This is a genomic window from Rhizobium leguminosarum bv. viciae USDA 2370, from assembly GCF_002008365.1.
Lineage (GTDB): Bacteria > Pseudomonadota > Alphaproteobacteria > Rhizobiales > Rhizobiaceae > Rhizobium > Rhizobium leguminosarum.
The window spans coordinates 57,498-113,987 of sequence record NZ_MRDL01000009.1 but is presented as its reverse complement, the minus strand read 5'-3'; the positions used below and the strand labels follow the sequence as shown (position 1 = coordinate 113,987).

Genomic DNA, 56,490 nt, shown 5'->3' with positions numbered 1-56,490 from the left:
CGAGCTTTGCCCTGCCGTCGGCGGGATCTTGGCGTTTTTCAATGAGGCCGGTTCGTTCCACCTGATCGACCAGTTCACTCATCGATTGCTTTGTGAGAGAGGCGCGTCGCGCGAGTTCAGTGAGCCTGGTCCCGTCCTCGTCGAGGTTTCGGGTTAGATTAATATGTGCCGCGGTAAGTTCGGAATGCCCTTTGGCTTTCAGATTTTCGATGATCCTGTTCTCGAATATCCTGACGGCCTCATTCATCCGGCGGCCAATGTTGCTCCTGCGCCATGCGTTTCGTAAAATCATTTTATACCACCTCGGAAGCTATCAATTTATACGAGTAAGCCTGCGGCAAGTATTTTTCCAGCCCCTCGATTTAAATTGGTTGACATGTACCGCTCTCACAAAATATAGTCAGGATACCGTACTAAATAAGGCGTCTTGGAGGAGGCTTTATGAAGGCGAGGCTCTTGCGGCCGAAATGGGGACCCACTGTGCGGCACATGGTTCTCGCCACCAAAAGAACAGTCGACTCAATAGGCCACCCGTCGACGTACAGTCAAATCGCTCAGCAGAGCGGAACATAAGAGGAGGATGTCTGAGCAATGGTAAAGGCAAACGGCGCGCGATCACTACAGGATTTGGTCGACGAGAAAGCCAACCTCGTCGAGTATTTTTACAACGACACGCTTGCGCCCCATTACCGGGCGCGTACCGGGCTCACCGCTGCGTTCATTCCGCCGGAATTCACAAACTGGCGCGACGAGCAGCGTGCCTGGCGCGAGACCGCGATCCTGTTCGACCAGTCACACCACATGCCGGAACTGATGCTCAAAGGTCCCGATGCATTTCGTCTGCTTGAAAAGCTCGGCATCAACAGCCTGGCGAATTTTACGATCGACCGCGCCAAGCAATTCGTCGCTTGCACGCCACGCGGCCATGTCATCGGCGACTGCGTCGTCTACAGACTTGCCGAGGAAAAGTTCGAGCTGATCAGCGGCATGCCTGTCCTGAACTGGGTACAGTTTAACGCGGAACAAGGCGGCTACGACGTGACGATCGAGCGCGACGACCCGACGCCTTACAACCCGACCGGCAGGCGCTGGTTCTACCGTTTCCAGTTGGAAGGTCCCAATGCTGGCCTGATCTTCAACGCTGCGGTCGAGGGGCGCGCCCCAGAGATTGCATTCTTCAGAACCGCGAAGGTTAAAATCGGCGGATGCGAAGTGCTCGTTCTGCGGCATGGAATGGCGGGCCATCTGGGAGCAGAGCTTTCCGGACCGTACGAGGACATGGAAAAGGTGCGCGCCGCGCTGCTTAGAGCCGGTGAGGCGCATGGGCTGAAGCAGGGCGGGACGAAGACCTATTTTAGTACGATCTTCGAATTTGGCTGGATGCCTTACCCACTGCCGGGTATCTACACCGGGGAAGAGCTGCGCGATTTTCGCCAATGGCTATCTGGAAACGGTTGGGAAGCGAACGCCCAACTTGGCGGCAGCTTCGTCTCGGATAATATCGAAGATTACTACGTCACCCCGTGGGATCTCGGCTACGGCCATATTCTCAAGTTCGATCATGACTTCATCGGGCGCGAAGCCCTGGAAGCCCTGCCCGTGGAGAAGCGGCGCCAAAAGGTCACGCTGGTATGGAACCGCGACGACGTTGCGGCAATCTTTGCGTCTTGCCTCGGAGACGGGCCACGATACAAGGCTATAGACTTGCCGGTCGCCTATTATGGCTGGCCCCAGTTCGATGAGGTGCGGGGTCGGGATGGCATGCTCGTCGGTCACTCCTGCCATTGCGGTTACAGCAACAACGAAGGCGAAATGCTGTCTCTCGCCATGCTCGACGTCCAAAACGCGACTCCCGGGACGGAAGTGACGCTCACCTGGGGAGAGCCTCGTGGCGGGTCCCGGAAGCCGCATGTCGAACGGCACGAGCAGTTCAAGGTCAGAGCGGTCGTGGCGCCCGTTCCCTATGCAAGTTCCGTTCAAAAGATGAAGCGCGCTGCGATCAGCTGATTATTGCCGGTATTCGCTCAGCGCATCTTCGTCAGAGCGAACACCGGTGTTGTCCTGGCTACGGATACCCTGCGGTCTGCTACTCGGCAACGTTCACATTCTTCTTGCTCAATGAGAATTCGCCTGTCTCGCAGGCGGGATGGGTTTTTATGGCTATGTCGCAAGCAATACATCTCCGAGACCAGAGCGATGTACTGGATGACTTTTCGGTGGAAGTGACGACAAAAGATACCGCACAGCTGGCGGCCATGTCTGGCGCGATCCCCAAAGGCACGATCATCTCGATTCCGTTTCTGTCAACGGAAAGCGATGCCGACCGGATTAGGGCGGCCAAAATGGTCCGACAGGCGGGATACGTACCCTTGCCTCACATTGCCGCCAGACGTCTGGGGTCGGAATCCATGCTATCGGCAATGCTGTCGGCGCTTGTCAATGACGCCCAGGTGAGCCGATTGCTCCTAGTCGCGGGCGATGCCGACCCTCCCAAGGGCCCGTTCTTGGATACCGCTACGATCTTACGTAGCGGTATCCTCGAACAGCATGGGATCAGCAATGTCTCGATAGCCGGGCATCCGGAAGGACACCCGGTCCAGAACGCTGCCATGCTCACCAGTGCGCTGCTGGAAAAGCGACTAATCATGGAAGCAGCAAATATCGAGTGGTCGATTTTCACTCAGTTTGCGTTCGCATCGGAACCCGTACTTGCCTGGATAGGTGAACTGCGTCGATTGGGTATCGAAGTCCCGATCCACATCGGTATTCCTGGCCCGGCAAGCGTCAGAACGCTATTGAAATTTGCAGCGGTTTGCGGCGTTTCCGCATCCACATCCGTCCTCAAGAAGTACGGTCTATCGATCACTCAGTTGTTGTCGAGCGCGGGGCCAGACGCTCTGGTCAATGAGTATGCTACCGGCTTGAGCAACGCCGAATATGGCGATGTTCGTCTGCATTTCTATCCGTTTGGAGGACTACACAAAACAGTGGACTGGTTGCAAGAGTACCGGACGCGACCTTCCTAAGGCGCCGATGTGATTGTCAGGACGCCTGACTAGACTGGAGCATTTCCGACTCGGACAACACGGATAGGCGGTCCATGTATGCGGAGAAAACTTGACGTATTAGTACGGTTTCCGTACCAATACTAGCGGAGGAAGTGGCGCTTCAGCGTCAAGGCGCCCGGACGCTTTTCCGGTTGGGAGGGAAAAAAATGACATTTTCGAAATCGACGTTGTATCTCGTCGCATCGGCTGCGTTTTTCGTAACCGGCACGCTCGCTCAAGCCGAGACGATCAAGGTCGGCGTTATCGCTACATTCTCCGGGCCAAACGCAATCTGGGGCAAGCAATTCCGCGAAGCGATCGATGTCTATGTCGCGCAGCACGGAGACGAGGTTGGCGGTCACAAAATTCAGTTCATCTACAAGGACGTTGGCGGACCCAACGCCGACGCCAGCAAGGCAGCGGCCCTGGAACTTCTTGTCCGCGACGGCGTGAAGTATCTTGCTGGATTTGACTTCACCCCCAATGCCGTTGCGGTCGCTCCCCTGACAAAGCAGGCAAAGGTGCCGGCGGTGATTTTCAATGCCGCGACATCATCGATCAACAAGCAGTCGGACTTCTTTCTCCGCACAAGTTTTACGTTGACGCAGCTCGCTCAACCGGCAGCCGAGTGGGCGGCCAAAAATGGCTCCAAGAAAGTCGTGACTGCCGTTTCGGATTACAATCCCGGCATTGATGCAGAAACGGCCTTCTCCGCCTCTTTTGAGAAAGACGGCGGGGCGGTTCTCGAAAAGATCCGAATGCCGCTTCAGACCAATGATTTCGCGCCATTCATGCAGCGTATCAAGAGTTCCGGTGCCGATACCGTCTTCACTTTCCTGCCGGTGGGCCCTGCGACGTTCGCTTTCACCAAGGCCTATAATGAAAATGGCCTGAAAGCTGCTGGCGTTTCTTTCCTTGGCGGTGGCGAGACCGACGAGACCACACTTGATGCGCTTGGAGACCAAGCTATCGGCCTGGTGACCGCATACCACTACTCCGATGTCCACGATTCTGCGCTGAACAAAAGCTTTGTCGCAAAACTGCAGGAACTTCATCCGGGCTCGCGCGCCAACATGGCATCAATCGGCGCCTATGACGGCGCGGAGTTGATCTACCGGATGATCAAGGCTGCAGGGTCTGACGGCACAAAAGCCATCGAGGCGGCCAAGGGCATGGAATGGGAAAGCCCACGCGGGCCGGTGAAGATGGATCCGGTCTCACGGACGGTGGTGCAGAATGTCTATCTTCGGCGTGTTGAAAAAGGCGCGGACGGCAAACTGGTCAATCGGGAGTTCGCGACTGTCCCGAACGTACCGGACCTCGGCTTCAATCCCTGATCCACGGTGAGCGCGGCGGGAGTTTTCCGCCACGCAACGCCCGACCTCGCAAATCTCAGGTTAGAGAATGTCCCTCATTCTAAGTATCGTCGTCGATGGCGTCGCCTACGGGATGATATTGTTCATGATTTCCGTCGGGCTTTCGATCACGATGGGGCTCATGCGCATTATCAACCTCGCGCACGGCGGGTTTGCCCTGCTTGGCGGCGCAGCCGTTCATCTGCTCACCACACGTCTGGACGTAGCGTTCATTCCGGCGTTCCTCGTCGCCGTTCTTGCGGTTGTCCTCGTTTCCGTGCTTCTCGAGCGGCTGCTCTATCGCCACATCTATGGCTTCAACGAGCTGGGCCAGGTGTTGGCGACCATTGGAATCGTCTTCATCATGATCGCAACCGTCAATCTGTTCCTGGGCTCCACGATCCTGCCGCTTGGCGCCCCGGCGATTTTCACGACACCGATCGATCTCGGGTTTAGGACGCTACCGTTCCACCGGTTGGTCGTTATCATTTCCGGTTTGCTTGTGCTGGCCGGTCTCTGGTTGCTGATGGAAAAAACAAGGTTCGGCATCTACTTGCGCGCAGCTGTCGACAACAGGATTGCGGCCGCCTCGCTCGGCATCAACACGCCGCTCGTCTATCTCGTTGCATTCGCCACCGGCGCCGGTCTCGCGGCGGTAGGAGGTATACTCGGTGCGGAACTGCTTCCGATCGAGGCCTACTATCCGCTTCGTTATATGGTGCTGTTCCTGATTGTTGTGTCTGTGGGTGGACTTGGCAGCATTTCCGGCTCCTTCCTTGCTTCGATTAGCCTTGGTATTCTCGATACTGCTGGTCGCTATCTATTGCCGGGCATTGGTACCATCTTCTTTTTCGTGGCGATTGTGGTGTTGCTCGCGCTTCGGCCCAACGGTCTGATGGGGAAAGCGCAATGATGGACCCCGTCCTTTCGACGTCGCCGAGGCGCGCGCCGACCGCCCTGAGCTTCCTCATCCCGTCCATTTCCGTCGTGGTCGGTGCGAGCCTTGCCTTTCTGATATTCCCGTACGACCTGTCGTTTCTAACCCGGATCGTCATCATGATGATCTTCGTCGTGTCATTCGACCTCATTCTCGGGCAGGCGGGAATAGCAACACTTGGTCACGCGGCCATGTATGGATGCGGCGCCTATGCCGCGGGACTAATTTCGCTTCACCTGTCGCCCGACCCGCTGCTCGGGCTCCTGGTCGGTGCCGTGGCGGGCGCAGTGATGGCGTGGATTTCCGGGCTTGTCCTGCTTCGCACCCACGGCATAACTCTGTTGATGATTTCGATAGCCGTGACCATGGTTCTTCAGGAGACCGCATCCCAGGCACGTTGGCTAACGGGCGGCGCCGACGGCCTGGCCGGCATCACGGTTGGACCGCTGCTGGGGCTGTACGAATTCGATTTTGTTGGACAGGTCGCCTTCATCTACAGCGTGTCCATTCTTGCGGCCGTTTTACTGCTCTGTCAGGTTCTGATCGGCTCCCCGTTTGGGCTCGCTCTTAGAGGAATTGAAGGCAGCGCCAGCCGGATGCGCGCAATCGGTACGCCGGTCTATCGCCGAAAGGTGACGGTCTACGTTATCGCCGGCGCTATTGCCGGAATTGCCGGCGCCCTTGCGGCCCAGGTGACAGGCTTGGTTGGCATCGAAGTGTTCAATTTCTCCTTGTCTGCCGACGTTATGGTGATGCTGATCCTGGGAGGAGCCGGGCGGCTGTATGGCGCGCTGGTCGGGACATTGCTCTTCATGGTGGTCCATCATGTCGCGGCAAGCATCGATCCCTTGAACTGGCTCTTCGTGATCGGCTTCATGCTTCTCATCGTGGTCTTCGTGCTCCCAAAGGGTCTAGTTGCTCTTCCAGGTCGCTTGGCGCGATTGCTCAGGAGGACGTCATGAACGACGGGCTTTCCATTGTTGGGCTTTCGAAAAATTTCGGAGGCCTGCAGGTCGCCCGGGACCTGACTCTCACGTTGCCGCGGGGCTCGCGCACCGCACTGATCGGGCCAAATGGTGCCGGCAAGACGACTTTCGCAAATCTCCTGACCGGTGTCCTGAAGCCGACATCGGGCAAGATCGTGCTGAACGGTCAGGATATAGGATCCCTGAGCGAATCGGCTCGGGTGAGGGCAGGCGTCGCGAAAACCTTCCAGATAACCAACCTGTTTCGCGACCTGACCGTTCGCGAAAACCTGCGGCTGCCGATACTGGAGCGGGAAGGCCGCACGCATCAGTTCTTTCGTCGGGCGGACGGGTGGAGCGATATCGAGGCTGAGATCGCCCGGTTGATGCAGGATCTCAATATCCAGCCGCTGGCAGACAAGCCGGTGCGTGGACTGGCTTACGGGCAGCAGCGGCTGGTGGAATTGGCACTGACACTGGCGGTGAAGCCGAAGGTTCTTATCCTGGACGAGCCGGCGGCAGGCGTACCCTCCACCGAAAGCCATTTCATCGTGGAGGCCATCAAGCGGCTTCCGCAGGATCTGTCGGTCCTCATCATCGAGCATGACATGCAGTTAGTGTTCGAGGTCGCAGACCGTATCATCGTGCTGGTGAATGGCGCGATCCTGATGGAGGGAACGCCCGACGAGGTTGTCGCCAACAAGCAGGTTCGCGAACTCTACCTGGGAGCGGGCCATGTCTGACATTCTCCTCGAACTGGACGGTGTCGTGGCCGGCTATGGCGATACCCATATCATCCGCAATGTTTCGATCCGCATTCCAAAAGGCGAGCGGCTGGCGATCGTTGGGAGAAACGGCGTCGGTAAAACCACCTTGCTCTCCACGATCATGGGCCAGACACGGCAACACGCCGGAAGCATTAAACTCAGGGGGGCGGCGATCGATACGCTCGCCTCGCATCAGAGGGCGAGACTGGGGATTGGCATCGTGCCGCAGACCCGCGACATTTTCGGATCGTTGACGGTCGAGGAGAACCTGGTTGCGGGACTTCGGAATGGATCGACTCTGGAAGAGGCTTACGATCTGTTTCCTCGGCTGAAGGAGCGTCGTTCCAACGGCGGGCGCCAGCTTTCCGGAGGCGAACAGCAAATGCTGTCGATTGCCCGTGCTCTTCTGGGAAAGCCGGAAATCATTTTGCTGGATGAGCCGCTGGAGGGGCTGGCACCGGTTATCTGCGAAATGCTGATGGACGTTTTCCACAAGCTGGCCGATCAGGGCCACACGATCGTTCTGGTGGAACAGCATGTCGGCCTGGCACTCAAGTTTGCAGAGCGCGTCATTGCGCTCGACCAAGGCAAGATCGTCTTTGAGGAAGAGGCGGCAAAACTGGCCGCCAATCGCACCGAACTCGACCGCTTTATCGGTCTTTCCGCCCAATAAACCGGCGCGGACGGCAGACCAGGCACGATGGCCTTCCATGAGCTCAGCGGGCTGAAGCATTTGTCGGGAAAGCCCGATGAGCATCTATTGAAGAGCCCTAACAGATACGGGGATAGAATGAAGAACTATGTCTTGACGGTTGCCTGCCAAACCACACGTGGCGTTGTCGCGGCGATTTCCGGCTTCCTCGCGGCCAAGGGTTGCAACATCGTCGACAGCTCGCAGTTCGATGACCGGGACACCGGCAAGTTCTTCATGCGCGTCAGCTTCATCTCCGAAGAAGGCGTGTTGCGGCCCGAGCTGTCGGAAGGCTTCATGACGGTAGCGGACAAATTCGGCATGGAATGGGATATTTTCGGTGCGCAAGAGCGCATGAAAGTGCTTCTCATGGTGTCGCGTTTCGGCCATTGCCTCAACGACCTGCTGTATCGCTGGAAGATCGGTGCGCTGCCGATCGACATCGTTGGCGTGGTGTCAAACCATTTCGATTACCAGAAGCTGGTGGTCAATCACGACATCCCCTTCCACCACATTCCGGTGACCAAGGCCAACAAGCCGGAGGCGGAGGGACGCATCATGGCGCTGGCCGAGAGCACCGGCACTGAGCTGATCGTACTCGCCCGTTACATGCAGATCCTCTCCGACGAGTTGTGCCAGAAAATGTCCGGGCGGATCATTAATATCCATCATTCCTTTCTGCCGAGCTTCAAGGGCGCCAATCCCTACAAGCAGGCCTATACGCGCGGCGTCAAGCTCATCGGCGCGACGGCCCATTACGTCACTGCCGATCTAGACGAAGGGCCGATCATCGAGCAGGACATCGTGCGCATCACGCATGCGCAGTCGGCCGAAGACTATGTCTCCCTAGGTCGTGACGTGGAGGCACAGGTGCTCGCCCGCGCCATCCACGCACACATCCACCATCGGACCTTTATCAATGGAAATCGCACCGTCGTCTTCCCGCCGAGCCCGGGAAGCTATGCCTCCGAGCGCATGGGCTGACCCGGCAGCGAAGACAGTTGCACCGTTTGCATCTAAGAGGAGAAGACCATGCGCGAGCCGTTTATCTACAAAGGCACTATTCCTCGCATCGTGTTCGGTGTGGGGACGATCTCCATGGTGGCCGAAGAACTGCATTACCTCGATCGGCGTAAGGCCCTTGTCCTGTCGACTCCATTCCAGGAAAAGGATGCGCAGCGCCTTGCCGAACAGTTGGGATCCGCCTGTGCGGGGCTCTTCAACGGTGCCATGATGCACACGCCCGTCGACGTGACGATCGAAGCGCTTCGCGTCTTCTCTGACAAGGGCGCGGACTGTGTCATTTCCTTGGGCGGTGGTTCGACGATCGGGTTGGGAAAGGCGATCGCCTACCGAACCGATGCGCCCCAGTTGGTCATCGCCACAACCTATGCCGGATCGGAAGTGACCCCGATCCTCGGGCAGACAGAAAACGGCATCAAGACCACCGTGCGTGATGCATCAATTCTACCGGAAACGGTGATTTACGACCCTGAGCTAACGTACGACCTTCCTGTCAACATGACGGTGACGAGCGGCCTCAACGCCATGGCCCATGCCGTGGAAGGACTTTATGCGCAGGATCGCAACCCGGTTTCCTCAATGATGGCGATGGAGGGCATAGCCGCCTTGCACGAGGCACTGCCTGCCATCGTGGGTGATCCCCGAAATCCCGCGGCCCGCACCGATGCCCTCTACGGCTCCTGGCTCTGTGGCGTTGTTTTGGGTGCGGTCGGAATGGCACTGCATCACAAGATCTGCCACACGCTGGGCGGCAGCTTCGACCTGCCGCATTCGGAAACGCACGCTATCCTTCTTCCTCATACAGTGGCGTATACGGAGGCGGCGGTACCGCACCTGCTGGAACCTGTTGCCGCTTTATTGGGGACGGATCGCGCGGCGCCTGGGCTTTACGATTTCGCGCTCGGCATAGGCGCCCCGACCAGGCTCCAAGATTTCGGACTGGCCGCCGAGGATCTGGACAAAGCCACAGATATTGCCATGCGAAACCCTTACTGGAACCCCCGGCCTCTGGAAGCTACGGCAATCCGAGAGATGCTTCAGATGGCATGGGAAGGGGCGAGGCCGGCTTCGTCGTGAACCCGGAGGCCAGAGTGATCCACATCAGGAACCAGGTCCGCGCCTTTTTAGCAGGTAGGCTTCGGGATGAAGGCAAGCCAATTCTCACTCGAAAGGAACAGGTATGACAAATTATTTCACCGAAGAAGCTTCCGTCGAGGCGGTAAACGGGCGCATGGCCTCCGACATCGATCCTCGCGTGAGGGAGGTCATGACCTTGCTTGTGAAGCATCTACATGCCTTCATCAAGGAAGCGAAGGTTTCGCAACAGGAATGGGAAACCGCAATTCGGTTTCTCACGGAGACCGGCAAGATTTGTTCGCAAGAACGGCAGGAATTTATCCTGCTATCCGACACGCTAGGCGTATCCATGTTGGTGGATGCGATCAACAACAGGAGGCAACCGGGCGCAACGGAAAACACCGTGCTTGGACCGTTCCATGTCGCCGGGGCTCCCCGTGTTGCGATGGGCGATCGCATCACGCTTGACGGGAAGGGCGAGAGCTGTGTCTTCGAAGGCACTGTGGTCGATCTGGACGAACATCCGATCGAGGGTGCAATCATCGATGTTTGGTCAGACAATGCCGAAGGCTTTTACGATGTGCAGCAACCTGACATCCAGCCTAAATGGAACAACCGCGGAACCTTCGTGACCGGCTCCGATGGACGCTACAGCTTCGTCGGAATCAAGCCCGTCTCATACCCCATTCCCGCAGATGGGCCTGTGGGCCAGATGCTGAAGCATCTTGGCCGGCATCCCTATCGGCCTGCACATATGCACTACATCGTCACGGCCGCCGGCTTCCAGAAACTGGTAACCCATACGTTCGTCGGCGACGATAACTATCTTTCATCCGACGCCGTCTTCGGTGTCAAAGCCACGTTGATCGCGCCGTATGAGCGTGTGCTCGGCGGTGGAACCGTCTGGCGTTCGCCATTCGATTTTGTTCTTAACCCACTGTAAGGCGGCCGAGATGCCAAATATGAAGATTTACGTGGATCGATCACTGCCAGAGCAGTCTCAACTGAACATTGAGGCCGCTCTGGTGCCGCTTAGCAAATTGTTATGCGAAAGGCTGGACGTCAACATCAACGCCTGCCAGTTTGCTGTCATTCCAGTCTACGCGATGGCCAACCTCCCGGCGGTGAACCTCGAGCTTTTCCTCCTGCCGAAAGCAGAACGGACGCGTCAGAAACTCATGGATCTTGCCAGGGAAATCCAGCAATTGGTCGGGGACGCTGCGATCACACAAGTTGCCGTTCGGATTTCCCAGCTCGACCCTGCGACGTTCATAGCCTTGAAGTGACTCGCCGGTCGGGGACCGTGCTTCGCAGTTCGATTCCTGTCAAGGCGTGGGGTTCGAAGACGGTCGAGCAAGTGGGATGAGCGCTACTAGCCATGTGATAACCGGCCTTGGCGCCCCTTCTGCGAGAAACGGGCGCCAAGGCGCTACGTGAATGCGTCGTGAGCGTGTTGTTCCCGCGCAGATCAGGGTCTCAGGTCATTTAGTTGATCGCACCCTTCTGCGATGCGGGCCGTGGAGGAGCGCCATAGGTGAGGTCGAAATCGCCTGGAGGGAGCAGGGCGGCCCCGTCGTCGAATGCCCCGCAAGTTCCGATGGGTTATGGTACCAAAATTCTCCATCGGGCAGTCTGTCGGTGTGAACGCCCGACAAAATGCGTGCCCCTGTCGAGAGCCTTCGTTCGCTTGCCCGATGAACGGTTCACTCGGCGGCTTGTCGGACTGGGTATTCTTCTGGGAGTTCCGCCGGAGCGATGATCTCGAAATCCGCGGGCATGGCGTGCTGATCGGTTCCCAGGAGCGCCAGCGTCCAATAGTCAGAATCCTCCCCGAAGATCGTGGAGACCCGAACGATCGTTGGTCGTCCGTCGAAATACTTCGAGGACTTCGCCCAGTAAAATGCATTCGGAACCAAACTCGCTGCAACCATGACGCCTACTCCCGTGACCTGTGGACGATAGCAGAAACCCTGGAAATGAGAATGCCTCAGCTTGTCCAGGTAGTGGAAAATGATCGCTCGTCGACCTACCCGCTTCCGATGCGCGTCTTCGCACGACGACCTTCCGGCGCGAAGACGCGGCACGGCTCCGAAGCCGCCGTTCGTCGTCGGGCAGAACCTTCAAATGGGCGGCTCGAGCTGCAGACACGAAAGCTTGTCTCGCCCTAGTGGGCCTCAGTTCGCCTTGAAGCGACCGCAGACATGTGAGACGACACGATTTCCTGTTTCCTTGTTGAGCGTGTGAAATCGAACCTTTTCGCTCTCGCTTGTCGCCGGACTCATTGCCACGGGACATGTAACCAGCGACAGCTTGAGATAGCCCTTCCAGTAGGCGCGCGGCATGGCTGGTCTCCTTTACGCTGCACGGCCAGGATGCAGGTGGCATCCCTGTTGTCACCTTCAGTTTGAATTGCTAAGTGCAAAAAAATATGTCAAAAATCCTCTTAATGCAAAACTCGATGATTCCCATGAGGGCCCAATGATCAGTGATGAGCGACGTTTCGAGTTTGAATCCGCGATCCGTCGGGACGTACCCCGCGACCTACTCGTCGAAATTGAACATCAATTTGGGATGGCCGCCCAACAGGCAGAGGCCGCGGTAAGCGGGTCACAGGCCGCAGTCACCCATGGGGTGGCGCTCTCAAGGCGGCGCGCAAGCCGAGCAACCGGTCTCGTCCGGTTTCAAATTATCGATGAGATGTTCGAGCAGATGCTCAATCGCCATGGCGCAGAATTCGTCAAATCGGTTCCGATCGAACAAGGCCCTGATGAAATCAAAGACGCGCCAGTTTATCTGACCACCGGCCGTTTTGGCCATACAATGATCGGTTTTGCATCCCATCGTGAAGTGGATGATCTGCCGATCAAGAATACGACCCGATCTGCTTTGTGCAATCAAAACCGCGGACTGTCATACGACCTGTTTCATCCGCCAGAGATGTTTACCGACCGAGAACGTTTTGTCGTCATTATGGTCCGTCGTGATGCCCACGCTCTTGGAAAGATAGCGTCAATTACGGTCTGCGTTGCAGACGCACGATCGCAATCGTTCTTGTTTCAGGCTGATATCAAGGACTTCCTGGCTGGTTACGGATCGCTAGCGCAACCGGCGGCCAAGGCCTTCTCCCTTAAACAGGTGAAGAAGTCATTCAAGGCCTCCAAAAAGGACGGCCCCGCGGATGAGAAGAAAGGCAATGAAAATTAGGAACGACCGTGCGTAGTGGAGTGCAAAGTTTTGTTGGCGCGAGATTGGCTGAAGCGAGGCAAGCGAGAGGAATAACTTCCCGCAAGGCGCTGGCCGATCTGATGCAGCGCGCTGCGAGCACAGTCATCCGTTGGGAAGAGGGTGAAACCGCGCCGGAACCCGCTGCCTTGACCGAATTGGCTTCGGTCCTCAGATTGCCAGAGGACTTCTTTTTGACTGCCCGCCGCGAAGGTAGTGGCCTGTCGTTTTTTCGCTCGTTTGCCGGTGCTTTGCGCGGCGACCGCTTGTCACAGCAAGTCAGGTTGGCATGGCTCGAGGATGTTACGGCGGTGGCTGAACATTACGCCCACCTTCCCGAGATAAATGTTCCCGATCTCCTGCAGGGGCGTAACTTTCGCAATCTCCGCGATGAGGACATCGAGGCGTACGCTCAAGCAGCAAGAGAGCATTGGGGCCTGGGCCTTCGCCCTATTCTCAACATGGTCGAGCTGCTGGAGCGAATTGGCGTCGTAGTCGCCAGCGAACCGATGGAAACCGATCAATTGGATGGGCTGAGCCGTTGGGGATCGGATGGTCGCCCATACGTACTGCTTGCCAGCGACAAGCAGTCTTTTTCCCGACGCCAATTCGATGCCGCTCATGAACTAGCCCACCTGGTGCTGCACCGAGCAGTGACCGAAGAGGAATTCGTCGAGAACTTCAAAGCCATTGAAGACCAGGCTCATCGTTTTGCGTCCGCTTTCTTGCTCCCGGCAAGCCAATTCAGTGTTGAAATCGACACCGCTGCTATCTGGGAACTGGAGCGCCTGAAGGCGCGTTGGAAAGTTTCGATCAAGGCACAAATTATGCGTCTGCAGCGGCTTCAGATTCTGGACAAAAGCTCTGCAACTCGTCTCTACAAAATCTACAGTGCGAAAGGCTACTCCAGGCGGGAGCCGTTTGACGATGTTTGGCCGATGCAGGAACCGACATTGCTCGCGGATGTGTTCAAGGCATTGGTCGATGCGGGGCAAGTCACCAAAGAGGATTTGCGCGAAGATCTACCGCTGTTTCCGCACGACGTTGAAAGTCTGACAGGTCTACCATCCGGATGGCTGAGCTTGCAGGCTGCGAGAATCGTGGAGCTTAAGCCCGTCGTGACGCCGCGTGACAACCTCGGTGGGGTTCGCGGAGAAGTAGTGCCGATCAAACGGAACGGTGACTGATAACCACATTTCGGTCCAGTTTGCATTTTCAGCCGCTTGTTAAATATGGGAAATCATTGTTGAACGGGTAATTCTCCCGCCCTGTCGACGGTTCGAATCCGTTCAAGAATGCACTCGAACCGGTTGGTCGGATGGCAGTGGAACTCCGCTATCTGCGCTCGGAAATCTATCGCTGGCTGAAGCGGATCCACCGATCAAGTGGCTCACCCCATTCGATCGCTTCAAGGCCTGAATACCGGGCCGTCGAATGACGCGCAAAGATGCGCCTCTCAAGGTGGCGACCCCGTCGACACTTTGAATCGGCGCAGACTAAACAACAGGACAGCGGCGGCGAAGATTGCGACCAAAGAAGCAATCTCAATTACGGTTCGAAATCCGTAGGCCCGTGCTATTACCCCTACGGAGGGGCCGGCCAACCCGCCGCTGATCACTATTGTGTTCCAATAGATTGCCGTTGCATATGCCGGGCGAGCTTCAGCTTGCGATTGGACGAAGCTGGTACCAAGGCTGGCATAAGGCACGTAGTACAGCCCCTCCCTTGTCGCACCGACAACATCGGCGGATAGCTCTGGACCATGGTAACGAGCAAACAACGCTGTGGCGATCAATGGCGTCCGAATCCCGAACCAGGCGAGTGCTGCTTGCCCTGCGCCTCGCATTTGCGCCAATCCATTTCTGAGAACAGACATTTGAAGCAAGCTCCACACATGATTGTGTGATCATGGTAATTACAACGGAAGGAAGAGCAGGTCCGTTTAAAACGGACCTGCCAGAGGAAGGTATCCTCAGTTGGCGACGAAAGAGAGGTTCCACAGGACTTTGCCATGGGAGATTGTCGGAGCGGAGGTCTGCGTGCAGGTAGGGGCCCGAGTTCCACCTGAAATGGCGACCCAAGCCGGCGTTCCGGCAAGTGAAAGCGCTTGGCCGGTAGCAGGATCATAGTTGACGCTCAATGAGGCTCTGCACGTCCGAGCCGGAACGACACCTCTGGTCACATCGAAACGAAACGTCATGAAGCCGTCGATGGTGTTGCCTTGCACCGTAAAGACAACTGACGCTCCATTAGAGATGCTGGAGGGGAAGTTGGGCGTGCAGCCGACGCATCTGATACTGCCGACATTCGCAGTACCGGATGTGCTGTTGTTTTTGATTGTCACCTCAGCCGTGGCAGCAAGAGCCATAGCAGGAATTGCCGCTGCCATGACGGCAGCGACAATCAATTTTCGAAAAAGCATGGTCATTTCTCCAAGTGTCACAATATTTTCTTTGGACGCGTCAGGTTATGCCGGGTGTTGAGCATCGCTCACACAAGAGCTTGAACAACCGGGCGGAGAACTCGCATCTGCCGTTTCAATGCGCCAGGGATTCCGATCAATCGGGAGCCTGCAACATTTTGTTTCGCTGTTCTCCGCTGTTCGCAATCTCTTCGTTCCAGATCGCACAAAACCTTCTGCCAACCAAATTCGCAGTCACCGACTGCAAGCCATGGCCCAGTGGAAAGCCGTCAGCGGCCAGCTCGTCTGAAACTGTCCGCACGGGCCTTGACTCGCCTGCCATTCAAATTTCCGCCGATCGCCATCCATAGCCGTCGATAGCCGCTGAAATTATGAGGGTGCAAAAAGCGGAAGGTGGTCCCCTATCGAATACTCTTGTACTCTGCCGCCGAGTACTGGCGGGCGACGCTGCCTCAATCGACGACCGTGCCGAACACGTCGAGTCCGAGTAGCTTTACGTTTTGGAAACATCCCAGCACATCGGTCCGATCAGGAAGACAAGCTGAAAAGCCGCTAGAATTTCTAGCGGCCCTTTTGATCGCAGAGGCTTGGGAGTCAAATTACTCTGCGGCGAACTGTTGAGGGCTAAGACGCAGCGCAGCTGCGCGACGGTGGCCTTCCAGTTGCTCGGTGGCACTTTGGCGAATAGCTGCCGGAGCTACGGCAGCGACTCCACGCTCGTCGAGCCACTGGTGCGTGGCAATCTTGACGTATGAGCCAACCCAAAGGCCACCCGTATAGCGACCGGCTGCCATCGTTGGCAGGGTGTGGTTCGTACCGCAGCACTTGTCAGAGTACACAACGCTGGCCAGTTCGCCGATAAAGATCGAACCGTAGTTGCGGAGCTTCTTTGCGGTCGCCTGAGGGTCACGGGTGTGAACCTGAAGATGTTCAGTGGCGATGTAATCGGAGTAGGCGATCATCGTCTCTTCGTCTTCGACGACGGTCACTTCGCCGTAGTCCTTCCACGCAACGCTGGCAACCTGAGCGGTCGTCAAGGTTTCGAGCTGCTTTTCGACTTCCTTGATCGTCTCTTCAGCAAGCTTACGGTCCGTCGTAACCAGCCCTACACGGGTGCGCACGTCATGCTCAGCCTGAGCCAGCATATCGGTCGCGAGGGTTGCGGGGTTGGCGGTCTCGTCAGCGACGATGAAGATTTCGCTTGGGCCTGCAAGCTGGTCGATACCGACCTGACCAAAGACCTGCCGCTTTGCTTCGTTTACAAACGCATTGCCCGGACCGACGATCTTGTCGACGGCAGGAATCGTTTCAGTACCGTAGGCCATTGCAGCAATCGCCTGGGCTCCGCCGACGCGGAAGATTCGGTCTGCACCGGCGAGATGGCAGCCGGCAATCATAGCCGGATGGGCATTCGGTGGAAGGCACGCGATGACCTGGTCACACCCGGCGACTTTTGCAGGGACAACCGTCATGACGGGTGCCGAGAGGAGCGGATAGCGACCACCCGGGACATAGCAGCCAACGATTTCTATCGGGATGACGCGATGGCCAAGGTGCAGCCCCGGAAGCGCCTCAATTTCCAGCGGGAGTATCGTGCCCAGCTGCGCTTCGGCGAAGCGACGGACGTTTGCAATGGCAAACTCGGTGTCTTCGCGAGTTTGCGGGTCGAGATCGGCGATAGCCTTGAGCTTCTCTTCGTGAGTAACTTCGAAGTTGGTCACGTTGGCCTTATCGAACGCGACAGAGTATTCGCGAACGGCGGCGTCGCCATGCTTACGGACATTCGCAATTATATCCTTTACGGTCTTTTCGACAGGAGCCGTATCCGAGACAGCATCTCGGGTCGGTTCCTTGACCCGTATAAACTTACCTTTCAGCGCATCGAGACGCGACGTCATCAAAACCTCCTATGTGGGATGATCCTGATGAGCATCGTGAAACTTTGGCACCCTCGCAATTGCCCACAAACCACGTGTTCATTATAATCACCACTTCAGTAGTCGCTAGCTCCACGCAGGTATCTCGATTGTGGCGAAGGTGGCATTCTCAGGCGGTGCAATAAAGGGAACCGATAATTGCCAAAGATTGGTAGTAAGCTCCGGGAACTGCGCCGCCGCCGCGATCTCGGTGTGAGGGAGTTGGCGGCGCGCTCAGGAATTTCACATTCGACGATTTCGCTTATCGAGCGAGACAAGATGAGCCCTTCAATAGATACGCTCGGCGCGGTATTGGACGCTCTAGGAACGACCCTTCCGGGATTTTTTTCCGATCTCCAATCCAGCCTGCCATATTCTCCATTCTATTCGTCTGAGAACTTGGTGGAGATTGGAAAGGTTGAAACAATTTCATATCGTGTCATCGGCCTCGATCATCCCAATCGACAATTACTAATGTTACACGAGCGCTATGCACCCGGGGCTGACACCGGCGAAGAGTTTACGCATGCGGCACAAGAGGCAGGCATGGTCCTTTCCGGAGTGGTCGAAATCACCGTCGGTAACCAAAAAAAGGTTCTGAAGCCGGGTGACGGCTACTACTTCGATAGTCGCCTTCCACATCGCTTTCGAAACCTACATGATGGACAGAGTGAAATCTTGAGTGCCATTACCCCTCCGACATACTAACGTGGCTGTCATCTATTGCTGGTGAGTATAGTCACCGGGGACGTTATCCCTGCTTCCCTAAGTCGGAAAACCTGCTTTTCTAGGTCGATAACAAAAAGGGGAGCGTCCTATGGTTTTTTGCAAAGCTACTTTCATCGCGTCAACTGTTCTCGCGGCTAGCGGTTTCCATAGCCGCGTGATCTGACAAGTGTATCCCGGGGCGGGAACTTCCAAAAGGCACGGCGCAAGATCTTCTTCGAGCCGGCTCGTGCAGTTTTCCCCTTCGCCACTTCGATGGACGAGACCCGTGCTGACCTTGTTCTTTGCGGGGCCAAGCCAAAGAACATTGGCGCGCCAAAAGTTCTCGACAACTCGAGAAAATATCGGTCCCGCGAACGCGGCTGCAGGGTTTCCTTTTATCGTGGGAACGATGCTCATCGCGGGCTCCAATGAATACCAAGCGAGCCTAGCAGAACATAGTTTTCCGGCGGAGCGTCTTTTCTCTCCGGAAAGCTCAAAAAGACGGCCAAAGGCCAGCAGTACTCTCCAACGCCGTTGGAAAGTTTGGTGTTGAGAGCCCGTACTGGGCCAATCGATGAAAAGGGGAATAGCAATGTTTAAGAGACTTATTGCTTCGGCGCTGGTAGCGTCGTCTGTAGCTAGTTCTGCGATGCCGGCAAATGCAGCAAAAGATGGCGTCACGCTCGGTTTCGCTGTGGCGTTCACGGGTTGGGAAGCAGCTTACGATGGTGAAGCCACCAAGATGGCTCAGCTGTGGATCGAGCAGCAAAATGCAAAGGGCGGGCTTCTCGGCCATCCGATCAAACAAATCCAGCAAGATACGAAGTCCGACCGCGTCGAAGGTGCCAAAGCGGGCCAGGCGATGGTTCAGGGCGGCGCGGATGTTGTTCTGGTGACGGCCGACTATGACTACGGCGCTCCGGCGGCTCTGCAGGCACAGAAGGCGGGGCTCATTTCGGTCTTTCTCGGCGCGTCTGATCCTAAGGCAGGTGTAGCAGGCGTCGGCAAGCTTTCGTTCACTGCCAACAATGCCGGTCAGGTTGAAGGCGCAACGATGGCCGAATGGGGCATCAACAAGCGTGGCTTCAAGAAGGGCTATGTCCTTGTGGACAACCTGCTCGAGTACAACAAGTCGTCCTGCGCCGGTTACGAGTGGGCGTTCCCGCTTCATGGCGGCACCATTGTCGCCAAGGACGAGTTCAAGAACGCTGACGCTTCGATCAGTTCGCAGGTCACCCGCCTCGCCAATGCGGTTCGCGACGAAGGCGTCGACAACGTAATGCTTTGCTCGGTTACGCCTGGCGGTGCCAGTGCCATCAAGCAGATCCGTGCAGCCGGGATTAACATCCCTATCCTCAGCAACACGGGCATGGATGGTCTCTATTGGAACAGTGCAGTTCCGGACCTCAAGGACTTCTACGTGCCTGTACAGGCAGTATTCTCCGGCGATCCGCGCCCCGAGGTCGAAGCGCTGACGAAGGCGTATGAAGCAAAATACGGTGGCCGCCCCGCGACGCAGTATGCTTACCCGATTTATGCGTGGCTGGACCTTTACGCGCAGGCAGTAACGAAGGTCGGTTCGACTGATGCCGAAAAGGTAGTTGCCGAGATGAATACCTACAAGGAGGTTCCGACGGTTCTTGGTACGCGCTCCTTCTCTGACCTCGTTCACATCCAGACGCAAATCCCGATGTTCGTTACCGAGATCAAGGACGGCAAACAGAACGTCATTGAGGAAGTGAAGATAAGCCAAGATATTCCAAACGACGTTCTCTACCGCCTGAAGAAGTAAAGGCGTAGAACTGGGCACGCCGGTTAACTGGCGTGCCCCTACAAAAAAAGGGGAATATCATGGCTGACATTTTGTCGCTTCACTCAGGCAATGACGCTGCTACGCCCACCGCTAGCGGCCTGGTTGCAAGGAATCTGACCGTTCATTTCCAGGGTCTTGCGGCAATTTCAGATGTTTCACTTCACGTGGGTAGCCGGGAAATCTTTGGCCTGATTGGACCGAACGGTGCCGGAAAGACCACGCTGGTAAATTGTCTCACGGGGTTTCAGACCCCGACAGAAGGAGCGATTTTTCTTCATGGTTCGGACACAGCTGGTTGGCGAGCCGACCGGTTTCGCCTTGAGGGTATCGCGCGTACTTTCCAGGCGGGGCGGTTGTTCAACGACTTGAGCGTTCTCGAAAATGTAGAGGTCACTGGCCTTGGGCTTGGCCTGGCACGAAATCCAGCGCGTGCGGCAAGTTATGAGCTGCTCGAATGGATTGGCATCGCAGATAAGGCCTCCATCGCAGCCGGAGCTTTAGCCTACACCGATCAGCGCCGATTGAGCATCGTGCGCGCCCTCGCCGTCGCCCCCAAATTCATTCTCCTCGACGAACCAGCAGCTGGCATGTCTGACGCGGAAGCTGACGAACTCGTACATCACATTGCCGAAATCCCTGATCGCTTCGGATGCGGGGTCCTGTTGATCGAACATAACATGCACGTCGTGATGAGCATTTGTCACCGCGTGCACGTCCTCGACGGGGGCAAAACCCTGGCGGTCGGTACGCCGGATGAGATCAAACGACATGAGGGCGTTCTCGCCGCCTACCTCGGCATGGAGGCCTGACCCGATGTCAAACACCATCCTATCGCTATCCCACATTACAGTCCGATATGGACAGATGACCGCGTTGCGAGATGCTTCGATCCATGTCGATAAGGGCGAGGTCGTGTGCATAATCGGCCCCAATGGAGCGGGTAAGTCCACTATGCTCGCAGCCGCCGCTGGCGGCGCACCGGTTGTCTCTGGCAACATTCAGTTCAATGACAAAGCGATCACCGGAGTGGCTCCGGAAAAGATTGCTCGCCTTGGAATTTCCCTGGTGCCTGAGGGACGACATGTCTTCGGCTCGTTGACTGTGGAAGAGAACCTTCAGATCGCTGGATACATCCAGAAGGACAGCGGTCAGGCCAAGCAGGACGTCGAACGGGTGCTGACATATTTCCCCCGTCTTCGAGAGCGCCTGAAGTTTCCGGCTGGCCGCCTTTCTGGTGGTGAGCAGCAGATGTTGGCAATCGGACGGGCACTCATGACCCGCGCAAAACTGATCATGGTCGATGAGCCTTCGCTGGGTCTGGCCCCGAAAATCATCGACCAAATCTATCAAATCCTGCTGGATATCCGCCGCACGGAGGGTCTCACCCTCCTGATCAACGAGCAAAGTTCTAACCGCATTCTCAAGCATGCCGACCGCATCTACGTGTTGCGTGGCGGAGTAATCCAACTTGAGGGCAGGGCGGCTGATCTCGCGGACGGCGAAGCTATCCGTGAAGCCTACTTCGGCTTCCAGCACTCCGACGCCCGGGAGACACAACAATGATCAATTTCATTCAGAACATGGTCGATGCCCTAAGCCTGGGCAGCATCTACGCTCTTGTGGCGCTGGGCATCGGTCTTCTGTTCGGCATTCTTCGGCTCATCAACTTCGCACATGGCGATCTGATCACTATCGGTGGCTATAGCCTGATCGTGCCATCCGCAGATGTTACCTCCCAGATGCTCATCGGAAACTGGAGCTGGTGGACGCTGCTTCCGTCGGTCTGCCTGATCGTTGTGATCGTCGCCCTGCTCACAGACGCACTGGTATTCCGACCCCTTCGGCGCGCGAACGCGACAACTCTGATGATCGGATCATTCGCCTTGAGCTACATTATCCAGAATGGTCTCCTTCTGGTCTACAGCTCACGTGCCAAGGCCGTCGATCTCTGGCCGTCGTTGAACACTCAGATCGAACTGGGCGCTGTTCGCCTGCCGGTCCTTCAGCTTACCACCATCGGGACGACATTGGTATTGATGGTTGCCCTGATCGCTTTCCTGCGCGGCACTCGATACGGCGTCCAGATGCGTGCCGCCGCAGAAGATTTCCGCATGGCCCAGTATCTTGGAGTGAATGGTAACTTCGTAATCGGCATGGCATTCGCGGTAACTGGCATCCTGGCCACGGCAGTCTCTCTTCTTTACGTCACCCAGACTGGCTCTCTAAGCCATACAATGGGCGTTCCGCTGGCACTCTTCGGATTTGTGGCCGTCGTCATCGGAGGGATGGGAAGCTTGGTTGGAGCAGTTGTGGGCGGCTTCTTGGTCGGCATTCTCCTGGTGATGCTGCAAGCTTACCTACCTGCCGATCTTCGTGGCTTCCGAGATGCCTTTGCCTTCGGAATCCTTGTCCTGGTCCTGCTCGGTCGTCCCTCGGGTCTCTTCCCAGCTAAAAACATCATTGAGCGAGTTTGAGCCATGAAGGGACACACAAATCTTTCGCATTTCGGCCAGCATTCTTCAGCAGTCGTGCTGTCGTTGGTCGTCGCAGCAATCGCGCTTGTCACCACGCTCGTTGGCGATGAGGCCATTGCAACCTCCGTCACAGAAATGCTGATTAGAATGACGCTGGTGGTCGGCCTTTACATCTTCATTGGTAACTCAGGGATCACTTCATTCGGTCACGTCGCGTTCTCCTGCTTAGGCGCATACGCGGTCGGCTGGGCGACTGCAGAACCGACGTTCAAGCAGATTATGCTGTCGGGGCTTCCGACGTTCCTGCAGGAAAACCAGTATCCATTCTGGATGGCCATGATCGGTTCGGCGCTACTCCCCGCTGTCGTTGCTCTACTGTTTGGCCTGGCGATTATGAGATTGAACGGGATCGCGGCATCGATTGCGACCTTCGCCTTCCTCATCATCGTGAACAGCGTTTTTGCCAATTGGGATAGCGTCACCGCCGGTGTCAGCTCAATCATCGGCATTCCGACGGTCGTGGGTCCTTGGGTAGCAACTGGTGGGGCAATTTTGGCAGTCCTGGTCGCCAACCTGTTTCAGACCTCGCGATTTGGCATCATGCTGCGAGCCTGCCGGGACGATGAGGTTGCTGCCAAAGCTTCCGGCGTTCGCGTGGTCCGGGTTCGACTAATTGCTTTCGTACTCAGCGCTGCCGTAGCCGGTGTCTCTGGCGGTCTCTATGCCCAGTTCCTCGGAATTCTGGCTATCGATGCCTTTTACCTCAACCTGACATTTATCGCCTTGGCGATGCTCGTCGTCGGTGGAGTAGGCAGCCTGACCGGGGCGGTATCCGGAGTAGTCGTCGTGACGGTGATCGTCGAGGTTCTCCGGTTTCTGGAACGGGGTTTTACGCTCGGCAGCACTTCAATTGCTTTGCCGCCCGGCAGCCAGGAGATCGGTCTTGGCATCATCATGGCCTTGATTCTGATCTTCAGACCCGGTGGCATCGCTGGTGGACGCGAACTTTTCGCCCTGACCGGCAGAAAGCGCCACTCGGAAAAATTACTAGCGGATGCCAGTCAAACGGCGACTGCCACACACTGACAGTTCGGATTTATCGTACGCGGCAATCGCTCTAGGGCGATATTTCGTGAAGGCCTTTGTTGGCGGCGCTGCCGCACGTGAATTTGACGGAGAACCCAATGACATATCGTATTTCGGTCGATACCGGCGGCACCTTCACTGACGTGGTCGTATCCGACCCCGAAGGCAATCTGACCATCGGTAAATCGCTGACCACGCCGGATCGAGCGTTCGAAGGCGTCAGCAACTCAATCGCCAACGCAGCAGAGCAGCTCGGCAAGACGCTGATCCAGCTGCTTGCGGAAACTTCGCTGTTCATCTACGGCACCACGCGCGCCACGAACGCGATTGTTACCCGCCAGGGTGCAAAGACCGCGTTCCTGACGACGGATGGTTTCCCGGATGTCTTGGTGTTCAAGGAAGGTGGAAAGCGCAATCCCCACGACTTCAGTGTCGATTTTCCGGAACCGTACATTCCTCGTCGCCGGACCTTTGAAATCGACGAGCGGATGAGTTCGGAAGGTACCGTAAGCCGTCCCCTCAACGAAGCTCACGCCGTCAAGGTGTTGCTGCAGTTGAAGGAGGAGGGCTACGAGGCCATTGCTGTGAGCCTGATCTGGTCCGTGGCGAACTCTGCGCACGAACGGCGCATTGGCGAATTGATTGAGCAACACCTTCCGGGTTTGCCATATACATTGTCGCACCAGTTGATCCCTATTGTTCGTGAGTATCGTCGCGCTTCCGCCACTTCAATCGACGCGTCGCTGAAGCCCCTGATGCAACAGCATCTCCGTCGCCTGAACAGCGATTTGCGCGAAGCGGGTTACGAAGGAGACGTCCTAGTCTCGACCTCAATTGGCGGCTGCAACCAGATTTCCGACGTCATCAGCAAGCCAATCCAGCTCGCGAAGTCCGGTCCTTCGATGGCACCGGTAGCCTCCCGTGCGTTCAGCACCATCGAGAACTGCGGCGGCGACATCATCGTCTGCGATACAGGCGGAACGACCTTCGACGTCGGTCTCGTCCGAGAGAATCAGCTCGTCTACTCGCGTGACACCTGGCTGGGTGGAGAATGGACCGGTCATCTCCTCGGAATCTCCTCCGTCGATATCCGCTCCGTAGGCGCTGGCGGTGGTTCCATTGCCTGGATCGATGACGGTGGCCTTCTGCGCGTCGGTCCTCACTCGGCTGGCTCGGTTCCGGGGCCGGCTTGCTACGGACGCGGGGGTCAGAAGCCTACGGTATCGGACGCCGCCTGTGTGTTGGGATATTTCAATCCTGATTACTTTCTGGGTGGTCGGATGACGCTCGACAACGAAGCCGCCCGCAAAGCTGTGGAAACGGTTGCGACAAGCATTGGTCGGTCCATTGAAGAAGCCGCATACGGCATCCTGAACCTGGCTTCGGAAGTAATGATCAAGGCGATCCACGACATCACCATCGGGCAGGGTATCAATCCGCGCGAAAGTGTCATTCTTGCCGGGGGCGGGGCCGCTGGCGTCAACATCATGCTGATTGCGAAGGAGTTGGGCTGCAACAACGTGCTGCTCCCGAAGCAGGCATCTGCCTTGTCAGCGTCCGGTATGCACTTCGCGAACATTCTGACGGAGGAGTCTGTTACCCACTTCACGACAAGCGCCAACTTCGACAGCGCCGGTCTGGCTAACACATTGCAGGGTCTGACCGACAAGCTTGACGCCTTCTACGCCGGTCTGAAGAACCTACCGCCAGGCACCAAGCACCGCATTGAGTATTTCGTCGAAGCTCGTTACGCGAGCCAGGTTTGGGAAATCTCGACACCGGTGCTCGATCCCGACTTGTCGTCGAACGAGGCGAGGAACGCACTCATCGAGAGCTTCCACCGCACACACGAGCGTCTCTTTGAAATGCGTGACGAAGGAAGCGCCATCGAATTCATCAGCTGGAAGGCCCGCTTGAGCGTCGAAACGGGCATCTCGCAGACAGCCAAAGAGCCGGTCGGATACTCGGAGAATTTCTCCGGTCCGGAAATGTACCGCAACTGCTTTTTCGGTTCCAGTAATCCAGCCAGGACCAGGATTCATCAGGGCGACAACATTAAGCCCGGCATGATCTTCCATGGCCCATGCATTATCGAAGAGCCCACGACGACCGTCGTTGTGTTCCCTGACATGACCGCCCGCGTAACGGCCAATGGCCATTATCTTCTCACGTTTTGATCGAGGCCTGATATGACCGACACTAATAACTCTAAGCTCGATACCGTCCTAACGGCAGTTCTAGCCAACCGGGTCGATGGCATCGTCCGAGAAATGACCAATACGATGCTGAAGACGGCACGATCCGCCGTCATCAACTCCGCCCGTGACTTCTCGTGCGCTATCGTCACCGGCACGAACGAGTTATTCGCCTGCGCTGAGGGCCTCCCGATCCACATTTTCGGAACAGACTTGCAGACCAAAGTAATGTGCGACAATCATCCGGACATCGCCGAGGGCGACTGCTATCTGCATAACGACCCATATTCCGGCAATACTCACGCTGCCGACCACGCTTTCATGGTGCCTGTGTTCTTCGAGGGCGAGCACCATTTTACAGCGGTTGCAAAGGCTCACCAGGCCGATTGCGGCAACAGCCTACCGACGACCTACATGTCGATGGCTAAGGACGTTTACGAAGAAGGGGCGTTGATTTTCCCGGCCGTACGCATCCAGCGCGATTACAAGATGGTGGGCGACGTCGTGAATATGATGCAAAAGCGCATCCGGGTTCCATCGCAGTGGTACGGTGACTTCATGGCCGGGATCAGTTCTGCTCGCATCGCTGAGCGTCGTCTGAAAGAGATGTGCGCAAAGTACGGCAAGGAAACGATCAAGACTTTTATCACATCCTGGCTTAATTATTCGGAGCAGCGCATGGTCAACGCCGTCCGTTCTCTTCCAGCGGCTAAACTTGAAAATCATGGCCGACACGACAGCATGCCATTCCTTCCTGAAGGTATCCCGCTCCAGGTGAAGGTCATGGTCGATCCGGACTCGGCCTACATCGACATTGACCTTCGCGACAATATAGACAACGTCGATTGCGGTCTCAACCAGAGCGAAGCCACAGCGACCTCCGCCGTCTTGGCCGGTCTGTTCAACAGCTTGAACAGCGACGTTCCGCAAAATGCGGGTTCATTCCGCCGCGTTCGCGTCCATCTCCGCGAAGGTGCGGTGGCTGGCATCCCGAAGTTCCCGCATTCCTGCTCGGTCGCGACAACCAACGTGTCGGACCGTATGATCAATCTCACGGGGGCGGCATTCGCTCAGCTTGGGGATGGGCAGGGGTTGGCCGAAGGGGCGGTTGGCCCAGGCGTCGGTATGGCCGTCGTATCCGGTCGAGACCCGCGCTTTAATGGTGCTCCATTCATCAACCAAATCCATCTCAACATTAACGGAGGTCCGGCGTCGCCAAAGGCCGATGGTTGGATAACCTACGGCATCCCGGTCGTTGCGGGTCTAATGTATCGAGATTCTATCGAGATCGATGAACTGAAGCATCCGCTGGAAGTTCGGCGTCTCGCTCTTATCCCAGGCACGGGCGGGGCAGGGCGCTTCCGTGGAGCACCGAGCGCTGAAATCGAATTCGGGATTAAATCAGACGCGATGACCGTAATGTACCCTGGCGATGGTCAGGAAGAACCACCAAAGGGCGTGCGGGGTGGTCTCGATGGTGCCCGTGCAGAACGCTTCGTCATCCGTAAGAACGGTGAGAGCACCAAGCTGACTAACGCAGCTCGCATCGAGCTGGCCCCAGGTGATGCCGTTCGCGGAATCGATTGCTCCGGCGGCGGGTACGGTTCGCCGTTGGAACGTGATCCCGAGCGCGTGCTAGACGATGTCCTCGAACGATACGAGACCGAGGAGAGGGCCGCTGACGTCTATGGGGTTATCTTCGACAGCTATCCCGTCCGGGATGGTTCCAAAGTTGATGCGAGGGCCACCGACGAGAAACGACGTGCTCTGGCGACCATCTGAGAACAACCTTTATCACTTCCCTGGCCCGCACACTAAACGGCGGGCCTACTTTGCCGCGCCTTGGGCGCGGCTTTTTCCTTCGTCGAGATGTAACGACGCGTTTCTTCAAGCGATAAAAATGAGGTCGGAAAGTCGCGGCCCTCAGTGAAGACAGAGCGCTTGATGGACTGCGGGGTAATATTGTGCTCGAATTGGAATTTTGTAGCGGCCGGCTGTGTGGACAGAAAAGCCACCAAGCCGGGCGGGGAGACCAAAAAGCTTACTGTGCAGCACCTGAGGTCGCTTGATGATCGCGCAGATCATCAGGAGTGACGCTTGAGAGCCGGTGGTTATAGGTAGGCGCTGGAACTCAATCAGGAGGGTGGCTAGGAGTGATGCTCTCGAACGGCATGAGATCGAGAAGCGGATAAGCTATCCCGGAATAAAACTGTGGTGTCACCATCCATTCCGCCCATGTCAACAGGCGGTTCAGCGTGACGAAGAAGTCCTTCCAAATCTCACGTCAAAGACGTTTAGGCTCAACCGCCGGCATAGGCGATCGAGGACATCGGGCCCACCAATTCCTTTGGCGGGCCATCTACGAAGTCAGTACCGTGCTCCACGGGGCAGATGACGACGGGTTTTATTGGAAGGATAGTGGATGGGCGAAGGTTGCCCATGCCTTCCCGCGGCTGTTCAACGGCTATGAGCGGCGGCTGGCCGATCGCACACTCGCGACTATTCCCCTACTGCCTACGAGCGCGTCACGGGCATCACACTGAACGGCCGTCAGTCTCATGTGCGCGACAGGCAGGAATTCGAATGTCGCCATCTCAATGACTGGGTCGTCATCGCGGTTCTCAAGCACGATCTCGGGCAGCCCGCCAACTCGACAGACAAGCCGCGACTGCCCAGATGTCAGCCTTTGAGTAGCCGAGCCGCGGGGCTTCGACCCCGCTTTTCTCTAATGCCTTCAACACCGTGCGACGTATTTTGGTAAAGAAAAAAGGGCCGACGGAAAACCGCGGCCCATGAGTGTGAAGGACATGCACCTCCCCGACCGAGAGATATGACAATGTCTAGCTTTTTTCGTCATCCCAAAGACGCGGTCGTTCCCGACCTCTGCATTGCCTGCCAATTGCAACGCTTTCGCTCGCCGCATGATTTGGGCGGTTGCCGTTACGCCGAGCGCCGCGCCAGCCATGAACCGGGAGCCAAAATCCCCAGGCAAAGCTGGCGCGTGGCTCATTGGTGCTATCGGTGCCTAAAAGAGCAACTACGGTCTATTGCATATCAGACATCACAGAAGGGGCTGTGTATGCAGGTCAAGTCCCAAGCTGTTTCCCCTTATCCACCGGTGTGACCTCCCAATCTATTAAGTCGATAGTACGCCGAAGGATCGCTTCAGCCCTAGTGAGGTCGGCCGAGCTGGCGATAATATGTCCGATTATATCCGAGCAATCGCCTCTCCGGACAAGGGAAACACCGGGCTCAACATAGAAGGCGACCTCAGCGATTCCTGGTACAGCGGCGGCAAGGTCGATACCGCGGATGTGGGCTAGCGTGCCGTCGCAATCGGGCGCTAAAAATTGGGCTACCGAAGCGCGGGATTGTCTTATGGGGTGATCACACTCTTCTCCAATCACGCACTTGATATGCTGCTCAATGATGTCCACACCGTGGGCAAGCTGAATCAGCCGTGGAGTGGTCCACCCTGGAAGACGTGGATTGACTTCCATTATGACGGGGCCGCTTTTCGTCCAAAGCAATTCGATGTTCGCTGGGCCCCAGCCAAGACCTAGTACTTGCAGGCATCGTAATGAGATATCCGAAATATGATCATACTGTTCCTCGGTCAGCTGGGCCGGGAAAATACTCTGGTAGGGGACAAAATGCGGTGGGGGACCGAAGTAGCCGGAACCGACTGCAACAACCTCATTTCCCATTGTTACGACGTCGTAGAAAGGGCCTTCTGCGAATTCCTCGACAAGAATCGTTTGCGAAGAACGCCGTGGGATCGTCTCTCCTAGCAGGTGGGCCGTATGTTCGGCGAGCTCGCCCGCATCGCGGCATAACCGGACGCCGCTGCTGCCGTTGCCCATTGCTGGCTTAACAATAACCGGCAGCCCTATGTCGGTGGCTGCCATATTCACGCTTGTTGCACTAGTTGCCCGCCGGAAACCTGGAACCGGTAAACCGGATTGCATGAGGAGTTGACGTTGAGCGTATTTGTCAGAGCACCGTTCGACACATTCAGGATCGGGGCCCGGCAGATTGAAGTGTTGGCATAGTTTTCCGACGGTCACATAGATTGATTCGCCGCGAGTGGTAAAACCCGTAATTCCGGCGATATCATAGGTTGCAGTTAGCTTGAGGCATTCATGCAACATCGCATGGAAATCCTCGGTATCAACCGCTATCGCCTCACTGCTTTCCGCAATAATGTAGTGATAGTCGGTTGGATCAGTGGCCAGCGTAATTGGATGAAGTCCCTGGCGTTGTGCCGCGTGAACATACAGTTGACCATTATTCCTCGAACCTTCAACGAGGATGAGTGCTTTTCTTTTCATCGTGGTGACCTTTGACGTGCGAGCTTTATCTGGGCGTCCGCGACGGTTTCCAAAGAAAACCGGTTTCTGCAGCCATTTCTCCGGATGCAGAGGTTCACGTGTACCGATCGAGTTTCTCCGATCATTGAGTGGTATGATTTGCAAGTCTCAGTCATGGTATGCCCCCCGCCAGAAGTCTGGTCTGGATATCGGATTGAAGCTGCGGCAGCTTGGACATAAGATATTTGTTGTTCTCCGCTATACGCTGGAGAAACTTTTGATCGTACATGGTCACATAGTTGAGCCTCGCAACTGCGGCTTCCTGCAACACCGGGATTGACGAAAGGTCTATTACAATCCGCGGTGCCAGCCGTAGAAGAGCGTCTTGAAGAACAGCTTGGTATTCTGCGTTTACGTCAGCGGTTGCGATGACAACGGCGGAATGCGGTTCCGGTTTGCACCCGATCTCTCCTGGACGCATCATGTCGACTCGTATTTTTGACCTGGAACCGAGACGTTTGCGAAGATTTTTAGGATTCCGCGTAACGACGACAGTTGAGCGAAACATTTTTCCCGGGCCAGTACTGACAAGTTCGCGGCCGAGCATACCGGCGCCGATCACGTAAAGGCGATCAGGTACAACTGAACCCGCAAGCTGCTCCGCAATCATGTCATAGACAATTCGATCGTAGTTGAATGGTGCCGTGAAGCGCTGCCGCTCGCGTGACCCGCAACTCACGTCAATTGCTAATCGCGCGATGCGGCAAATCCGAAGGTCCGGATCAAGCAGTCCCACAGCTTTCGAAAGTTGCTCTTGAATGTAGGGCTCCCCAAGGATCTGGGATTTGGCACCTGCGGAGATCTCTGCTAATCGCTGGGCGACAGCGTTTGGTCCTTCAACAACCTTGTGTGGAAAACCACGGAATACTTCGATGTCCGTGCTTTCGACGTCGAACTTTTCGCCATAAACTTCAACTCGTAAACAAGTCGTCAGCAAAAGAAGTCCACGTCTTGCGAGATCGACACCCAATGGCTTTATCTGCGCAGAGTGCCGTGCCATTTGAAGGGGTGAAGTCATTTCGTAATCTACGTAATGGCCAACAACTTCGTTCATAGCCCTACTCCTGACGTTTGTATGTGGCTTTCGGGTTGTCCGGAATTTCGCGGAAGCCTCCTGTGCACCTCTCCGAGCGGCGACTTGCAGAGCCACCGTGCTGGAATCTTAGGTACCGGATCGCCCTTGCGATTGACGACGAAGCTTTGGCTGGGATCAGCGCGGCGCTGAGGTATTGCGTTATAATCACTCCTCATTTTCGATTGCTGGTCACAACGGTCTTTCTGATCGTCGTGCCAATTGACTGATTCCGAAGAGAGAGGGACCTTAAACTCCGCAGCGGGTCGATGCGAAGTTGCAAGGCCAATGCATAGAAGAATCGTCGGCCGAGCATACCTTCGACGGCAGTGGCTTATGATCGTATTTGTCACCGGGTGGACGCGTATCTGCGCAGAGTCCGGCACCTGTTTGATACAGACCACGATGTGCATAGTCGTTTAAGCTCCCAATCAGATTCGGGCTTTAGGGACCCGGCTAACTCTGAGCACTACTCGTGCCAATCAGGTTGCGCCGGTAACCTCTAGAGATTGAACGTGTTTCGTTGTCGCTGTACGGAGGGTTTTGTAGGGTCGCCGACATGTGCTGTCGTAATTGGCCCCGGCTTTCGCCCGGAGAGTAGCGACGGAGCGTTCGCCATATCCTGGAGATCAAACTTAGCAGCAGGTATTTTTCCAAGCACTTGCGGGAACTGGGAAGCAATGCAGGTTCAGATATCTGGTAAGCCAGGGCGACGCTGGATATCGGGTTGAATGGTCCTGCGCGACACAACGATGGCCTCGGTCGTGGGCAAGCTCGCCCTTGGTGTAGGGGCGCATAATCGTACGTACGAGCAGATTTCTCCGGATACCGGCGCTGGAGCGTGTATTGATCGCAATGGTTTCGATCATTAATGCGCCCGCGCAAGGTGCTCGGGCACGAGTATGTTGATCGCGCTCTCGGCAGTGCCGATGATTTCTCCCGGCCCTTCCAGGATGTTCTCAATGAATATTGCTGGGGTGCAGCCTGGACCGACAACGGCCTCGACCTGAAGCAGCGCAGCCTTGTCAACCTTGGAATGCTCGCGGCCTTCAATCGCATGCACGAGTTCGGGATACATGTCCGCGGCGAAACGCCTGCCGGCGCGCGGGCTACTCCTCGAGCGGGACGAACGTTCCTCCATCCCACAGAGACCTCCTGCCGGTCGAGTGACAAGCGCAGAACAGGCAGCGACGCGCCGTGGATGGCGGCCTGCAGCAGCATTTGCCAAACGCTTGATGATCCCAGTCAGCAATGACACGCTCATCCGCGCGGTGAGAAGAAAATCCATGACGCAGGATGATGCTCTAAACGTCGTCGGCGTTGACGATTGGGCTTTCCGCCGCAATCACCGCTATGGCACCGTTGTATGTGATCTTGAGAAGCGAAGGATTATAAAGCTTCTGCCCGATCGGGAGATCGCGACAGTTTCCACCTTCCTTGCTCAGCACCCCGAAATTGCGATTGTTTCCCGCGACCGAGGCGGGGGCTATCGTGAAGCTGCCGCTAAGGCTTTACCACACGCCGTTCAGGTCGCAGATCGTTGGCATTTGATGGAGAACGCCAGCGCGGCGTTCCTCGACGTCGTGCGCAAATCCATGCGAGCGATCCGTACCGAAATTGGTGCTACGACGATCAATCCTGCGCTACTCACCTGCGCTGAACGACTGCAATATGACAGCTATCTGCGGCGTGAGGACGTGAATTCGACGATGACCAAGCTCTCCTCCGATGGCGTTCCAATAAAAGAAATCGTTCGACAACCTGGCTATAGCCGCGGAACAGTTCGCCAGATCGTCCGCGGTCACAGAACCGATGTCTTCCGTGTCAGACAAAGTTTTCTTGAGGCCATCTTACAGAAGCCGAATTGGCTAAAGCTTTACGTGCATAAGCTACTTATCATATTCCCTGGTGAGCAGAAATGGACGGACCGATAATTTTCAGGATGCGGCGATAACGACAATTGCGTCCTGTTCATATATCTAAATGAGTAGTGGTTAATTCCGAAGGAAGTTCGGAAATTCCAAAATACGCAGCTGCCGGTGCAATGTAGTTTCGGGGCGCCGGCAACATAAAACGATATTTATTCAAAACAAAACATGCAAAAATAGGAGGATAGGTCGTGAACTATCGGAGAATTGTTCTTGCGCGCTTTGCGCAAGCGTTGGCTTGCAACAGAAATCATTCTGCGTGCACCCGCTCAGGCGCCGGGAAGAATTCCACCGCCTATTGTGCAGATTCATGCGAGACGCTCCTGATGCCGGACATCGGCAAATAATGGCGCGCGAGGGGTTGCGCGCAGCCGAGGCAATCTGTGTCGATGCGTAATGGCTTGAGGCTTGCATGCAACCCCTACCATATCCACCCATTGTCGAAATTGTTGACGCTGCCTTTCATATGGCAGAGCGGAGGCTAAGATGACTACGGCATGTGATGAGAAACATATCGAATTGAAGCCGATTTCGAGCTGCAGACGAGAAGTCGAAGTCGCGATGGTGGAAATGCTCGTCAGTTTGCAGAAACGTGGATGGTCGGCTGCGGAATTGGCACTGGCGCTCGCAGATGCCTCCGAAGATCTCGTCATGCTGATTGCGACCAAAAGGCTTCGACCGAATTAGGTCGTGGTGACGATTTAACGGTTTGGGATTCCGCCGGAGGCGCAAATCAGATTCAAGGCTAACTTTTGGAGATCGGCCGTGGATTGTGATGCGCTTCGGGATGACCAGTGGGAACGGATCAAGGATTGTGTGCCGGGCGGCACGAAGGGCAAACGCGGCCCGCGCACGAACAACCGGCTGTTCCTGGACGCGCTGTTGTGGGTGGCCCGTTCCGGTGGTCGCTGGCGTGACCTGCCCGAACGGCTCGGCGGGCACTGTAAACTTAACGCTGCGAAGACAAGATCTGGGAGTGAGGCTTTGGTTCATTCGGCGTGCCGCGCGATTTGGCGCCATGCTTGCATGGCAGTTGCTCGCAATTCTCGATGGTGGGTGGATGGAATATCGTGGCGGGGAACGTTAAAGAGGTTGACGATCGGGTCGTGGACGGAAACGAAACGCTGAAGGTGTCGCGCTGACTTGAAGCGCTTCATGATCCTCTCCCGCCGTCGGACGGGTTGATGAGAGGGTACTGTCACATTGATTGAGCGGTAAGGAAATTGAGGTAGCAGCGCACCCATGACCGTGAGTGCACCGACAAGGCGGCCAAGCGCCTGCTGACGCGACTTCTGAAGAAACAGGGCATGCCGCCAAAGCGTATGATCACCGACATATTGCGCTCCTACGGGGCGGCCAAACGCCAGGTCATGCCGAACGTGGAACACCGCTCGCATAAAGGCTTGAACAACCGGGCGGAGAATTCTCACCTGCCGTTGAGAAAACGGGAGCAAACGCGACAGGGTTTCCGGTCGGTTGGCTCATTGCAACATTTCGTGTCGATCTTCTCCGCCGTCCGAAACCTCTTCGTCCCATCCCAGACCAACCGCTCCGCAGCACAAATTCGAACCCATCGACGCCAGGCAATGGCCGCGTGGGAAGCCGTGAGTGCACGGCCTGCCTGAAAAGCGCAGGCTCGGCCTCACGTGGCCACATTCAAACAACGTGACAACGTCCGGCGAAGAGCTTTTCACGCCATAGGCCATGCCTGGCCTTTTTGAGGGAACGAGCGTCTGACGGCTCAGGAAACAGCCCGCGTCACGGAATTGAAATTCGGCATGCGCAGCGTCGCCTTTCGCTTTGGCGAGGAGTCCCTCCCGGCGCGCAAAGCGAAGGTCCGCGCCGCGGCTGGATTTGCAAGCGATGGAGAGAAATCATGTTGGAAAATCCGCATGTAGCGCGGATATTCGAACATGAATTACCTGTTAAAACAAAGCGTGTTGCAATGTCTGCACATAGAGCGGATAATTGGACATGATTCACGATAAACGGGCCGCGCTTTCCGCCTATACATCAAACTTGCTCTCCCAGGGGCGGGTGGTTTTTGATGGCCGAGAGGCGATCGAAGCGCTGGGCATCAATCGTGGCGCGTTCCTGGACTCAGCCGAGCGTTTGCAGCGTCGAAAACTACTCCTCAACCCGCGCCACGACTTCTATATCGTGGTCCCTCCACAATTCATGTCATTGGGCGCTCCGCCACCAACCTGGTACATTGACGCGCTGATGCGCCATGAGGGGAATTCCTATTATGTCGGTCTGCTTAAGGCTGCCGAACTGCACGGTGCCACGCATCAGGCCGTGATGGAGTTTCAAGTCGTGTCGGCCAAACGGCTCCCCAAGATCAGGGCCGGTCGCAACCGCGTCGTCTTCTACTACCGAAAGGATATGGAGACCGTCGCCGCGGGCGTTGTCGACAAGAAAACCGAGACAGGTTCGATGAGAGTGTCGTCACCAGCTCTCACAGCGCTCGACATTCTGCGGTATTCTCGTGGCGCCGGCGGTCTTGATAACATCTTCACTGTCCTCAGGGATATCGAGCCGCAGATTGATTTCGAAAGCCTGACCAACCTGTCGCGCGTCACCGAACGGCCGGTCGTGCAGCGCCTCGGCTACCTTCTCGACAGGCTGGGTCACGGCCCACGCCTGGCGTCGATGCGTATCGCCTTGGAAGACCGCGGCAACCTGCCCTGGACGGAGCTGGACCGCAAAGAAGCCGGCGATCCCGACTTTTCTACTGAAGTGCTTGAGCGCGACCCGCGTTGGCGGGTCATCGTCCGCCGCTATCCGGAGGCCGATGAATGATACCAGCTCAGAATATTGTCGCGTGGGGCAATGTCGCGCCTTGGGCCGATCAACGTCAGATCGAACAGGATCTGATTATCAGCCGGGCGGTGGTCGCGATATTCACCGACCCCTTCTTGCGCGAAGCCTTGAGGTTTCGCGGCGGCACAGCCCTCAACAAACTGCACTTCCCGGCTCCGCTGCGCTACTCGGAAGACATTGATCTCGTGCGCACAGAGGCCGGGCCGATCGGCCCGGTCCTGGACGCCTTGCGTGTCGTCCTCGAGCCGTGGCTTGGACACGGTCAGTACGAGTCAAGTCCGGTCGCACCCAAGTTGAAATTCCGGATTGAGGCCGAGGACGGCGGCGGCGTCCCCATCCGCCTCAAGGTCGAAACCAACATCAGCGAGATCGAAGCGTATGATCCGCCGATCGACTTGCCGTTCGGCGTGACCAATCCATGGTTCACCGGGAATGCGTCCGTCCCGACATTCTCCCGTGAGGAAATGTTGGCCACCAAGCTGCGCGCGCTGCTGCAGCGGGAGAAGGGTCGCGATCTCTATGACCTGGCGCATGGCCTGGAGACGTTTGAGGGCCTGAATGTGGAGAAAGTGGCTGACTTTTTTGGCCGCTACGTCGCACTTTCGGGCCAGGTCATCACGCGGGCACAGGTTGAGCAACGGATGTTCGCGAAGCTTGCCCGGCCGCGCTTTCTGACCGACATGCAGCCATTGCTTCCGACACAGCAGGCCGAAGCGCTGACCGACCAAACGACCCTCCAGTCATCTACTAGCGTTTTTGCGGCATTCATCGAACGCTTGCCCGGTGACACGTGGTTACGCACCGCTGAAATGCGCAAGCGCTTCGGCGTGGTGTAGAGATATGAATTGGAACGATGACGTCGAGGGTGGCCTGGGATGAGCGACGGAACGAGAGAAGAGGAGCCGCCGACGCACTATCTTCGCCAGGACAATGATGGGTCCGGGACGCAGGTGTGGCGTATCCAAGACTCTGAGGCAGTGAGGCTGGGTGTTTCCAATCCCGAGCAGGGCGCGGGGACCTATATTAAAAGGGGCAAACGGGCCTCGATTTGGGCGGCATTTCGAGAAGACACTCCTTGGTTTACTCCTGGCGGACCCGAGACCGGGCCGTTTCATCGCCTCGATCTCCCGCCAGCTCACTACTATCGTCGCATCGCCAGGCCGCTAAATGGCAGCTTCGCCCATCCTAAAAACCCCGGCGCCGGCGAAGAGCGCGACACGATTGCCGTAGGTGCTGGTCAAGCGCGCGCTCTGACGCATCATCTCGATCGCATCTGCCAAACCGTCCATCCCCATACCGAAACGCTGGGTGTTTACGGTCACGAAATCCGCAACCTGCTGATCCTTGCAGCGACCGAGGTCGAAGCGCATTGGCGGGGGGGCCTGGTCGCGAACGGTAGGTCGGGCCAGAAACTCAACACGAACTACTATGTGCGGTTGCTACCGGTCATGCGCCTCGATCAGTATGCGGTCGGCTTTCGTCCCTATCCGTGGCTAACGCCTATTCGCCCCTTCGCCGGGTGGAATTCTCAAGATCCCACCAAGACTCTCCCCTGGTACGACGCTTATAACCGGGTCAAACACGATAGAGAAACACAATTCAGTGACGCGCGGCTCGAACACACGTTCAACGCCGTCGCCGCATGTGTGATTATGCTTGCAGCTCAATATACCCCTTCGATCGGCTTGGGTGGTCACTCGGATCTGAGCTCTTTTTTCCAGTTTGCCGAGACGCCGGAATGGACACCAGAACAAAGCTACGCGAGCATCTCACACGACCAAGATGGCCGCTGGGTGCCGGTTGATCACCCAGCGCTCGTACGCAAGTAATGAGACTGGATATCGGGGGAGGGGGCGGCGCGGGCAATCATGGACATCGATCAGGGTGGACGAGTCATCCTTGCGCATGTGAGTGTAGCTGCTGCTGAATGACGTCTGTGTGGACGTCGATGCGATAATATTTGAGCGTAGGCAAACGTACATCTTGCGCCAAACGCTTTCTCATTTATGAGGCATGATACATCTAGATGTATGAGGGTCTTATGGCAACCGGATACATGCTGTTGACAGGCGCAAGCCGCGGGATTGGCCACGCAACGGTAAAGCTCTTTCAGGAGAAAGGCTGGCGCATCCTCACAGTGTCGCGTCAGCCATTTTCAGAGGAATGCGCATGGCCGACTGCAAGGGAGAGTCATATCCAGGCTGATCTTGCAGATCTCTCTCAGATCGGCCGGCTTGTCGCAGCGGTTAGGGAGCGTCTTCCTGATGGGAAGCTTCACGCACTGGTCAACAATGCCGGCATTTCGCCCAAAGGCCCGGGCGGATCAAGGCTGGGCGTTGTCGGAACCGATGCTGAAACCTGGACGAAAGTGCTGAACGTCAATCTGATCTCGACGGCGCTGCTCGCGCGGGCGCTCCTGCCGGAGCTTGAGGCGGCCAAGGGTCTCATTGTCAATGTGACTTCGATCGCGGGCTCACGCGTTCATCCTTTTGCCGGCGTTGCGTATGCGGCGTCAAAAGCCGGCCTCGCTTCCTTGACCCGCGAGCTCGCCCATGAGTTCGGCCCGCGTGGTGTGCGTGCAAACGCGATCGCTCCGGGCGAAATCGAAACCTCAATCCTGTCGCCGGGCACCAACGCATTGGTCGAGCAAGAAGTCCCGATGGCTCGGCTTGGAACGCCCCGCGAAGTGGCAGAAACAATATACTTTTTATGCAGTGACGCCTCCTCGTACATCAATGGCGCCGAAATCCACATCAACGGCGGACAGCATGTCTGATCTGCCGAGGGGAGGGGCGGTCGTGGAATGCGATCGGCGGGCACCGTAAACTTAACGCTGTGCGCAGATAGCCGTATTGGCGCGGAGCCGCCAAGCGAGCGGGCATTGGGTGGAGGCCGGATCACGGTCGATAACGTACGCCCTCGGCCGTCATACCCTCGACAGACGAAACATCCGTCACTCGATCCCCACTAGCGACCAGAAGCTCTCGCCTTCTTTGGGGCCGAAATACCGCTTTCCCGCTCAAGCTTTTTGCGAGCGAGTTTACGGACGCGCCTGATACCCTCGGCCTTCTCACGAGCACGTTTTTCGGACGGCTTTTCAAAACGCTCCCGAAGTCGAGCCTCCCGGAAAACGCCCTCGCGCTGCAACTTCTTTTTCAAAAAACGGAGCGCTTGCTCAACGTTATTATCACGTACCAAAACTTGCATTCTAAACTCCCTAGGATCACTGACGCGCCTCATTAGATCCATGTGCTTTTACGAGCAAGGCTTGGAAGACCGATTGCCTAAATTCTTTGTCGTCACTGTTTCATGGCACGATCGCGAATGGGCTAGAGGTAAGCCTTGCCAGCGGTTGATGGGTCAGAAGTTCATATCCTTTGAAGACCGGTGAGCTTTCGGTGTCCATATTGTTCAAACTCCGACTTTTTTGATGGTGCCATTTCCGTGGCGATCTGCTGATTTACAATCCATTGCCAATGGCTTCCTGAGGACCTATTGAAGATTGCGGATTCTCGCCTGCGCTGTCGCGACGATCCATTGCTTTGTTCTCAGTTCCGGATTTTCATGCCGCATGATGTCGGTCACGACCGCGACGCTATCCGCCCCGTGAGCAAGGGCGTCTTCGATCCGTTCGACATTCAACCCGCCGATGGCGACCAGAGGCAGGTCGCCGATGCGCGATTTCCATTCGCTCAGCCGCGTCAGCCCTTGCGGCGCCCATTTCATCTGCTTGAGGATCGTCGTGTAGACCGGACCGAGTGCGATATAATCAGGCCTCGCTGCCAGTGCGGTTTCCAGCTCGCGTTCGTCGTGCGTTGAGAGGCCGAGTTTCAGGCCACTCGCTCGGATCGCGTCGAGGTCCGCTGTCGCAAGATCCTCCTGGCCGAGGTGTACGAAGCCGCAACCTTCCTCGATCGCAAGCCGCCAGTGGTCGTTGACGACCAGCTGAGATTGATGTTTAGCGCAGACTGCAACTGCGCGACGGATCTCGGCGCGTAGTTCAGTCTCCCGACGATCCTTGATGCGCAGCTGCACCAGCTTGACGCCAAGCGGTACCAGCCGGGCAATCCACTCGGCGCCGTCGACGATCAGGTAGAACGGATCAAGCTTCATGTGAACACCGCCTTTCCGATCACCGGCGTGGAGGGGACGGCCATGTCGCGTGGCTCCAGCACGCCAGCGTCAAAGGCCTGCTTGCCGGCGGCGATTGCCGCGGCAAAGGCGGCTGCCATCGCCGCGGGATCTCCGGCGCCGGCAACGGCGGTGTTGAGCAGAACCGCATCGAAACCGAGCTCCATGACTGCCGTTGCGTGCGACGGCCGACCGATGCCGGCATCGACGATCAGCGACACGTCAGGGAAATGGGCCCGCATTGCTCTGAGCGCTGTCGGATTGAGCGGCCCGGCGGCACTGCCGATCGGAGCGCACCAAGGCATCAGCACCTTGCAGCCGGCCTCCAGCAGTCGTTCGGCCACGACCAGATCGTCGGTCGTGTACGGGAAGACTTCGAAACCTTCGTTGACGAGAATGCGAGCCGCCTCGACGAGGCCGAAGACATCCGGCTGTAGCGTATCATGGTTGCCGATGACCTCGAGCTTGATCCAGTCGGTGGCGAATAGCTCGCGTGCCATCCTTGCGGTCAGCACCGCTTCCCCGACGCTGTGGCAACCTGCAGTGTTGGGAAGGATACGAACGCCGAGTGCGCGGATCATCTCGAAGAAGGCGCCCCCAGTGCGGCCGCCAGACATCTCACGACGAAGCGAGACGGTGACTATTTCCGTCGCCGATTGCCTGACAGCCTCGGAGAGGACGGCAGGAGAGGGGTATCGCGCTGTGCCGAGCAGCAGACGGGAGTTTATTTCGGATCCATAAAGCGTCAGCATCCGTCAGCCTCCTTGCATCGGCGACAGGATTTCGATCCTGTCATTGTCGTTGAGCGAACGATTGAACCGGTCTTCGCGATGGACCAGCTCACCGTTGACGGCTGTCGCCAGCCAGTCACCCTCGTATTCCATCAGGACTAAAAGCTCCGACAGCGTCTCAGCCGCGACATCCTGGGCCTCGCCATTAACGATCACTTTCATGAGGCATTCCTTCCCGTGGTATGTTGGTTGAAGACAAGTTCAGCCGCCTCGGCCGCCATGGCTGGCGCGAGCAGAAAGCCGTGACGGTAGAGGCCGTTGAGCGAGATCACCTTTCCCTGATGGCTTGCACGTGGAAGATTGTCCGGAAAGGCTGGGCGGATTCCGACACCCGTTTCGATTATGGTTGCATCGGCAAAGGCCGGAAATAGCGTGTATGCAGCGTTGAGCAGTTCCATCAGTGAACGGGCGACAATAGGCCCGTCGAATTCCGTCTCGATCATCGTCGCGCCGACCATGAACAGACCGTCTCCACGCGGGACGATGTAGACGGGGAAACGCGGATGGAGCAGGCGGACCGGCCGGGAGAGATCCACGTCAAAGCTTTTAAGGTAAAGCATTTCGCCGCGGACGCCGCGTAACTCCTTGGCCTCGCCGATCTGCGCAGCGCCCGTGCAATCGACGACACTGTCGAAGCTCTCCTCATGCGAGCTCTCGCCCACGAAGGTGACCCCCTGAACCGTCAGCTTGGTGCGCAGCAGAGTCAAAACTCGCCGGGGATCGAGATGGGCTTCGCGGCGAAAGAACAGCCCGTGCCGGAACCGCCCGGCAAGGGAGGGTTCCAGCGCCGCGATCGCCGGCTCTTCCAGCCATTCATAACCCGTCGTGCGGCAGGCAAAGCGTCGCAGTTCACCAAGATCGCGAGCCGAGGCGACCACGAGCGTTCCGTTTCGTCGCACCTCTCCCGGCACAATTGCCTCCCATTTGTCGGCGGCGGTGAGACCGCGCATGAGTACCGCAACATCAGCACTCTCCCGCTCGCACCAGGGCGCCAACATTCCGCCCGCGAGCCACGAAGCAGCACGCAGGAAACCGTCATATGGATCGAGCACAGTGACCTCGGCATCTCGAGCGCGCAGTTCATGCGCCACCGTCAGGCCGGCAACGCCGGCCCCTTTGACAAGAACACGCATCTCATTCGCTCGTTTGCTGCAGGGTTTCTACCGGCATATAGAGGCCGCCGCCCTCGCGATAACGTGCCGCCATCGCCTCCAGTCCCTCCTTCTGCGCTTCGGCGCGGATATCGTGCGAGATGCGCATCGAGCAGAATTTCGGTCCGCACATGGAGCAGAAATGCGCGACCTTGTGCGCCTCCTTCGGCAGCGTCTCGTCGTGGAAGCTGCGGGCGGTTTCGGGGTCCAGCGAGAGGTTGAACTGATCCTCCCAGCGGAATTCGAAACGGGCACGCGAGAGCGCGTCATCGCGCAGCTGTGCCGCCGGATGCCCCTTGGCGAGATCGGCGGCGTGAGCCGCTATCTTGTAGGTGATGACGCCTACCTTCACGTCGTTGCGGTCGGGAAGCCCCAGATGCTCCTTGGGCGTGACGTAGCAGAGCATCGCCGTGCCGAACCAGCCGATCATCGCTGCGCCTATCCCAGAGGTGATGTGATCGTAACCCGGCGCGATATCGGTCGTCAGCGGCCCGAGCGTGTAGAAAGGCGCCTTGCCGCAGACTTCGAGCTGCTTGTCCATGTTCTCCTTGATCTTGTGCATCGGCACATGGCCGGGGCCTTCGATCATCACCTGGCAGTCTTTCGCCCAGGCGACCTTGGTCAGTTCTCCCAGTGTTTCCAGTTCGGCGAACTGCGCCGCATCATTCGCGTCAGCGATCGAGCCGGGGCGCAGGCCATCGCCGAGCGAGAAGGAGACGTCATAGGCGCGGCAGATGTCGCAGATATCCTCGAAATGCTCGTAGAGGAAGCTTTCGCGGTGATGACGGAGACACCACTTCGCCATGATCGAACCGCCGCGCGAGACAATGCCGGTCACCCGGTTGACGGTGAGCGGGATGTAGTGAAGCCGCACGCCGGCATGGATGGTGAAATAATCGACGCCCTGTTCGGCCTGTTCGATCAGCGTGTCGCGATACACCTCCCAGGTCAGGTTCTCGGCAATGCCATCGACCTTCTCCAGCGCCTGATAGAGCGGCACGGTACCGATCGGCACGGGCGAATTGCGGATGATCCATTCGCGGATGTTGTGGATGTTGCGGCCGGTGGAGAGATCCATGACGGTATCGGCGCCCCAGCGGGCCGCCCAGACCATCTTCTCAACCTCCTCCGCCATCGATGAGGTGACGGCGGAGTTGCCGATATTGGCGTTGATCTTCACCAGAAAATTGCGGCCGATGATCATCGGTTCGGCTTCCGGATGGTTGATGTTGGCGGGGATGATCGCCCGACCCGCCGCCACTTCCTGCCGGACGAATTCCGCCGTCACATGGTCGGGAATGTGGGCGCCGAAACTTTCGCCGTCGCGGACTATGGCGTCCGCCTGCGCCTTGCGGCCGAGGTTTTCGCGGATGGCTATGAATTCCATCTCGGGCGTGATGATGCCGGCGCGCGCATAAGAGAGCTGGGTGACTGCACTGCCATCCTTTGCGCGCAGCGGCTGGCGTAGCGCGGGGAATTCGGGCGTCAGCCTTTCGCCGCTGGCAAAGCCGTTGTCTTCGGGACGGACATGGCGGCCCTTATAGGCCTCGACGTCGCCGCGGGCGAGAACCCAGTCACGTCGCAGTGAGGGCAGCCCCTGTTCGATACGGATCTCGGTGCCCTCGATCGTATAGGGGCCGGACGAGTCGTAGACGACAACGGGCGGCTCGCCCGATGTCGGATGCAGGCTGATTTCGCGCATCGGCACGCAAATGTCGGGATGGATGTCCCCCCGACTGTAGATCTTCCTGGATGCCGGCAAGGGGCCGGTGGTGACGGTTGGGGTGATATTCTTTGCGGCGATGTTCATGGTTTGAGGCTCCAAGTTTGAGTTTGGAGACCCAGTCCTCAGCCGGAATGATGGAAAGACGCCGGCACGGATTCCACGCGTGAATCCGAAACCTCTCGAGCGCTTGCACCGTCCCTACGCCAGTATGAACTGGATCAGGTTCAACGGGTCACTGCGCGCGATAGCAGTATCTCAGCCCCTTGCCGGGACCCCCCTGGTGAATGCCAAAAAGGGTAGAGGCTTGCCGAGGGGACTGTCAAGCGACAATCTGCGACGGCTTGGGGTCAGGTTACACTCAGGCTATCGTGCTTGGTCGCCGCGATCAAACGAATCGACAAGTCAGTCGCCCGACCGGCACGCTTCCGCAAGGCAGGCGCTTTTGTCGCATGCAGTGGCTGTCGATTTTTATCCCGCGCAGTTCAGCAAGTATGCTGAGTACCGAAGCGCTATTGAGAAAGCAGGCGCGGAACTGGAAAGTCTAGTATTTTGTCCGTGTAGCTTTCGACCAAGGCGCTAAAAGGCGTGCCGTCTCGAAGTTTCAGTACGGCACGATGTTCGAGCAGGAACGGCGGCTGGCTGAGGGAACTTGTTTCATGCGCTGTTAAGCCCTCCATGTCCCAGCCTTCGGATAGAGGGGACCAGAGCAACTTGGCAGACAGGTTTGTGCGAGTGAAATTAAGAGCCTGAACGGCTCTGCCAAACGCGATATCGCTGGTCTTCAAAGCCTGATTCATCTCTGCAGTTAATTTTGCGGGTACATACCAATTGTCGGCTTCCGACAAGACGCGGTCGCCGCAGACCAGGCGGACGCGGCGATAAGCGATCAGCTCACCGGGTCCGACGGTCAGAAGTTCACGGATGTGCTCATCGGCCGGCTTGTCTTGCCCGCCCACACGCTGAGCTACAATCTTAGAACCTTCCGGTGCGAGCTTGTGCGCGGCGCACCAGCGATCAAGGGTCAACGTAGCACTGGCGTTACTCAGGAGATTGGCATTCAAGGTCTGAAGGACCGCAAGCGCTTCCACTCGAGATGTCGGCGAGTTCAGCCACTGAGACCCTATAGACGGTTCTTGCGCAATTGCGATCTGGGTGCCCAGGACGATGGCAGTCGCTGCAAGTGCGGCGATGCGAATGCGTTTCGAAGAACAAAATGACACGGAGAACGGTTCCTTTCTGCAGTAAATTTGATGGGCGAACCCTGCGCGTCAAATTTCCTTGATTTTGGCAGGCGAGCGCGCGTTGTCAGCGTATTTGATGCCAGCAGCAAGATTTGAACTGCGCCTTGCGGGTACCGTTTAACGGTCGGGTTCCCGATAGACTTTCATACCATCTTCCGATGTTCCTGCCGTGCTGGTTCACACCTGTTGAAGCCTGTGTGCCCGAGCCGTCCTTTGCTTGCGTCGTATCAAGGTCGTCCATGATTATCCTCCATCCGCTCGCCGACCTGTTGTTGGAGTTTGCAAGCGTTGGCGACTGAGCCGATGCTTCCATCCTGGAATATGGAAACTCGATAGACGTGGATTTCAAAGGAGGAACGTGGCGGCCGGTCCAAATTCTCCCAATTCACTTAACGGTTTAGCGCCTTTGTCGTCCTCTCGCTCGTTGCGGGATGTTCATACAGCTGGATCGGATAAAATAGGTAGCAACCGAAAGCAAAATCCAGGAGCAATTGTTCGAAAAAGGTCTTCTTCGTCGACGCAGAGCCCTCCTGCCGGTCGAGTGACAATTGTAGACCAGGCAGCGACACGCCGTCGATGGTTGCCAACCGCAGATGCGAGTAGCCAAGGCGCTTGTCTGATTTCTTTTGGTGATCCATGTCGTCGTGCTCCTTGTGCAAGCCTCCCGACGATGACGTCGCCGGCAAGATTTCAGCATTCATGGGAAAGAATCTTCCTGTTGCACTGTCGTAACTCATCATAACAGGACACTTGATGAAAATGGCAAGCAACGCAATAGATGCGTCGGATATATTGCAAAGTATATCGTTTCCAATTTGGCATATCTTACTCTCTATTGCGAGAAACCCGTGAGTATGGAATATATTATTGGATATATTTCTATATATATCGCATTTCGTGTCTTTGGCGGCCGCGTGAAATGGCAACTCTCTAACGGCTACGCAAACGCTCGCTGGTCGAAACGGCAATCGGGCGATAAAAGTCCATCATCGGGCGGCGTCTGCGGGCGAGGTCGCGGCCTGGTCAGCAGACCGAAGGCGCCATCGGCTGCGCCGTTCTCAATCGCATGCTTGACTGCGCACGCCCGAAATTCGTCCGCCGCAAGGCACCCTCGGCATGATCAGCCGTTTCAAAGATCCCCATCCGTTCAATTCCAGATCTGTGCACTAACGCCCGCGGTCGTCGCCGATCGCATTTGTAGAGTTTGCTGTCTCAATGCATCACTTCTTCTCGGAGCTTAACGCGGCCGCAGAGAGGAACGCGCGGAAGTCGACCGTCGATTCAAGGAGTCGGACGCTGACGCTGACAGGGTCCCCATGGCAGGGGTACGGCCATCAGCATTCGGTTGAGAATTCGGGCCATGATCGTTTTTACCCCTCGTGTATTTGCACAATCTATGGCCAGCGACATGGTCATGAAATAAAATTGCATCGACAAGTGCAGATGACATGTCGTCGCCAACGACCTCTCCGGAGAGGTCTGCGCCGGAGCCAGGAGGTCTGCGAGGGCGAGTGTAGAGTTGCCGCCTCGACCGGCCCAGTTCAGCGACTGCCCGGTCCATTGCGGCGGCGCCGCTCTTGTTAATCTCTCCTGCCATCGGGTTCGATATTCCTGAAAAAATCCGGGGACGGATGGGGTTCTCTCATTCACGACGACGATTCTTTCAAGAATGAGAGACTTCACAAACAACGATGAATGGACCTCAAAGTGAAATAGATAGAAGCTTATCAAAACTGCGTCATGTTGCCTCGCGATCACGCGAGAGCTGACGAAGAGATTGGACAATATGGCATGTGTCGGCTTTGCACCATTGTGGTGCCATCTGTGAAAGACGCTCGACATTGGCGCTGTTGAAGACTGCGCACTTAAGTCATCAAATCAGGCACCAAAAAATTTGGGGTTCGCGCGAGTCAACGTAGCGGCGAAGGAGAGGCTAGTCGTCAGCATCGAGATGGTCTTGATATCTTATGGAGATGTTCGGCCTTTTTCTGGCGGCCCTGGTAATTGTTTTCGGCCAGCGTGCTGAAAACCCGGCGTGAGGAGGGTGCAGCCGGGCACCGCTTTGTGGAGGAAGTGAAAATGAAAAAGTTTATCCTGGGCACCGCGATGGCGCTCGTCCTGTCGACGGCCGCTCACGCAGAAACGGTCGGCGTCTCGATGGCGAAATTCGACGACAATTTCCTGACCGTTCTGCGCAACGGCATGACTGATTATGCAAAGACACTGAGCGGCGTGACGCTGCAGGTCGAAGACGCACAAAACGACGTTTCCAAGCAGCAGAGCCAGATCCAGAATTTCATCGCCTCCAAGGTCGATGCAATCATCGTCAACCCTGTCGATACCGATGCGACCACGGCAATGTCGAAGCTCGCGGCCGATGCTGGTATTCCGCTTGTCTATGTCAACCGTGAACCGGTCAACGTCGACACGCTGCCGGACAATCAGGCCTTCGTTGCTTCCAACGAGCTGGAATCCGGCACGCTGGAAACCAAGGAAATCTGCCGTATTCTCGGCGGCAAGGGCAAGGCCGTCGTCATCATGGGCGAGCTTTCCAACCAGGCTGCGCGCATGCGGACGCAGGACATCCATGACGTCATCAAGACGGATGAATGCAAGGGTCTGGAGATCGTCGAAGAGCAGACCGCCAACTGGGACCGCACCCAGGGCGCCGACCTGATGACCAACTGGCTCTCCAGCGGCATTGAATTCGACGCCGTGATCTCCAACAACGACGAAATGGCGATCGGCGCCATCCAGGCGCTGAAGGCGGCCGGCAAGGATATGACCAAGGTCGTCGTCGGCGGTGTCGACGCCACGCAGGACGCGCTTGCCGCCATGCAGGCGGGTGATCTCGACGTCACGGTGTTCCAGGATGCCGCCGGCCAGGGCAAGGGCTCGCTCGATGCAGCGCTCAAGCTCGCCAAGGGCGAGAAGATCGAAAAGAAGGTCTACATTCCCTTCCAGCTCGTCACGCCTGCTAACGTCAAGGACTTCGTCACCAAGAACTGAGGCGAACGCCACACAGGATGCGGGCTTTGCCCGCATCCTCTTTTCGGGCGCTCGACGTTCCTCAAATCCTTAAAGATGACGGACCCTTGAGCTCTCAGGCTGCTGCGCTTGATCCCCATGCGCCGTTCTCAGGCGATCTCTTCAAGACGACGGCCGATCAACAGCGCCCGGCAGGTTTCTCACAGGCTCTGGCCGAATCTGCGGGCCATGAGCGTATCGCGCCGAGGCAACTCTCGAATTGTTTGTCCATCGTTCTCCGCTTGGGAATGATCAGTGCATCACTCCCTACGAGCTTCCCTACTACCTCTCGTCGGCTGCTACGCAAGGGTTGTCCGCCCTTCATCGCGTCAGACCTGTACTCCGCTGCACAAACTGATAGAAAGTGCGCCCGCGGAATTCGAAGAAACTGTCCGTTGCCGGACGCGGTCGGCAGCGGTGGAACTAGAAAACGGATGCACGTTTTCCGGCTGCCAAAAGGAGCCTTAATCGACATGAACATGGTCTCGAAGATTGCGAAACCCCCAGTTGCCCCGTCCGTTGGCGCTCTGCTTGCAGAAGCTCGCCTGGCTCGCGGCTATTCGCTGGACGACGTCGCAGAAACCACTGGTCTGACTGTGGCAGAGGTGACGGCTCTGGAGAATGACGCGGATTTCGACGCGTCGAGGATCCGAAGGACTGCATCCGCTCTAGGGATTCTAGAAAAGATATGCGATGCGCCGCGCTGACATCGTTGAACAGCTTTTTCCACGGCTCTACTTCTCAAGGAAGGTGGGTGCAGCAACTCACGGGTCGCGCTTCAATGGGAAGCTGTTCAACTCGGGCACAGTTTTCAAGAGTAGGGGCAGGGAACCTCGGCTGTGATGTTCGACAACCAGCTGACTCTTCAAGGGGAATGGCGTGGCTGGCGCAGTTCTTCCGCTCGCAAATTAGGCATCATCGCGTGCAGCTCGATTCCAAGGTTCAGCAGTCTCTTGGGAAACTTCGTGGGAATCCGCTGTATGATCTCGTTGGGTGTTTTGCATCGGTTTGACGCCCATCGAAAGCTCAACACGCGGTTCACCCGGGTGGCTTGCCCAATAGACGCTAGACGATCAACCGGAAGGACAAATAAAACATGCAACTGAGCCCCCCGCCCCCCGTCGAGTCAGCGCTCAACGCTATTGGCAATACACCGGTCATACGCCTGCGTCGCGTCGTACCGGACGGGAGCGCTCAAGTCTTTGTGAAGCTCGAGTATTTCAACCCGACAGGCTCGTATAAAGACCGCATGGCAAAATCCATCATAGAAGAGGCTGAGCGCCGCGGAGATTTGAAGCCAGGAATGACAGTAGTCGAGGCGAGTGGGGGAAGCACTGGGTCCTCGCTCGCCTTCATTTGCGCAGTGAAAGGCTATCATTTCATTGTGGCTTCTTCCAACGCCTTTGCCATGGAGAAGTTGCGTACCATGCGCAGCTTTGGCGCAACCGTTGATCTGATCCACAGCCCGTCCGGCGAAATCTCGGCCGATCTAATTCCGTCTATGATCCGTCACGCCCAGGAGGTCTCCAACCGGTCGGACTGCTATTATTCGGACCAGTTTAACAACCGTGACGCCTTGATTGGCTATGAGGAAATCGGCCATGAGTTGGTCAAACAATTTCCAGACGGTATCGACGCCTTCTGTGGCGCAGTTGGTGTGGCCGGAATGACAATGGGCGTGGCAAGGATTCTGAAGTCGCGCTCAGCGACGGTTCGGATCGTGGTTCTGGAGCCGGCCTCTTCACCCGTCATATCGAAAGGTTGGGCCGGAACCCACCACGTCGAGGGGATAGGGGTAGGCTTCGTTCCGCCTTTGCTCAATCAAGATCTCTATGACGAAGCGCGCAGCATTCCGGAAGAGGAAGCACGCGCTATGTGTCACCAATTAGCACGGGAGGAAGGATTGCTGGTCGGTACGTCCACGGGCCTCAACGTCACTGCGGCGATTCGTTTGGCCAAGGAGTTGGGGCAGGGTAAGACGGTCGTCACGGTCGCGAGCGACACCGGTCTAAAGTACATGAACGGGAAGCTTTTTTCCGATGCCTGACAACGGTCGAGCGACGGCCGGGACGACGCTGGACCTTCGGTTGAATTGGAACCTGCGCGACAAAACGCCCCGGCCCCTAGGCAAACGCGCCCCTCGTTGTATCGGCGGCGCAGTTTTTTGGAGCATCCTGTCAACGTGACGATCGCCAATCTAAACGGCGTCAAAGTCCAAGCCTGGCTTGCCCACCTTCTTGCCTGCGTTGCCGATGTGTCCGTCAGAAAGCTGATCAACTGCTTCGGTCGAACTGGTAATCGACTGAATTGAACTCTTAGGCGGCATAGTCTGCGGCCCTGACGACGGCTTACGGCCTAACATTGTCGCATGAGTGATTTTTACTCCGACCCCGACGCAGGAGCCACCCTGTTGCCGCGACGCTAAGGGATGCCGGCTCTGTCGAGAGGTAACGGACCGTTGGATTTATGGGGCGCATCGCGAAAGATGTCCGGATGACGCCAATTGCGGGAAGAGCGAGTAACGCGCAGAACCGTTGCTTCATACGTAGCCATGTCGGGAATCACTACCTCGAGCAAGAAATCATGGTCTCCGGAGACGAGGTGACATGCTATTACTTAGGGCATGGAGAGGACGGCCTCTCAGAAGGAGTCAGCGTTGTCGTGTGAGTGTCGTGCGGCGTGACGGGATATCCTCTCTCCAATTTGGGTAGGCCGGCACGGATGACCGCGGACGATCAAGACCGCCAGCCTTTTCCTCAGGCGCTCTAATCTGTTGCGGGACCGCCGAAGGCGTAATCCGAAGTATTTTGGCCGCCCGCTCAAAGCTTGCGCTGCGAAGGAGTGCGACGAGTGCCTCAAGTTGAAATCGATCTAACGTCGTCAATCTGCCTTATGCCAATTAAGGAAATCTCATTTGTTCGCGCCCAATTCCCGTCTTAGACAATGAACACCTAAGACATCGTGATGATAGGCAAAGGAGACCGCTAAAATGACTATTGTGTCGCGAGACAAGTTCGAAATGCTGTCGAATATGACGCCCTCGCTCGAAGACGGCGAGTATGTGTTCTGCTCGTTACCCAATGAAGGGAGCAAAGTCCACAATCTGAATCCGATTGGGACATTTCACGAAAGAGAAGGTTTGACAGTCATCCTTGAGAAAGGAGAGGCGCACGAAGCGGGGTTCGAAACTTCACTTGCGATGCGCCAGATCACCCTCAATGTGAATTCTGCGCTCGATGGCGTCGGCCTTACGGCGGGGGTTGCTGCCTGTCTCGCAGAAGCTGGCATACCGTGCAACATGGTGGCAGCATATCACCACGACCACATCTTTGTTCCGGCGGGCCTAGCTGATCGAGCATTGCATCTGCTGGAAACGCTGCAACGCGAGTCCGCGCGGGCGATGCGCAAATGTTGACGAACAGTATTACCCGCACATAGCCGGCGAAGCTTTACTAACTTCGCTGGCAAGCGGCAGCTCGAGCAGACCTGGGCGTTCCTCGCCGAGGCTCCATCGCGATCAACCGAGAAGCTGCGAAGATCGTCGATACGGGCTATCATTGTTTTGGCGAAAACCGTTCGCAATCGCCTGACGTGGGCAACACATCGAGTTTTTAAAGGGAGCATGACAATGGAGTCGGCCGAGTTAGGGCACTCCACGATCGTTGGAATACGGTTAATGTAGAGATGTACGATCAAATTTGCGGATGCCAACTGATCCAGGTCACGCGGAGCAATGATATCTACTCAGGTTCTCTACAAAGCGGGAGTTTGGGCATCCCAACACCAACTCGCTTAATCGCCCTTCCGCACGTCAATCTTCCCATCCACCATGATCTTCAGCGCTCGGATCATGCCGGCGAGGTTGAGCAGAACACCCTCGACTTCATCGTTATTCGCAGCAGCCTCTGTCATCAACGCCGCGATCTCAAGGTCCCCCATCGCAACATAATTTCCGCGGCTGGGGCGAGTGCCGGTTTCCAGGCGCATCTCCCGCACCATTCTTACCGCGCGTTCGACTAGGCGGCGGTATTCGTCAGTGCTCAGTTTGTCGACCTCGTTGGCCGCCCGGGTGAGTTCAGAGATAAAGTCGGCAGTGTAGGACATTTGCAGATGGTTTGCCGATGGGTAGGACCTATCAATGTTTGCCAGAAGGCCGGGGTGTTTGCCGGGTTCCTCGCGGCCTGCATCGGTCTTACCGAGGTTACCGAATTGCTTTAAATATTGCGCGGTATTAAGTGAACATTGTGGCCGAATGCCGCGATAATGCGACACTGGCACCGACAATCCGCGGGCGGTCGCACCGAAAGTCAGCGCTCGGCGGTGCGCCTCTCGATAAACGGACAAACGATCAAGATGCTGCCGGGGTGGCCCGGACTCCCGCATCGATTTCCTCCGCTCAGAACGCGATGTAGTCAACAAGAATCAGTCACAATGAAGCGGTGTCAACGGAACTATATCCCGACGGCTGCGATTCTATCGTTTTGTCACAGTTGCGTCCGTAAGTGGTTCTCTGCGACTGGAGCCGCGTTTGAGCCGAATACTTAAAAAGGATAGACCGAATGGACTGCAGTCGTTATCTGAAAGGCTTGTTGCGATACTGAAGACGTCGCTGAAAAATTACCACAGACACCCGAGGCTTCTTAAAGTGAAAAAAGTGCAGCGCAGCTTTGCCGTCGAGTACAAATCAGGTCGGCGAAAACTCAATTCTAAACCGAATTCGATTTGGGGAGACACGGATCTCAAGTCCGTCGCGCAAGATCTGCAAGACGAGGCAATGCCATTTCTTTCGGCAGCGCCTCGGGCTAGCAGCAGCGAGATGCTTTTACCCGGAGAGCAGACCGGGCCGATGTTGACACTGCCGATCGGGCAGGAGACAAAGGCAGCGGCTTTACAGGAGACCATAATGGCCGACGAAAACGATACGATGACCAATGCTGACACGCCGGTCGCCGCGGCGCCCGATGTACCGAAGAAGGTGCGCAAACCTCGCGCCAACAAGGCGGTGCCTGCAACGGCCTCAGCCGCCGTTTCGGCGGAGCCGGCAGTTGCTTCGGGTGCCGCAGCTGGCAAGCAGAAGAGAGGCCGCAGGCCAAAGGCTGACGAAGGTACGGTGAGTGCCAAGCGTGCGCCCGTCAAACGCGCTCCGAAGGCTATGCAAATAGCGGCTGCACCGCCGGTGGCGGCAGTTGATGAGATCGCGGATCTTCTGCAGCTCGAAGAGGAAAACCAGAGGCTGCGCAAGCTGCTGGCGGAGAAGCTCCGTGCTGAAAATGCCGATCTGCGAAAGCGACTCAACCTCGGTTGATTGGCTGCAGACGGCCAAGTGCTGGCCGCATTCTCATGCTTATTGAAGTGTACTTTTTGGCGGCGGTTCGTTCTGCCGCCAACGCTTTTGCTCGCGGTATGCATACCGGGGTAGAATTCGAGGTCGAATAAAATGGCGTCTCCTTGGAAACTTCTTGCCCGGCTGGTGTCCGCGCGACGGCAGCAGAGGCAAGAACACGGCTCGACCGATGACGTGAAGCCGGACGCATCAGCCATCGCCGAGCCAACTGAAACAGCAGACAACAACGAGTTGGACGGCGCAGACCGTCCGGCGGACGAAAAGCCAGTTCTTCACGGTCATTCCGCGGCGGTTCCGGCGGACCCGGATCATTCCGAGGAAACGGCAAGCGTTGTTGATGACACGACAGATGTCGAAAGCGCGAGGCCTATGGAAGCGTCGGACCCGGTTTTGACCGACGAGGCCGATACAGACGCGCATGCCGCACCAAAAGCCTTTCGAGTTGGCGAAGGTCAAACGCGAAAGCGCGGCATGCGGGGCATGAAAGCGAAAACGATTGCAGGCGTTATCCCACCTGCTCCAAGCGCTCTCACCGCTTTTGACGATGCAATCAATCTCGACGAAGAAATCAGGCTTCTGCGGGACCAGTTGGCGCGCAAGCTTCAAATGCAAAATGCACAATTGAAGAGGATGCTGGAGCGGTTCGAACGCTGAAGCTGTCATAAACCCATTCTCCGGACCTTGGGTATGAGCATCGTGTCAAACGCCGTTCCCTAAGCTTGGCCAAAAACGAACTTGGCGCCTCGTCGGGCAACAAATTGAAGGCACTGCGCCCATACTCGAGTTCCGGCTAATCAGCATTAGGAGTGTCGGTTCGGAGCCATCAAGACCAATTAGTCCGCGCCCCGAAAGTTGGATGGAGTCACACGGCTGGATTGATGGAAATACAGATCCGTTTCTGCGTCGCGTACAATCCAATGGAAGCTGCCGCCGTCGCCTGGGTAGGGATTTTGACGCCGGCAAGACTTATCGATCGAACAATGCGCATTGACAACATGCCGCCGTCGAAACGGGCGACGACGGACTTGCCGCCCACTGATGAAAAACCGCTCAGCGGCAGGGTAATACCAACGAGCGCTAATCAAAACCGGTGCGCCCAGTCACGCATTCCAATCGACATGATCTTCCAAGGCTGAGCGACCAGCTTGTTCCATGCGTCGCAGCAATGGGCGACGATGTCCTCGTAATCTTTGAAGATCCGGTTGGACAACCAGTTGTCACGCAGAAATTGCCACACGTTCTCGACGGGATTTAATTCGGGCGAGCTTGGCGGCAGGAAGAGCAGTGTGATGTTGTCGGGCACGTCGAGCTTCGGCGTGACATGCCACCCCGCCTGATCAACGATCAGCACGGCATGAGCGCCGTCATCGACGGCCTGGCTGATTTCGAGCAAATGCTGGTTCATGGCGCTGGTGTCGCAGTAGGGAAGAACGAGACCCGCACCTTTGCCCTTCTTGGGGCAGATAGCGCCGAAGATATAGGTCCACATCGTGCGTTGATCGTGCGTTGATCGTGTGGTGCCAAAGGCCTTGTTCCCTTGCGTGCCCATCGCCGGGTGATCTTGTTCTTTTGGCCTATCCGAGCTTCGTCGGCCCACCAGAGCTCAATCTCGACGTTCTTCGGGAGCCTGCCTTTGATTGCTGCCAGTGTGGCGGGGAACTTTTTTTAAAACTCTCCAGGTCGCCTTCGTTCTGGGCGTAATGGCGCGGGCGGGCAGACAGCTTTGCAAAGCCGAGCGCCTTCAATTCGCGGCCAATGGTCGTTTCATCGACGGATATCCGATATTCTTGGAACAGCCATTGAACAAGATCCTTGCGCCGCCAGCGCACAACGCCATGCACCGCCGGTATCGGGCCACTTTCGACGATCTTTGCCAAAGCCTGGCGATGCACGTCGGAAAGCTTTCCTTGATTGCCGGGTGCTTTGCCATTGATGAGCCCTGACGGGCCACGCGCATTGAAGCGAATAACCCAGTCGCGGACAATTTGCAGGGTCACGCCTCCGATCCTGGCCGCATCGCTGCGGGAATGGCCATCATAGATTTCGGCAAGGGCAAGAAGCCGCCGAGCCTGTGCCGCATCCTTCGTACCTTTGGCCAACGCCCGAAGAGCGAAGCCGTCGAAGTCATCGCGCAGTGGAATTCCTGATGTCATCCGCAAACCTCCGTTTGCGGTATTGATTCAGAACTCAACTGATTTGGAAACCTCAAAAAGAGTCACAGACCGCTCACGCTGGTATAAGATCATTCATGGTGGGTGTGGTCTCCGGGAAATGATTCGGATCGGCTTTAGCAACAAAATCCTATGTTATTTCAACGGCTTGTAATACTTCCGCCAACCTACCATGAGTTTTCCGGGCTAAGTGCCTGCCTGTTGGATGCTGCAGTCAGCTGCCTTGGGATTCCCGTAACGTCTTTGAACGGCTATGTCCTCGGGATACCCACTAATTCAGACTTCGGCCGAGCGTCAGTAAAAAGCGTGGATCCTCAGCCAATCAGGGCTGCACTTCAGGAGCATGACATTGTCATTGCCGCGGGTGGTCAGACAATTGATCAGTCGGGCAGACTAACGTTTCTCGGCAGAAACAGCTCAGATCTGACAGCAGTCGTGACCGCAGCTATGCGGGGAGAGCAAGCCTGCCAGATATATTCAGATGTTAAGAGCGTCTACACGGCAGATCCCAATCTTGTCCCAGGGGCACGATTATTCCCGAAGATTGCGTACCGGACAATCGTGCAGATGTCGCGGCATGGCGCAAAGGGCAGGCTCTCGCTTGTCGAAAAATTGTACGTCTCCGTTGTATAATGGGGCGCCGCGATTTCTGTTTCTGCGCTGGGATATCTGAGAATTGAGTTTGCTGTCGCAGATGCTGTCATAGCCGCCGCACTTCTTGATCCAGCTCGAGCCCAGGGTACGATCTAACCCCGATTGCGGTTGCGAAGATGAGCGCGTTGCCGGCAGATGTGGTGCCGGGCACATTTCGGCACAAAACATTCCTTGACCGCCTACGACCCAGAAACAGGAGCCGCGCCCAAAATAGAAATGTCAGACTTGGCCAGCGCAAGCACCGCGGGCGTGATCCAAACTCACCCAAGGGCTAGCTTTCATAGAGTCGCGCCGCTTGGGGCAGGATTTTTCAGTTCAGGTCCAAGCATGATAGCCTCAGAAGCCCGCGACCTTGGCGAGTGC

General features: G+C 56.8%; 52 protein-coding genes, 10 pseudogenes and 1 riboswitch (2 of these 63 running past the window's edge). Of the genes and pseudogenes, 39 read left to right on the top strand and 23 right to left on the bottom strand.

Going from position 1 to position 56,490, the window contains the following annotated elements; translation table 11 throughout:
• On the bottom strand, positions 1-247 hold the 5' portion of the coding sequence (locus BS629_RS05095; RefSeq protein WP_077988017.1) for a MarR family winged helix-turn-helix transcriptional regulator. It extends 173 nt beyond the left edge of the window; only the first 247 of its 420 coding nucleotides appear in the window; the start codon lies at positions 245-247; its stop codon lies off the left edge, out of view.
• A gap of 344 nt (positions 248-591) precedes the next feature.
• On the opposite strand from BS629_RS05095, the gene BS629_RS05090 reads away from it, so the two are divergent.
• The 11 genes from BS629_RS05090 (at position 592) to BS629_RS05040 (ending at position 11,148) form a co-directional block, all read left to right on the top strand.
• Positions 592-2,007 (top strand): aminomethyltransferase family protein, encoded by a 1,416-nt coding sequence (locus BS629_RS05090; RefSeq protein ID WP_077988016.1) that lies wholly within the window; start codon positions 592-594, stop codon positions 2,005-2,007.
• Positions 2,008-2,156: 149 nt separating this feature from the next.
• Positions 2,157-3,026: a methylenetetrahydrofolate reductase gene (locus tag BS629_RS05085; RefSeq protein WP_018484504.1), complete on the top strand. Its 870-nt coding sequence runs from the start codon at positions 2,157-2,159 to the stop codon at positions 3,024-3,026.
• Positions 3,027-3,214: 188 nt separating this feature from the next.
• Positions 3,215-4,384, top strand: coding sequence for an ABC transporter substrate-binding protein (locus BS629_RS05080; protein ID WP_077988015.1), 1,170 nt, complete (start codon positions 3,215-3,217; stop codon positions 4,382-4,384).
• 67 nt (positions 4,385-4,451) lie between these two features.
• On the top strand, positions 4,452-5,315 hold the full coding sequence (locus BS629_RS05075; RefSeq protein ID WP_018484502.1) for a branched-chain amino acid ABC transporter permease: 864 nt from the start codon (positions 4,452-4,454) through the stop codon (positions 5,313-5,315).
• Positions 5,312-6,301, top strand: coding sequence for a branched-chain amino acid ABC transporter permease (locus tag BS629_RS05070; protein WP_077988014.1), 990 nt, complete (start codon positions 5,312-5,314; stop codon positions 6,299-6,301). Before BS629_RS05075 ends, BS629_RS05070 begins: the two co-directional genes overlap by 4 nt.
• Positions 6,298-7,047: an ABC transporter ATP-binding protein gene (locus BS629_RS05065; protein WP_077988013.1), complete on the top strand. Its 750-nt coding sequence runs from the start codon at positions 6,298-6,300 to the stop codon at positions 7,045-7,047. Before BS629_RS05070 ends, BS629_RS05065 begins: the two co-directional genes overlap by 4 nt.
• Positions 7,040-7,744, top strand: a complete 705-nt coding sequence (locus BS629_RS05060) for an ABC transporter ATP-binding protein (protein ID WP_028756325.1) — start codon at positions 7,040-7,042, stop codon at positions 7,742-7,744. The genes BS629_RS05065 and BS629_RS05060 overlap by 8 nt, the downstream gene beginning before the upstream one ends.
• A 117-nt stretch (positions 7,745-7,861) precedes the next feature.
• Positions 7,862-8,746, top strand: coding sequence for a formyltetrahydrofolate deformylase (gene purU, locus BS629_RS05055; protein WP_077988012.1), 885 nt, complete (start codon positions 7,862-7,864; stop codon positions 8,744-8,746).
• 48 nt (positions 8,747-8,794) lie between these two features.
• Positions 8,795-9,862: a maleylacetate reductase gene (locus tag BS629_RS05050; RefSeq protein WP_077988011.1), complete on the top strand. Its 1,068-nt coding sequence runs from the start codon at positions 8,795-8,797 to the stop codon at positions 9,860-9,862.
• Between the two features lie 103 nt (positions 9,863-9,965).
• Positions 9,966-10,805 carry a dioxygenase family protein gene (locus BS629_RS05045; RefSeq protein ID WP_077988010.1) on the top strand — a complete coding sequence of 280 codons (840 nt, stop codon included), beginning with the start codon at positions 9,966-9,968 and terminating at the stop codon, positions 10,803-10,805.
• Positions 10,806-10,815: 10 nt separating this feature from the next.
• Positions 10,816-11,148, top strand: a complete 333-nt coding sequence (locus BS629_RS05040) for a hypothetical protein (RefSeq protein WP_245315060.1) — start codon at positions 10,816-10,818, stop codon at positions 11,146-11,148.
• Between the two features lie 417 nt (positions 11,149-11,565).
• On the opposite strand, the gene BS629_RS05035 is transcribed toward BS629_RS05040, so the two are convergent.
• The 3 genes and pseudogenes from BS629_RS05035 to BS629_RS40450 all read right to left on the bottom strand — a co-directional run.
• The gene (locus tag BS629_RS05035) at positions 11,566-11,778 is read right to left on the bottom strand and encodes a hypothetical protein (protein WP_245315064.1); all 213 of its coding nucleotides are present in this window, start codon (positions 11,776-11,778) and stop codon (positions 11,566-11,568) included.
• Positions 11,681-12,040 carry a hypothetical protein gene (locus tag BS629_RS38855; protein ID WP_245315063.1) on the bottom strand — a complete coding sequence of 120 codons (360 nt, stop codon included), beginning with the start codon at positions 12,038-12,040 and terminating at the stop codon, positions 11,681-11,683. Before BS629_RS38855 ends, BS629_RS05035 begins: the two co-directional genes overlap by 98 nt.
• 26 nt (positions 12,041-12,066) lie before the next feature.
• A pseudogene (locus BS629_RS40450) lies at positions 12,067-12,204 on the bottom strand (non-homologous end joining protein Ku); the annotation flags it as partial.
• 136 nt (positions 12,205-12,340) lie between these two features.
• Between BS629_RS40450 and BS629_RS05025 the strand changes: the two are divergent.
• Positions 12,341-13,066, top strand: coding sequence for a hypothetical protein (locus tag BS629_RS05025; RefSeq protein ID WP_077988006.1), 726 nt, complete (start codon positions 12,341-12,343; stop codon positions 13,064-13,066).
• An 8-nt stretch (positions 13,067-13,074) separates the two neighbouring features.
• A complete protein-coding gene (locus tag BS629_RS05020) occupies positions 13,075-14,271 on the top strand; it encodes an XRE family transcriptional regulator (RefSeq protein ID WP_063828064.1) in 1,197 nt (398 codons plus the stop codon).
• Between the two features lie 269 nt (positions 14,272-14,540).
• On the opposite strand, the gene BS629_RS38045 is transcribed toward BS629_RS05020, so the two are convergent.
• Together BS629_RS38045 and BS629_RS39620 are read right to left on the bottom strand one after the other, a co-directional pair.
• Positions 14,541-14,960 (bottom strand): hypothetical protein, encoded by a 420-nt coding sequence (locus tag BS629_RS38045; RefSeq protein ID WP_018486480.1) that lies wholly within the window; start codon positions 14,958-14,960, stop codon positions 14,541-14,543.
• 96 nt (positions 14,961-15,056) lie between these two features.
• Positions 15,057-15,512 carry a hypothetical protein gene (locus tag BS629_RS39620; protein WP_245315059.1) on the bottom strand — a complete coding sequence of 152 codons (456 nt, stop codon included), beginning with the start codon at positions 15,510-15,512 and terminating at the stop codon, positions 15,057-15,059.
• A 32-nt stretch (positions 15,513-15,544) separates the two neighbouring features.
• On the opposite strand from BS629_RS39620, the pseudogene BS629_RS39615 reads away from it, so the two are divergent.
• Positions 15,545-15,795 (top strand): annotated as a pseudogene (locus tag BS629_RS39615) (IS6 family transposase); the annotation flags it as partial.
• Positions 15,796-16,105: 310 nt separating this feature from the next.
• On the opposite strand, the gene hisD reads toward BS629_RS39615, so the two are convergent.
• Positions 16,106-17,404 (bottom strand): histidinol dehydrogenase, encoded by a 1,299-nt coding sequence (hisD, locus tag BS629_RS05010; RefSeq protein ID WP_077988004.1) that lies wholly within the window; start codon positions 17,402-17,404, stop codon positions 16,106-16,108.
• A 177-nt stretch (positions 17,405-17,581) separates the two neighbouring features.
• Here hisD and BS629_RS05005 point away from each other — a divergent pair, with 177 nt between their 5' ends.
• The 8 genes from BS629_RS05005 (at position 17,582) to BS629_RS04965 (ending at position 27,480) form a co-directional block, all read left to right on the top strand.
• Positions 17,582-18,130, top strand: a complete 549-nt coding sequence (locus BS629_RS05005; protein WP_077988003.1) for a cupin domain-containing protein — start codon at positions 17,582-17,584, stop codon at positions 18,128-18,130.
• Positions 18,131-18,722: 592 nt separating this feature from the next.
• Positions 18,723-19,922, top strand: a complete 1,200-nt coding sequence (locus BS629_RS04995) for an ABC transporter substrate-binding protein (RefSeq protein WP_077988002.1) — start codon at positions 18,723-18,725, stop codon at positions 19,920-19,922.
• Positions 19,923-19,981: 59 nt separating this feature from the next.
• Positions 19,982-20,752: an ABC transporter ATP-binding protein gene (locus tag BS629_RS04990; RefSeq protein WP_077988001.1), complete on the top strand. Its 771-nt coding sequence runs from the start codon at positions 19,982-19,984 to the stop codon at positions 20,750-20,752.
• A gap of 55 nt (positions 20,753-20,807) precedes the next feature.
• Positions 20,808-21,506, top strand: coding sequence for an ABC transporter ATP-binding protein (locus tag BS629_RS04985; protein WP_245315058.1), 699 nt, complete (start codon positions 20,808-20,810; stop codon positions 21,504-21,506).
• Positions 21,503-22,417, top strand: a complete 915-nt coding sequence (locus tag BS629_RS04980) for a branched-chain amino acid ABC transporter permease (protein ID WP_077987999.1) — start codon at positions 21,503-21,505, stop codon at positions 22,415-22,417. The genes BS629_RS04985 and BS629_RS04980 overlap by 4 nt, the downstream gene beginning before the upstream one ends.
• Before the next feature lie 3 nt (positions 22,418-22,420).
• Positions 22,421-23,503 carry a branched-chain amino acid ABC transporter permease gene (locus BS629_RS04975; protein WP_077987998.1) on the top strand — a complete coding sequence of 361 codons (1,083 nt, stop codon included), beginning with the start codon at positions 22,421-22,423 and terminating at the stop codon, positions 23,501-23,503.
• Positions 23,504-23,601: 98 nt separating this feature from the next.
• The gene (locus tag BS629_RS04970) at positions 23,602-25,680 is read left to right on the top strand and encodes a hydantoinase/oxoprolinase family protein (RefSeq protein ID WP_077987997.1); all 2,079 of its coding nucleotides are present in this window, start codon (positions 23,602-23,604) and stop codon (positions 25,678-25,680) included.
• Positions 25,681-25,692: 12 nt separating this feature from the next.
• Positions 25,693-27,480 (top strand): hydantoinase B/oxoprolinase family protein, encoded by a 1,788-nt coding sequence (locus tag BS629_RS04965; RefSeq protein WP_077987996.1) that lies wholly within the window; start codon positions 25,693-25,695, stop codon positions 27,478-27,480.
• A 1,304-nt stretch (positions 27,481-28,784) separates the two neighbouring features.
• Here BS629_RS04965 and BS629_RS04955 read toward each other — a convergent pair.
• Positions 28,785-30,029 (bottom strand): ATP-grasp domain-containing protein, encoded by a 1,245-nt coding sequence (locus tag BS629_RS04955; protein ID WP_077987995.1) that lies wholly within the window; start codon positions 30,027-30,029, stop codon positions 28,785-28,787.
• Between the two features lie 151 nt (positions 30,030-30,180).
• Positions 30,181-31,122: a Rossmann-fold NAD(P)-binding domain-containing protein gene (locus tag BS629_RS04950; RefSeq protein ID WP_077987994.1), complete on the bottom strand. Its 942-nt coding sequence runs from the start codon at positions 31,120-31,122 to the stop codon at positions 30,181-30,183.
• 889 nt (positions 31,123-32,011) lie between these two features.
• Between BS629_RS04950 and BS629_RS39605 the strand changes: the two are divergent.
• The 4 genes and pseudogenes from BS629_RS39605 to BS629_RS04925 all read left to right on the top strand — a co-directional run.
• Positions 32,012-32,227 (top strand): annotated as a pseudogene (locus tag BS629_RS39605) (carboxymuconolactone decarboxylase family protein); the annotation flags it as partial.
• Between the two features lie 112 nt (positions 32,228-32,339).
• Positions 32,340-32,993 (top strand): annotated as a pseudogene (locus BS629_RS04935) (ISL3 family transposase); the annotation flags it as partial.
• A 561-nt stretch (positions 32,994-33,554) separates the two neighbouring features.
• A complete protein-coding gene (locus BS629_RS04930; protein ID WP_077987990.1) occupies positions 33,555-33,755 on the top strand; it encodes a hypothetical protein in 201 nt (66 codons plus the stop codon).
• A 78-nt stretch (positions 33,756-33,833) separates the two neighbouring features.
• A pseudogene (locus BS629_RS04925) lies at positions 33,834-34,004 on the top strand (transposase); the annotation flags it as partial.
• A gap of 53 nt (positions 34,005-34,057) precedes the next feature.
• On the opposite strand, the pseudogene BS629_RS04920 reads toward BS629_RS04925, so the two are convergent.
• Positions 34,058-34,258 (bottom strand): annotated as a pseudogene (locus BS629_RS04920) (IS6 family transposase); the annotation flags it as partial.
• Positions 34,259-34,330: 72 nt separating this feature from the next.
• On the opposite strand from BS629_RS04920, the pseudogene BS629_RS04915 reads away from it, so the two are divergent.
• From BS629_RS04915 to BS629_RS04895, 5 genes and pseudogenes are all read left to right on the top strand, one after another.
• Positions 34,331-34,693, top strand: a pseudogene (locus BS629_RS04915) (DDE-type integrase/transposase/recombinase); the annotation flags it as partial.
• Between the two features lie 349 nt (positions 34,694-35,042).
• Entirely contained in the window at positions 35,043-35,870 is an 828-nt protein-coding gene (locus BS629_RS04910) for a type IV toxin-antitoxin system AbiEi family antitoxin domain-containing protein (protein WP_077987989.1), read from the top strand.
• Positions 35,867-36,727, top strand: coding sequence for a nucleotidyl transferase AbiEii/AbiGii toxin family protein (locus BS629_RS04905; protein ID WP_077987988.1), 861 nt, complete (start codon positions 35,867-35,869; stop codon positions 36,725-36,727). The genes BS629_RS04910 and BS629_RS04905 overlap by 4 nt, the downstream gene beginning before the upstream one ends.
• 39 nt (positions 36,728-36,766) lie before the next feature.
• Positions 36,767-37,720, top strand: coding sequence for a hypothetical protein (locus tag BS629_RS04900; RefSeq protein WP_077987987.1), 954 nt, complete (start codon positions 36,767-36,769; stop codon positions 37,718-37,720).
• A gap of 212 nt (positions 37,721-37,932) precedes the next feature.
• Positions 37,933-38,667: an SDR family NAD(P)-dependent oxidoreductase gene (locus BS629_RS04895; protein ID WP_077987986.1), complete on the top strand. Its 735-nt coding sequence runs from the start codon at positions 37,933-37,935 to the stop codon at positions 38,665-38,667.
• Between the two features lie 191 nt (positions 38,668-38,858).
• On the opposite strand, the gene rpsU is transcribed toward BS629_RS04895, so the two are convergent.
• From rpsU to BS629_RS04855, 8 genes are all read right to left on the bottom strand, one after another.
• Positions 38,859-39,098, bottom strand: coding sequence for a 30S ribosomal protein S21 (rpsU, locus tag BS629_RS04890; protein WP_003554884.1), 240 nt, complete (start codon positions 39,096-39,098; stop codon positions 38,859-38,861).
• A 285-nt stretch (positions 39,099-39,383) separates the two neighbouring features.
• The gene (locus BS629_RS04885) at positions 39,384-40,004 is read right to left on the bottom strand and encodes a thiamine phosphate synthase (RefSeq protein WP_077987985.1); all 621 of its coding nucleotides are present in this window, start codon (positions 40,002-40,004) and stop codon (positions 39,384-39,386) included.
• A complete protein-coding gene (locus BS629_RS04880) occupies positions 40,001-40,774 on the bottom strand; it encodes a thiazole synthase (RefSeq protein ID WP_077987984.1) in 774 nt (257 codons plus the stop codon). Before BS629_RS04880 ends, BS629_RS04885 begins: the two co-directional genes overlap by 4 nt.
• Before the next feature lie 3 nt (positions 40,775-40,777).
• Positions 40,778-40,975 (bottom strand): sulfur carrier protein ThiS, encoded by a 198-nt coding sequence (thiS, locus tag BS629_RS04875; RefSeq protein ID WP_077987983.1) that lies wholly within the window; start codon positions 40,973-40,975, stop codon positions 40,778-40,780.
• The gene (thiO, locus tag BS629_RS04870; protein WP_077987982.1) at positions 40,972-41,946 is read right to left on the bottom strand and encodes a glycine oxidase ThiO; all 975 of its coding nucleotides are present in this window, start codon (positions 41,944-41,946) and stop codon (positions 40,972-40,974) included. Before thiO ends, thiS begins: the two co-directional genes overlap by 4 nt.
• Position 41,947: 1 nt before the next feature.
• A complete protein-coding gene (gene thiC / locus BS629_RS04865; RefSeq protein ID WP_077987981.1) occupies positions 41,948-43,774 on the bottom strand; it encodes a phosphomethylpyrimidine synthase ThiC in 1,827 nt (608 codons plus the stop codon).
• A 93-nt stretch (positions 43,775-43,867) separates the two neighbouring features.
• A riboswitch (TPP riboswitch) is annotated at positions 43,868-43,979 on the bottom strand.
• 220 nt (positions 43,980-44,199) lie between these two features.
• Complete coding sequence (locus BS629_RS04860; protein WP_077987980.1) at positions 44,200-44,910, bottom strand: hypothetical protein; 711 nt, start codon at positions 44,908-44,910, stop codon at positions 44,200-44,202.
• A 410-nt stretch (positions 44,911-45,320) separates the two neighbouring features.
• Positions 45,321-45,632 carry a hypothetical protein gene (locus BS629_RS04855; protein ID WP_026237083.1) on the bottom strand — a complete coding sequence of 104 codons (312 nt, stop codon included), beginning with the start codon at positions 45,630-45,632 and terminating at the stop codon, positions 45,321-45,323.
• Between the two features lie 207 nt (positions 45,633-45,839).
• On the opposite strand from BS629_RS04855, the pseudogene BS629_RS04850 reads away from it, so the two are divergent.
• The 4 genes and pseudogenes from BS629_RS04850 to BS629_RS04835 form a co-directional block, all read left to right on the top strand.
• Positions 45,840-46,051: pseudogene (locus BS629_RS04850) on the top strand (IS5/IS1182 family transposase); the annotation flags it as partial.
• Positions 46,052-47,010: 959 nt separating this feature from the next.
• Positions 47,011-47,940 (top strand): sugar ABC transporter substrate-binding protein, encoded by a 930-nt coding sequence (locus tag BS629_RS04845; RefSeq protein ID WP_077987979.1) that lies wholly within the window; start codon positions 47,011-47,013, stop codon positions 47,938-47,940.
• Between the two features lie 491 nt (positions 47,941-48,431).
• Positions 48,432-48,665 (top strand): helix-turn-helix domain-containing protein, encoded by a 234-nt coding sequence (locus BS629_RS04840; RefSeq protein ID WP_077988049.1) that lies wholly within the window; start codon positions 48,432-48,434, stop codon positions 48,663-48,665.
• A gap of 389 nt (positions 48,666-49,054) precedes the next feature.
• Entirely contained in the window at positions 49,055-50,005 is a 951-nt protein-coding gene (locus BS629_RS04835) for a PLP-dependent cysteine synthase family protein (RefSeq protein ID WP_077987978.1), read from the top strand.
• 374 nt (positions 50,006-50,379) lie between these two features.
• Here BS629_RS04835 and BS629_RS04830 read toward each other — a convergent pair whose 3' ends face one another.
• Complete coding sequence (locus BS629_RS04830) at positions 50,380-50,535, bottom strand: hypothetical protein (protein ID WP_245315057.1); 156 nt, start codon at positions 50,533-50,535, stop codon at positions 50,380-50,382.
• Positions 50,536-50,608: 73 nt separating this feature from the next.
• The gene (locus tag BS629_RS40445) at positions 50,609-50,842 is read right to left on the bottom strand and encodes a LysR family transcriptional regulator (protein WP_077987977.1); all 234 of its coding nucleotides are present in this window, start codon (positions 50,840-50,842) and stop codon (positions 50,609-50,611) included.
• Positions 50,843-50,947: 105 nt separating this feature from the next.
• Between BS629_RS40445 and BS629_RS04820 the strand changes: the two genes are divergently transcribed.
• Positions 50,948-51,373 (top strand): ACT domain-containing protein, encoded by a 426-nt coding sequence (locus BS629_RS04820; RefSeq protein WP_077987976.1) that lies wholly within the window; start codon positions 50,948-50,950, stop codon positions 51,371-51,373.
• Between the two features lie 377 nt (positions 51,374-51,750).
• Here BS629_RS04820 and BS629_RS39600 read toward each other — a convergent pair whose 3' ends face one another.
• Positions 51,751-52,341 (bottom strand): hypothetical protein, encoded by a 591-nt coding sequence (locus tag BS629_RS39600; protein WP_245315056.1) that lies wholly within the window; start codon positions 52,339-52,341, stop codon positions 51,751-51,753.
• A 262-nt stretch (positions 52,342-52,603) separates the two neighbouring features.
• On the opposite strand from BS629_RS39600, the gene BS629_RS04810 reads away from it, so the two are divergent.
• Both BS629_RS04810 and BS629_RS04805 read left to right on the top strand, forming a co-directional pair.
• On the top strand, positions 52,604-53,263 hold the full coding sequence (locus BS629_RS04810) for a transcriptional regulator (protein ID WP_077987974.1): 660 nt from the start codon (positions 52,604-52,606) through the stop codon (positions 53,261-53,263).
• A gap of 132 nt (positions 53,264-53,395) precedes the next feature.
• Positions 53,396-53,956 carry a hypothetical protein gene (locus BS629_RS04805; protein ID WP_077987973.1) on the top strand — a complete coding sequence of 187 codons (561 nt, stop codon included), beginning with the start codon at positions 53,396-53,398 and terminating at the stop codon, positions 53,954-53,956.
• A gap of 427 nt (positions 53,957-54,383) precedes the next feature.
• Here the strand turns inward: BS629_RS04805 and BS629_RS04800 are convergent.
• Positions 54,384-55,455: pseudogene (locus tag BS629_RS04800) on the bottom strand (IS630 family transposase).
• 204 nt (positions 55,456-55,659) lie between these two features.
• Between BS629_RS04800 and BS629_RS04795 the strand changes: the two are divergent.
• A pseudogene (locus BS629_RS04795) lies at positions 55,660-56,061 on the top strand (amino acid kinase family protein); the annotation flags it as partial.
• Positions 56,062-56,463: 402 nt separating this feature from the next.
• Here BS629_RS04795 and rpoN read toward each other — a convergent pair.
• Positions 56,464-56,490: the end of an RNA polymerase factor sigma-54 gene (gene rpoN / locus BS629_RS04790; RefSeq protein ID WP_077987972.1), read on the bottom strand. The gene runs 1,527 nt beyond the window's last position; 27 of the gene's 1,554 nt are visible here — the last part of the coding sequence; its start codon lies off the right edge, out of view; the stop codon is at positions 56,464-56,466.

What these genes read in the sequence shown, in the direction of transcription:
- BS629_RS05090 (WP_077988016.1), top strand. Translation starts at nt 592, where the DNA reads ATGGTAAAGGCAAACGGCGCGCGATCACTACAGGATTTGGTCGACGAG.
- BS629_RS05085 (WP_018484504.1), top strand. Translation starts at nt 2,157, where the DNA reads ATGGCTATGTCGCAAGCAATACATCTCCGAGACCAGAGCGATGTACTG.
- BS629_RS05080 (WP_077988015.1), top strand. Translation starts at nt 3,215, where the DNA reads ATGACATTTTCGAAATCGACGTTGTATCTCGTCGCATCGGCTGCGTTT.
- BS629_RS05075 (WP_018484502.1), top strand. Translation starts at nt 4,452, where the DNA reads ATGTCCCTCATTCTAAGTATCGTCGTCGATGGCGTCGCCTACGGGATG.
- BS629_RS05070 (WP_077988014.1), top strand. Translation starts at nt 5,312, where the DNA reads ATGATGGACCCCGTCCTTTCGACGTCGCCGAGGCGCGCGCCGACCGCC.
- BS629_RS05065 (WP_077988013.1), top strand. Translation starts at nt 6,298, where the DNA reads ATGAACGACGGGCTTTCCATTGTTGGGCTTTCGAAAAATTTCGGAGGC.
- BS629_RS05060 (WP_028756325.1), top strand. Translation starts at nt 7,040, where the DNA reads ATGTCTGACATTCTCCTCGAACTGGACGGTGTCGTGGCCGGCTATGGC.
- purU (WP_077988012.1), top strand. Translation starts at nt 7,862, where the DNA reads ATGAAGAACTATGTCTTGACGGTTGCCTGCCAAACCACACGTGGCGTT.
- BS629_RS05050 (WP_077988011.1), top strand. Translation starts at nt 8,795, where the DNA reads ATGCGCGAGCCGTTTATCTACAAAGGCACTATTCCTCGCATCGTGTTC.
- BS629_RS05045 (WP_077988010.1), top strand. Translation starts at nt 9,966, where the DNA reads ATGACAAATTATTTCACCGAAGAAGCTTCCGTCGAGGCGGTAAACGGG.
- BS629_RS05040 (WP_245315060.1), top strand. Translation starts at nt 10,816, where the DNA reads ATGCCAAATATGAAGATTTACGTGGATCGATCACTGCCAGAGCAGTCT.
- BS629_RS05025 (WP_077988006.1), top strand. Translation starts at nt 12,341, where the DNA reads ATGATCAGTGATGAGCGACGTTTCGAGTTTGAATCCGCGATCCGTCGG.
- BS629_RS38045 (WP_018486480.1), bottom strand. Translation starts at nt 14,960, where the DNA reads ATGTCTGTTCTCAGAAATGGATTGGCGCAAATGCGAGGCGCAGGGCAA.
- BS629_RS39620 (WP_245315059.1), bottom strand. Translation starts at nt 15,512, where the DNA reads ATGACCATGCTTTTTCGAAAATTGATTGTCGCTGCCGTCATGGCAGCG.
- hisD (WP_077988004.1), bottom strand. Translation starts at nt 17,404, where the DNA reads ATGACGTCGCGTCTCGATGCGCTGAAAGGTAAGTTTATACGGGTCAAG.
- BS629_RS04995 (WP_077988002.1), top strand. Translation starts at nt 18,723, where the DNA reads ATGTTTAAGAGACTTATTGCTTCGGCGCTGGTAGCGTCGTCTGTAGCT.
- BS629_RS04990 (WP_077988001.1), top strand. Translation starts at nt 19,982, where the DNA reads ATGGCTGACATTTTGTCGCTTCACTCAGGCAATGACGCTGCTACGCCC.
- BS629_RS04985 (WP_245315058.1), top strand. Translation starts at nt 20,808, where the DNA reads ATGACCGCGTTGCGAGATGCTTCGATCCATGTCGATAAGGGCGAGGTC.
- BS629_RS04980 (WP_077987999.1), top strand. Translation starts at nt 21,503, where the DNA reads ATGATCAATTTCATTCAGAACATGGTCGATGCCCTAAGCCTGGGCAGC.
- BS629_RS04975 (WP_077987998.1), top strand. Translation starts at nt 22,421, where the DNA reads ATGAAGGGACACACAAATCTTTCGCATTTCGGCCAGCATTCTTCAGCA.
- BS629_RS04970 (WP_077987997.1), top strand. Translation starts at nt 23,602, where the DNA reads ATGACATATCGTATTTCGGTCGATACCGGCGGCACCTTCACTGACGTG.
- BS629_RS04965 (WP_077987996.1), top strand. Translation starts at nt 25,693, where the DNA reads ATGACCGACACTAATAACTCTAAGCTCGATACCGTCCTAACGGCAGTT.
- BS629_RS04955 (WP_077987995.1), bottom strand. Translation starts at nt 30,029, where the DNA reads ATGAAAAGAAAAGCACTCATCCTCGTTGAAGGTTCGAGGAATAATGGT.
- BS629_RS04950 (WP_077987994.1), bottom strand. Translation starts at nt 31,122, where the DNA reads ATGAACGAAGTTGTTGGCCATTACGTAGATTACGAAATGACTTCACCC.
- BS629_RS04930 (WP_077987990.1), top strand. Translation starts at nt 33,555, where the DNA reads ATGACTACGGCATGTGATGAGAAACATATCGAATTGAAGCCGATTTCG.
- BS629_RS04910 (WP_077987989.1), top strand. Translation starts at nt 35,043, where the DNA reads ATGATTCACGATAAACGGGCCGCGCTTTCCGCCTATACATCAAACTTG.
- BS629_RS04905 (WP_077987988.1), top strand. Translation starts at nt 35,867, where the DNA reads ATGATACCAGCTCAGAATATTGTCGCGTGGGGCAATGTCGCGCCTTGG.
- BS629_RS04900 (WP_077987987.1), top strand. Translation starts at nt 36,767, where the DNA reads ATGAGCGACGGAACGAGAGAAGAGGAGCCGCCGACGCACTATCTTCGC.
- BS629_RS04895 (WP_077987986.1), top strand. Translation starts at nt 37,933, where the DNA reads ATGGCAACCGGATACATGCTGTTGACAGGCGCAAGCCGCGGGATTGGC.
- rpsU (WP_003554884.1), bottom strand. Translation starts at nt 39,098, where the DNA reads ATGCAAGTTTTGGTACGTGATAATAACGTTGAGCAAGCGCTCCGTTTT.
- BS629_RS04885 (WP_077987985.1), bottom strand. Translation starts at nt 40,004, where the DNA reads ATGAAGCTTGATCCGTTCTACCTGATCGTCGACGGCGCCGAGTGGATT.
- BS629_RS04880 (WP_077987984.1), bottom strand. Translation starts at nt 40,774, where the DNA reads ATGCTGACGCTTTATGGATCCGAAATAAACTCCCGTCTGCTGCTCGGC.
- thiS (WP_077987983.1), bottom strand. Translation starts at nt 40,975, where the DNA reads ATGAAAGTGATCGTTAATGGCGAGGCCCAGGATGTCGCGGCTGAGACG.
- thiO (WP_077987982.1), bottom strand. Translation starts at nt 41,946, where the DNA reads ATGCGTGTTCTTGTCAAAGGGGCCGGCGTTGCCGGCCTGACGGTGGCG.
- thiC (WP_077987981.1), bottom strand. Translation starts at nt 43,774, where the DNA reads ATGAACATCGCCGCAAAGAATATCACCCCAACCGTCACCACCGGCCCC.
- BS629_RS04855 (WP_026237083.1), bottom strand. Translation starts at nt 45,632, where the DNA reads ATGAATGCTGAAATCTTGCCGGCGACGTCATCGTCGGGAGGCTTGCAC.
- BS629_RS04845 (WP_077987979.1), top strand. Translation starts at nt 47,011, where the DNA reads ATGAAAAAGTTTATCCTGGGCACCGCGATGGCGCTCGTCCTGTCGACG.
- BS629_RS04840 (WP_077988049.1), top strand. Translation starts at nt 48,432, where the DNA reads ATGAACATGGTCTCGAAGATTGCGAAACCCCCAGTTGCCCCGTCCGTT.
- BS629_RS04835 (WP_077987978.1), top strand. Translation starts at nt 49,055, where the DNA reads ATGCAACTGAGCCCCCCGCCCCCCGTCGAGTCAGCGCTCAACGCTATT.
- BS629_RS04820 (WP_077987976.1), top strand. Translation starts at nt 50,948, where the DNA reads ATGACTATTGTGTCGCGAGACAAGTTCGAAATGCTGTCGAATATGACG.
- BS629_RS39600 (WP_245315056.1), bottom strand. Translation starts at nt 52,341, where the DNA reads ATGCGGGAGTCCGGGCCACCCCGGCAGCATCTTGATCGTTTGTCCGTT.
- BS629_RS04805 (WP_077987973.1), top strand. Translation starts at nt 53,396, where the DNA reads ATGGCGTCTCCTTGGAAACTTCTTGCCCGGCTGGTGTCCGCGCGACGG.